The 42380-nt window shown below is 70.8% G+C and carries 31 protein-coding genes and 1 pseudogene; 10 read left to right on the plus strand and 22 right to left on the minus strand.

The window, feature by feature from the left end; all coding sequences use genetic code 11:
- The 3 genes and pseudogenes from KVT45_RS48740 to KVT45_RS48750 form a co-directional block, all read left to right on the plus strand.
- Nucleotides 1-126 (plus strand): annotated as a pseudogene (locus KVT45_RS48740) (acetyl-CoA C-acetyltransferase); the annotation flags it as partial.
- 14 nt (nucleotides 127-140) lie between these two features.
- Nucleotides 141-1289 carry an acyl-CoA dehydrogenase family protein gene (locus tag KVT45_RS48745; RefSeq protein ID WP_217559332.1) on the plus strand — a complete coding sequence of 383 codons (1149 nt, stop codon included), beginning with the start codon at nucleotides 141-143 and terminating at the stop codon, nucleotides 1287-1289.
- 3 nt (nucleotides 1290-1292) lie between these two features.
- Nucleotides 1293-2069, plus strand: a complete 777-nt coding sequence (locus tag KVT45_RS48750) for an SDR family NAD(P)-dependent oxidoreductase (protein ID WP_217559340.1) — start codon at nucleotides 1293-1295, stop codon at nucleotides 2067-2069.
- An 11-nt stretch (nucleotides 2070-2080) separates the two neighbouring features.
- On the opposite strand, the gene KVT45_RS48755 is transcribed toward KVT45_RS48750, so the two are convergent.
- Nucleotides 2081-3346, minus strand: a complete 1266-nt coding sequence (locus KVT45_RS48755; RefSeq protein WP_217559348.1) for an amidohydrolase family protein — start codon at nucleotides 3344-3346, stop codon at nucleotides 2081-2083.
- A complete protein-coding gene (locus KVT45_RS48760) occupies nucleotides 3340-4359 on the minus strand; it encodes a CoA transferase (RefSeq protein WP_254648459.1) in 1020 nt (339 codons plus the stop codon). Before KVT45_RS48760 ends, KVT45_RS48755 begins: the two co-directional genes overlap by 7 nt.
- A 50-nt stretch (nucleotides 4360-4409) precedes the next feature.
- On the opposite strand from KVT45_RS48760, the gene KVT45_RS48765 reads away from it, so the two are divergent.
- Nucleotides 4410-5363, plus strand: coding sequence for an enoyl-CoA hydratase/isomerase family protein (locus KVT45_RS48765; protein ID WP_217559357.1), 954 nt, complete (start codon nucleotides 4410-4412; stop codon nucleotides 5361-5363).
- A gap of 45 nt (nucleotides 5364-5408) precedes the next feature.
- Here the strand turns inward: KVT45_RS48765 and KVT45_RS48770 are convergent, their stop codons facing one another.
- The 6 genes from KVT45_RS48770 to KVT45_RS48795 all read right to left on the minus strand — a co-directional run bounded on the left by KVT45_RS48770 (nucleotide 5409) and on the right by KVT45_RS48795 (nucleotide 14359).
- Entirely contained in the window at nucleotides 5409-7214 is a 1806-nt protein-coding gene (locus KVT45_RS48770; protein WP_217559365.1) for an RICIN domain-containing protein, read from the minus strand.
- A 53-nt stretch (nucleotides 7215-7267) separates the two neighbouring features.
- Nucleotides 7268-9427, minus strand: coding sequence for a beta-galactosidase (locus KVT45_RS48775; protein WP_217559375.1), 2160 nt, complete (start codon nucleotides 9425-9427; stop codon nucleotides 7268-7270).
- 55 nt (nucleotides 9428-9482) lie between these two features.
- Nucleotides 9483-10448, minus strand: coding sequence for a carbohydrate ABC transporter permease (locus tag KVT45_RS48780; protein WP_308311106.1), 966 nt, complete (start codon nucleotides 10446-10448; stop codon nucleotides 9483-9485).
- Entirely contained in the window at nucleotides 10445-11383 is a 939-nt protein-coding gene (locus KVT45_RS48785) for a carbohydrate ABC transporter permease (RefSeq protein WP_217559384.1), read from the minus strand. The genes KVT45_RS48780 and KVT45_RS48785 overlap by 4 nt, the downstream gene beginning before the upstream one ends.
- 85 nt (nucleotides 11384-11468) lie before the next feature.
- Nucleotides 11469-12860 carry an extracellular solute-binding protein gene (locus tag KVT45_RS48790; protein ID WP_217559392.1) on the minus strand — a complete coding sequence of 464 codons (1392 nt, stop codon included), beginning with the start codon at nucleotides 12858-12860 and terminating at the stop codon, nucleotides 11469-11471.
- 359 nt (nucleotides 12861-13219) lie between these two features.
- Nucleotides 13220-14359, minus strand: coding sequence for a LacI family DNA-binding transcriptional regulator (locus KVT45_RS48795; RefSeq protein WP_217559400.1), 1140 nt, complete (start codon nucleotides 14357-14359; stop codon nucleotides 13220-13222).
- Nucleotides 14360-14707: 348 nt separating this feature from the next.
- Between KVT45_RS48795 and KVT45_RS48800 the strand changes: the two genes are divergently transcribed.
- The 4 genes from KVT45_RS48800 (at nucleotide 14708) to araD (ending at nucleotide 20260) form a co-directional block, all read left to right on the plus strand.
- Complete coding sequence (locus KVT45_RS48800; RefSeq protein ID WP_217559408.1) at nucleotides 14708-15958, plus strand: FAD-binding protein; 1251 nt, start codon at nucleotides 14708-14710, stop codon at nucleotides 15956-15958.
- Nucleotides 15959-16209: 251 nt separating this feature from the next.
- Entirely contained in the window at nucleotides 16210-17889 is a 1680-nt protein-coding gene (araB, locus tag KVT45_RS48805; RefSeq protein ID WP_217559495.1) for a ribulokinase, read from the plus strand.
- Between the two features lie 56 nt (nucleotides 17890-17945).
- Nucleotides 17946-19463: an L-arabinose isomerase gene (gene araA / locus KVT45_RS48810; protein WP_217559417.1), complete on the plus strand. Its 1518-nt coding sequence runs from the start codon at nucleotides 17946-17948 to the stop codon at nucleotides 19461-19463.
- Nucleotides 19464-19519: 56 nt separating this feature from the next.
- On the plus strand, nucleotides 19520-20260 hold the full coding sequence (araD, locus tag KVT45_RS48815) for an L-ribulose-5-phosphate 4-epimerase AraD (protein WP_217559425.1): 741 nt from the start codon (nucleotides 19520-19522) through the stop codon (nucleotides 20258-20260).
- A gap of 52 nt (nucleotides 20261-20312) precedes the next feature.
- On the opposite strand, the gene KVT45_RS48820 is transcribed toward araD, so the two are convergent.
- Nucleotides 20313-21701, minus strand: coding sequence for a hypothetical protein (locus KVT45_RS48820; RefSeq protein WP_254648460.1), 1389 nt, complete (start codon nucleotides 21699-21701; stop codon nucleotides 20313-20315).
- A 989-nt stretch (nucleotides 21702-22690) separates the two neighbouring features.
- Here KVT45_RS48820 and KVT45_RS48825 point away from each other — a divergent pair.
- Nucleotides 22691-24868 (plus strand): RICIN domain-containing protein, encoded by a 2178-nt coding sequence (locus tag KVT45_RS48825; protein WP_217559499.1) that lies wholly within the window; start codon nucleotides 22691-22693, stop codon nucleotides 24866-24868.
- A gap of 99 nt (nucleotides 24869-24967) precedes the next feature.
- Entirely contained in the window at nucleotides 24968-26011 is a 1044-nt protein-coding gene (locus KVT45_RS48830; protein WP_217559427.1) for a LacI family DNA-binding transcriptional regulator, read from the plus strand.
- Here the strand turns inward: KVT45_RS48830 and KVT45_RS48835 are convergent.
- The 13 genes from KVT45_RS48835 to KVT45_RS48895 all read right to left on the minus strand — a co-directional run.
- Nucleotides 25974-28322, minus strand: coding sequence for a glycoside hydrolase family 3 N-terminal domain-containing protein (locus tag KVT45_RS48835; protein ID WP_217559436.1), 2349 nt, complete (start codon nucleotides 28320-28322; stop codon nucleotides 25974-25976). The two genes, KVT45_RS48830 and KVT45_RS48835, sit on opposite strands and share 38 nt — an antisense overlap.
- An 85-nt stretch (nucleotides 28323-28407) precedes the next feature.
- Nucleotides 28408-29238, minus strand: a complete 831-nt coding sequence (locus KVT45_RS48840) for a carbohydrate ABC transporter permease (protein WP_308311107.1) — start codon at nucleotides 29236-29238, stop codon at nucleotides 28408-28410.
- A complete protein-coding gene (locus KVT45_RS48845) occupies nucleotides 29235-30086 on the minus strand; it encodes a carbohydrate ABC transporter permease (protein ID WP_217559517.1) in 852 nt (283 codons plus the stop codon). Before KVT45_RS48845 ends, KVT45_RS48840 begins: the two co-directional genes overlap by 4 nt.
- Nucleotides 30087-30184: 98 nt before the next feature.
- A complete protein-coding gene (locus tag KVT45_RS48850; RefSeq protein ID WP_217559444.1) occupies nucleotides 30185-31522 on the minus strand; it encodes an extracellular solute-binding protein in 1338 nt (445 codons plus the stop codon).
- A gap of 275 nt (nucleotides 31523-31797) precedes the next feature.
- Nucleotides 31798-32934 carry a substrate-binding domain-containing protein gene (locus KVT45_RS48855; RefSeq protein ID WP_308311108.1) on the minus strand — a complete coding sequence of 379 codons (1137 nt, stop codon included), beginning with the start codon at nucleotides 32932-32934 and terminating at the stop codon, nucleotides 31798-31800.
- 188 nt (nucleotides 32935-33122) lie between these two features.
- Nucleotides 33123-34124 carry a Gfo/Idh/MocA family oxidoreductase gene (locus KVT45_RS48860; RefSeq protein ID WP_217559461.1) on the minus strand — a complete coding sequence of 334 codons (1002 nt, stop codon included), beginning with the start codon at nucleotides 34122-34124 and terminating at the stop codon, nucleotides 33123-33125.
- Between the two features lie 15 nt (nucleotides 34125-34139).
- Nucleotides 34140-34916, minus strand: a complete 777-nt coding sequence (locus KVT45_RS48865; protein ID WP_217559463.1) for an SDR family oxidoreductase — start codon at nucleotides 34914-34916, stop codon at nucleotides 34140-34142.
- On the minus strand, nucleotides 34913-35872 hold the full coding sequence (locus KVT45_RS48870) for a D-isomer specific 2-hydroxyacid dehydrogenase family protein (protein WP_217559465.1): 960 nt from the start codon (nucleotides 35870-35872) through the stop codon (nucleotides 34913-34915). The genes KVT45_RS48865 and KVT45_RS48870 overlap by 4 nt, the downstream gene beginning before the upstream one ends.
- Entirely contained in the window at nucleotides 35865-37124 is a 1260-nt protein-coding gene (locus KVT45_RS48875) for a Gfo/Idh/MocA family protein (RefSeq protein ID WP_217559467.1), read from the minus strand. Before KVT45_RS48875 ends, KVT45_RS48870 begins: the two co-directional genes overlap by 8 nt.
- Nucleotides 37125-37149: 25 nt before the next feature.
- The gene (locus KVT45_RS48880) at nucleotides 37150-37989 is read right to left on the minus strand and encodes an HpcH/HpaI aldolase/citrate lyase family protein (protein ID WP_254648461.1); all 840 of its coding nucleotides are present in this window, start codon (nucleotides 37987-37989) and stop codon (nucleotides 37150-37152) included.
- Nucleotides 37986-39953, minus strand: coding sequence for a 3D-(3,5/4)-trihydroxycyclohexane-1,2-dione acylhydrolase (decyclizing) (gene iolD / locus KVT45_RS48885; RefSeq protein ID WP_308311109.1), 1968 nt, complete (start codon nucleotides 39951-39953; stop codon nucleotides 37986-37988). Before iolD ends, KVT45_RS48880 begins: the two co-directional genes overlap by 4 nt.
- 95 nt (nucleotides 39954-40048) lie before the next feature.
- Nucleotides 40049-41482 (minus strand): aldehyde dehydrogenase family protein, encoded by a 1434-nt coding sequence (locus tag KVT45_RS48890; protein ID WP_217559487.1) that lies wholly within the window; start codon nucleotides 41480-41482, stop codon nucleotides 40049-40051.
- A gap of 43 nt (nucleotides 41483-41525) precedes the next feature.
- Nucleotides 41526-42380, minus strand: an 855-nt coding sequence (locus tag KVT45_RS48895; protein ID WP_217559489.1) for a sugar phosphate isomerase/epimerase, incomplete at its 5' end; no start/stop codon positions are given.

The following is a 42380-nucleotide window of genomic DNA, read 5'->3' on the forward strand; positions in this document are numbered from 1 at the left end:
TCGGGTGCGGTGCTGATGACGCGCATGATCCATCACATGCGTGCCCGCGGGATCCGCTACGGCCTCCAGACCATGTGCGAGGGCGGCGGCACAGCCAACGCCACCCTTGTCGAACTCGCGGAATGACGGGGGCGGTCGGCATGCGACGGGATGTCTTCACCGACGACCACGAGGCCTTTCGGGGGCTGGTGCGGGAGGTCGTGGCGAAGGAGGTGGTGCCGCACTACGGCGAGTGGGAGAAGGCGGGGCGGATCCCGCGCGACTTCTTCGCGACGCTCGGCTCACTGGGCCTGCTGGGCATGGCGGTCCCGGAGCGGTACGGCGGGGGCGGACAGCCCGACTACCGCTACAACGTCGTCCTCCAGGAGGAGGCGGCCGCCGCCCTGGTCACCCTGGGCACCGTCCGCACCCAACTGGACGTCGTGCTCCCTTACTTCCTGGCCTACGCGAACGAGGAGCAGCGGGAGCGCTGGTTCCCCGGTCTGGCGTCCGGTCGACTGCTCACCGCGATCGCGATGACCGAACCGGGCACCGGCTCCGACCTCGCAGGCATCCGTACGACCGCCGTGCGCGACGGCGACGCCTATGTTCTCAACGGCGCCAAGACCTTCATCACCGGCGGGCTGCTGGCCGACCTGGTGATCGTGGTGGCGCGTACGGCGACCGATCCGGACGACCGCCGGGCGGGGCTCACGCTGGTCGTCGTGGAGGACGGCATGGCCGGGTTCGGGCGTGGCCGGGTGCTGGACAAGATGGGCATCAAGGTGCAGGACACGGTCGAGCTGGCCTTCGCGGACGTGCGGGTGCCGATGACCAACCGGCTCGGCGAGGAGGGCGCGGCCTTCGGGTACCTCGGCCACAATCTCCCGCAGGAGCGGATGACGGTCGCCGTCGGTTCGGTGGCGCAGGCGCGGGCCGCGCTCGATACGACCGTTGCCTACGTCAAGGAACGCAGGGTGTTCGGCTCGCCGGTCGCCGCCTTCCAGAACACCAAGTTCGAACTGGCCGCCGTCGCGGCCGAGATCGAGGCGGCGCAGGCCCTGCTGGACCGGGCCGTCCTGGAACTGGTCGACGGCAGGCTCTCCGGGGCGGACGCGGCGAAGGTCAAGCTGTTCTGCACCGAGATGCAGGCACGTGCCGTGGACCGATGTCTTCAACTCTTCGGCGGATACGGCTACATGCTGGAGTATCCGATCGCCCGGCTGTACGCGGACGCCCGCATCACGCGGATCTACGCGGGGACGAGCGAGGTCATGAAGGTCATCATCGCCAAGTCACTGGGGTTGTGAGCCATGTCCGTGGAGGACTTCGCCGGTCGGCCCGGCACCGCGTTCGTCGCGGGCGGCAGCGGCGGCATCGGCGCGGCGGTCGTACGGACGCTGGCGACACACGGCAGCGATGTCACGTTCACCTACCGGGGCAATCACGAGGCCGCGGCTGCCCTCGTGGACGACGTGAAGGCGCATGATCGCCAAGTTCGGTCCGTCCAGCTCGACTTGACCGACGAGGCGGCGACCGCCCGAGCCGTCACCGAGGCCGCCGAGACGTCCGGTGGCCTGCACACCCTCGTGTACGCCGCCGGACCGCACGTACCCATGACCCATCTGAGCCGGGTCACGCCCGCCCGCTACCGTGCCCAGCTGGAGGCCGACGCGGTGGCGTTCTTCAACCTCGTCCATCCGGCGCTGCCGTTGCTGAGGGCGAGCGGGGGCAGCGTCGTCGCCGTCACCACTGTCGCCACCCGCCGCTTCCCGGTCCGTGACGGGCTGTCCTCGGGGGCCAAGGGCGCGGTCGAGGCCGTCGCCCGCGCCCTGGCCGCCGAGGAGGGCCGGTACGGGGTCCGGGTCAACTGCGTGGCTCCCGGCATGCTCGACGACGGTATCGCCGCCCGGCTGATCGACACCGGTGAACTCGACGCGGAAGCCCTCGCGATCACCCGGCGCAACATTCCCCTGCGCCGGTTCGGACATGGTCAGGACATCGCGGAAGCGGTCTGTTTCCTCGCCTCGGACCGGGCCGCGTTCATCACCGGGCAGGCCCTGGCCGTGGACGGCGGCTACAGCGTCTGAGCCGACGTGCGTCAAGGAGTGATCGCCCGGCCGCCGACGTAGGCGGCCCGGACGAGATCGGCGGACAGCACGTCCAGCGCCTCGTGCAGCGGCACGTGGAGCAGGCACAGGTCGGCCGGACTTCCGACCGCCAACCGCCGTGGCCGGGCGGGCTGTTCGGGAGCGCCGAGAAAGAGCCGCAGGGCCGCCCGGGCTGTGACGGCCTCCCCGTCCTCCCGTGTGACGGCCGCCCGCATCACCGCCCACGGGTCGGGGGTGCCGTACGGTGCGTCGGTTCCGGCGGCCGGCGGGATGCCGGCCTCGGCCAGGCTGCGGCAGCGGTAGAGGTGGGGCCGGTCGTCCGGGGAGACATCGGTGGCGTACTCACGGCCTCGCTCGACGGGGAAGTGCGGCTGCGTCACCACGGTCACGGCGAGCCGCCGCAGCCACGGCAGGACCTCGTCCGGGATCACCGCGCCGTGCTCGATGCGGTCGCCCTCGACCGGTCCGGTCTCCTCCAGGGCGAGCAAGGTCACCAGCAACTGCACCCGGGTGACGCAGTGCACGGCGACCGGGCGGGGCCGCACTCCGGTGATGGTGGCCGCGAGGCCGGTGGGTGTGGGCAGGCTCTGGTCGTCGAGCATGATCTTGACCGGTGCCGTCGCGTCCATTCCCATGACGAGCACCCGCTGCGGCAGTACCGCAAGGGTCCGCGCGAGGCCGGACGCCGGGCGCGGATCGGCGTTGGTGAAGCCCGTGACGCCGCATCGTGCCGCACGGAGTCCCAGCCCGGCCAGGTCCAGCCGGACCGCTGGAACCAGGCGGCGCAGCCGCTCGTCCGACCGCCACAGCCGACCGTCACGGTCCGCGCCGTCGTCCAGGCCGGCCGACCGGAGTGCGGCGCTGTTCAGGAACCACATGGCGCCGCTGCGGTGCTGCACCCGTACCGGCCGGTCGGGCACGATCACGTCCAGGGTCCACCGGTCGAGTTCTCCGGCCACGCTCTCGTGGTAGCCGACGGCCCGCACCCATGCGCCTGGTGGACCCTGGCGCAGCGCCTCGGCGAGTCCGGCGGGTCCGCGTACGTCGCGGGGTCCGACCCGTACGGGGGCGGTCGCCGCCGCCAGCGCGGTGAGGTGGACGTGATGGTCGTGCAGTCCGGGCAGCAGCGCCCCGCCGCGCCCGTGCACGTCCGCCGGCCCTGCGAGGCGGGGGCCGAGCTCCGCGATCCGGCCGTCGGCCCCGATCCGTACGTCCACCAGGCCGTGCCCCTCGACCTCCACCGCCCTGATCAGCATCGCGCCGCCCGGCTCGCCGCGAGGGCGCCGGCGCAGGCGGCCATGGAGACGCATACCAGTTCGCCGCCGCCGCGCTCCAGGGAGCGCACGGCCGCGCGGGCGGCGTACAGCCCGGTGACCGGATCGGCGAGCGCGTCGCCGAGGAACACCGGGGCTCCGTGCTCGTCCAGGCCGGTCAGGCCGCCGGCCACGGCCGCGTCGTCGCCGAAGGCGACCCGGTCGTCGTCGCGGCCGTACCCGGTGATGCCGACCCACACCCTGCCCGGTCGGGCGGCCAGGAACTCCTCGGCGCGTACGCCCAGTCGCCGCAGGGCGCGCGGCCGGGAGGCCTCGATGACCACGTCGGCCTCGGCGACCGCGGCGGCCAGGGCACCGGACGCGAAGTCCAGCACCAGGCTCTCGTGGCCGTCGTGCAGCCAGTCGTAGAAGGCGGGATGCCCGAAGCGCGCCCCGTCAGGCCGCTGCGTGCTCTCCACCTTCACGACCCGTGCTCCGGCCAGCCCCAGCTGCCGAGCGCAGAGCGGCCCGGCCCACAACGCGGACAGGTCGACGACTCGCAGCCCGTCGAGGTCACGCGGCTCACGTGCGCCGAAGCGTTCCGCGCGTACCGGCCCACGACCTCCCAGGGCCTCCGCGTGCACCGCGGCCGGGATGCCGAGCGACTGGGCGGCGCGGGCCGCCCGGGTGGCCGACGATCGCAGTACAGCCGTTCGCAGATCGGTGCCGGGCACGGCGTCGAGGAGCGCGAGGAGCGCTGGGAGGGAGGCTTCGTCGTCCGGCCGGGCCAGGTTGATCGCCACCCAGCCGTCCTCGGCGGCCATGAGGTGGCAGGAGCCGCCCGCGGACACTTTCCCGGGCCGTTCGAACGAGGCCGACCTGGCGCGGCGGAACAGGACGTCGGGCAGATCGACCGGAACGCCCGTGAGCCGGGTGAAGTCGTCCACGACCTCGAACAGCGGTCCGAGACATGGTTCGACGTCGGCCGCCCATTGATCGAGAAGCATGTTCTCCATGAAGTGAACGCCCTTCTCCTTCAGGAGACGCCAGATTACACTTCCGGACCGTGGAGTCGCCTTTCACCTGCGTCGACCTGGACCGCGCCCTGCCGTCACCGGCCGGGACAGACCACGTGCGGGTCGCCATCGCGGCCCAACCAAGGGATACGAGCGAGGAGTTCGACGTCCTGCTCACGGCAGCCCCCGATCCCCCGCGCCCGTGGGTGGGCTGCGCCGATCCGTACGCCACCGCACGGCACGTGCACACCACCGTGACCCGCCATCCGGCAGCCAGCATGAGCCTCGTGCAGGTACTCCGGATGGGCCGCGCGCTCTCCGGGTCCGACCGTCTCGTTCTCGAATCCCTCGCCTACTCGACGCTCCAGGCGGGCCGGGACTTCCGCGCCTGGCTGGCCTCGGCCCGCCCCCGCGCCTCGCGCCCCGCCGCCGAACCCGTTCAGGTGCGCCGCGACGGTGCGCGCATGACACTCACCCTGGACCGCCCATGGGTGCGCAACGCCTTCGACGCGGCCACCCGGGACGCCCTGTGCGAGGCGCTGGAGGTCGCCGTGCTGGACCCGACGGTCACCCACGTCGACCTGCACGGCAACGGGCCCGCCTTCTGCAGCGGGGGTGACCTCTCGGAGTTCGGCACGTCGCGCGACCCCGCCGAAGCGCACCGCGTACGCGTTCATCGCAGCCCCGCCGCACTGCTCCAGAGGTGTGCTCCCAAGGTGACGGCCCATGTGCACGGCCCCTGCGTCGGCGCGGGCATCGAACTGGCCGCTTTCGCAGGATCGGTCACGGCCGCCGCCGGTACGACCTTCCGGCTTCCCGAGATCGGGATGGGGCTGATCCCCGGTGCCGGCGGCACCGTCAGCCTCCCGGCCCGCATCGGCCGCGAACGAACCGCGTACCTGGCCCTGTCGGGAGCTGCGACAGACGTGGAGACGGCACTGAGGTGGGGACTGGTCGACGTGAACCTCGCCACCGAGTCCGTCCATCCCCCGAAGGACCGGTGACGAGGTTCGTGCAGACTGTCCTTTCGCGTCAGCGGCGGCTACTGGCTACCGGACGAGTTCCCAGTCCTGGGAGCCGTCCGTGGCAGCCGTCTGCAGGGTGAGCTGCCCGCCGGCGGTTGCTCCGGTCAGGTACAGGCTCGTGTTCTTGACCGACTGCAGCTTGTAGAGGCCGTCGCTGGTCTTGACGAGGTTCCAGCTGCCGGTGGAGCTGTTGTCGACCCACTGGCCGATCTTCTGTCCGGCCGTCGCGCTGCCGGTCCAGATCGCCGCCGCGCGGCCGCCCGACTTGTTGAGCAGCGTGGTTCCGCCGCCCGGCTCGCTCACCACGTGCCAGAACTGGGTGTCGGGGTTGGCCGCCGAACCCGCGTCCTCCAGACGGACGTCGGGCACGTCACCGTTGCCGAGGTTGGCGTCGTTGGTCTTGTTCCCGGTGCCTATGACCTGGTCGGTCTTGCGGTTGAACAGCTGGTAGTAGGCGCCGACCGAGTTGCCGAGGTCCGTCTCGGCGTACGCGATCGTCGAGGTCCCCTGGTTGTTGAGGATCACCAGACGGCCCGTGTCGTCGACGTACTGGAGGTTGCGGCTGTAGCCGGCCTTCGAGGTGGTCTGGTACTCCTTCCAGGTGCCGTCGCTGCGTCCGGTCTGGTTGACCCAGACGCTCGCGCTGCCTGCCGCGTTGTAGACCAGGCGGCCGCCGGGCAGCCGGATGAGGACCGGGCTGCCGCCGGTCGCCAGGGTGTGGGAGCCGGTGTCGACCGGCAGGGAGTTGACGCCGGTTCCGGTGGCCGACCCCTTGAAGAACTCCAGCGGGTTGCTCGCGATCTGGTAGCGGGTGTTGGCGCCGCCGCCCCAGTACTCGTAGGTGATCATCCACTTGCCGTCGGTGGTGCGGACCACGTTCGTCATGCCGGGCCGGCCGCCGCCGATCTCCGACTTGCCGCTTCCCATGTCCTGGGTCAGCCCGGCGATGTCGACGACCGGGTCGCTCCACTGCGCCGCCTGGCCGTCCCACGTCCTGTGCACGAGGATCTGGCCCTGCGAGTCCGTGGCGGTGTCGTTGGCGGGGTCGAGGGTGGGAACGCCGGTGGTCGTGTCGAAGCCGGTGTAGTCGTTCTCGTCGGAGTAGTAGCAGACGAGCTTGCCCTTGTAGACCATCAGGTACGGCTCCCACACCGGGTCCACCTGGTGGTTGGTGTTGGCCGAGGCGACGTTCTGGCCGATCGCGCCCGCGCTGCCGCCCTGCCAGCCGCCGGTGGCGACGACGTTCTCGACCTTCCAGGTGGCCCCGTTGTCCGTGCTGGAGTAGAGCGCGATGGCCACGTCCTTGCGGTCACCGTCGTTGGTGGGCGTCCAGGTCGAGTCGGCCGCCTTGTGCTCCTTGTAGTAGTAGTCGTCGCCCGACACGACGCTGGCCAGCAGCAGGGTGCCCTGCTTCAGGTTGCCCACGTCCTGCGGCAGGACGTACAGGTACGGGTTGGTCCAGTTGCTGGTGTACTTCGCGTACTTGGCGTCGCTGGACAGATAGGCCGGTGCCTTCACCTCGGACAGCGACTGCCAGGTCGTACCGTCGTCGTCGCTCTTGTAGACGGGAAGCGTCTGCCCGTCGGCGCTTCCCGAGGCCGGGACCGTGGACTTCTCGAACGACGCGACCAGCCGGCCGTTCGGCAGCTCCGCCGACTTCGGGTAGACCGCGCAGTTCCCCCGGCCCTTGAGGCACGCCTCACTGCCGAGCTGATAGATGGTCCCGCCCGTCGGGGCGTACGCCTGGGCGCCGCCGGATGCCGGGATCGCCAGCAGTGCCGCGGCCGCGACGGCGGCTCCCAGCAGCTTTCTCAGTCTCTTTCTCTGCACAGCCTCTCCTTTGAGGTTGGTGGTCCTCGGGGTGACACCGACGGGCCTTCGTCCTAGACCCTCGCTCCGTCGGAACTCGCGGCGACGAGCACCTTCACGTCCCAGGCACCCAGCTCAAGCGCTGTGCCCATGGGGACGGGAGTGCCGTCGAGAACATCGGTCAGCTCGACGGGAGCCGCGACCCGCGCGGGCTCCCAGCTCCAGTTGTGGATCACGTGCACCCTGCGGCCGTCCGAGGCCGTGCCCGTGGTGGCGGTGACGGACGCCGGAAGGTCCTGCCATCCGCTGCGCGCGGCGGGCGCCAGCCAGTCGGCGAGGGCCCGGGCGAGACCGCGCCCCGGAGCGGTGCCGACGCAGGTGATGTGCCCCTCGCCGTGGCGGCGGGTGGTGATCGCCGGCCACCTGCCGAAGTGGGGGTGGTCGTAATGCGCGAGCACCTCGGCGTCGTGCACGGTCAGGCCGTCCGCCCAGTGTGTGGCCGTCGCGTGCGCGGGGACGTCGAGCGGGCCGTCGGGGGTGCCGGTGACCGTGATCCCGGCGGGCAGGTTGCTGAACTCGTCGTACGTCACGCCCGCCGCGTCGGCGAGACCGCCGGGGGCCGGCTCCAGCCGGGCCCGCGCCTCGTGGTCGGCGTAGGCCGTCCGCGGGCCGAGGACGAGATGGCCGCCTGCATGGGCGTAGGCGGCGAGCCAGTCCACGGTGGTGTCGTGGGCGAGATACAGGGCGGGCACCACCAGGACCGGGTGACGGCGGGCCGCTTCGGCGGGTGCCATGCCCTCCCGGTCACCGTCCGGGTCGTGGAGCTGCCGGGCGTGGACGATGCGGACCTGACGGCCGGCGTCGAAGGCACCCCGGTAGAACGGGTCGAAGATCCGGTGGTAGGAGGCCGGGTCCGGGTCGCCGTCTGCGGTCGCCAGGGGCGGGTACTTCTGCATCAGCCACTTGCTCGGCGTCGAGTAGACCATCGTGATGTCGGCGTCCGGCTCCAGCCCCGCGACGAGCGGTCCTGCCTTCTCGAACTCCGCGCCCAGCCTGGCGATTTCGGCGTACGTCCGGCCCGGGCGGCCGCTGTGCGGGAGGACGCCGCCCCAGTAGGTCTCGGCGCCGAAGCGCAGGGTCTGCCACTGCCAGTACTCGATCATCCGGGCGCCGCGCGCCACATGGGCCCAGGCGGCCTGGCGCCACTGGCCGTCGAATCCGGGGCGGTTGTCCCAGGGGAAGCCGATGGAGTTCGCGTTGGTCTCGGTGACCAGGAACGGCTCCTGGCGTGAGGAGAACATCCAGTCCGCGGTCTGGTACATCGACCAGACTCCGGTGGTCTTCCAGACCTGTTCGTGCTCGTCGGGCGTGGGATCGGGAAGCAGCAGGCCGTCCTGCATGTCGTAGTACGGGTTGCCGGAGGCGATGTCGAGGCGGTCCGACAACTGGTCGTCCTCGACGCCGCCTCGCGTGTAGGAGATGCAGGTGGTGACGAACTGCTCCGGGCGGGCGTACTCGCGCACGATGTCGGCCTGCCAGCCGATGAACTCGGTGACCTGGCGGGCCTGGAACTCCCGCCAGGCGACGTCGTACTGGGGCTGCTCGTTGCCGTCCGGGGTCCACAGGTCGGCCCAGGTGGACAGGCGGTGCGACCAGTAGACAAGGCCCCACTCACGGTTGAGGGTCTCGACGTCCCGGTACTTGTGGCGCAGGTGGTCGACGAACCGCTCGAACACGCCCCGGTTGTGCAGCAGGTGCAGCCCCGGCTCGTTGTCCACCTGCCATCCGATGACCGCGGGGTGGTCGTAGTACCGTTCGGCGATCTTCCGGATCACCCGCTCGGCGTGGAACCGGAACGCCGGGTGGGTGATGTCCACCTCCTGGCGGGCGCCCCAGCCGATCCGCTCGCCCGTGCGCCGCTCGCCGGTGATCTCCGGGTACTGCCGGGCCAGCCACGGCGGCACGGCGTAGGTCGGCGTGCCGAGGACCACGGAGATGCCGCGTTCATGGGCGCCGTCGAGCACGGGTTGCAGCCAGTCGAGGTCGAACCGTCCGTTCTCCGGCTCCCAGGTCGACCAGACCGACTCTCCGACGCGGATCACGGTGAAGTGCGCGTCGGCCATCAGGTCGAGGTCGGTCTTGAGCTGGTCGTCGGGCTGCGTGCCGCCGTAGGCCGGCGTGTACTCGTGGTAGTAGGCAGCACCGAACAGGACACGGGCGGGCAGGACCGCCATGGAGGGACCTCCAAGAGGGGGGAAGGGAGAGGGAGCAGGGTGTGGTGGCCGGCGCTTACTGCTTGACACCGCCGGCGGCCAGGCCGCTCTGCCAGTACCGCTGGAGCATCAGGAAGGCCACGACGAGGGGGATGACCGAGATCAGCGAGCCGGTCACGACGAGCGCGAGCATGTCGCTGCTGGCGCCGGCCCCGCCGTTCTGGGCCTGGGCCGCCCAGGAGGAGAGCCCGACCGTGACGGGGTACAGCTTGGGGTCGTTGAGCATGATCAGCGGCAGGAAGTAGTTGTTCCAGGTCGCCACGAGCGTGAAGAGGACGACCGTCACCAGACCCGGTGCCAGCAGCCGCAGGGCGATCCGGACGAAGATCCGCAGCTCGCCGGCGCCGTCGATCCGGGCGGCTTCCAAGAGGCTGTCGGGTACGGCGTCCTGGGCGTAGATGCGCATCAGGTAGAGGCCGAACGGGCTGACGAGCGAGGGCAGGACGATCGCCCAGGGGGTGTTGACCAGTCCCACCTTCGCGAAGAGCAGGTAGGTCGGGATCGCCAGTGCCGTGGTCGGGATCATGATGGCGCCGAGGACCAGGTTGAAGGCCGTGCCGTTGCCCCGGAACCGGTACTTGGCGAAGCCGTATCCGGCCGCGGTGGCGAGCAGTGCGGCGCCGAGCGCGCTGCCGACCGAGTACAGGACCGTGTTGAGCAGCCAGTGCAGGAAGACGCCGTCGTCGTAGGTCAGGGTCTCCTTGATGTTCGCCAGCAGTCGCGGGCTGTGCGAGAACCACAGGCCGAAGCTGTTGAACAGGTCCTGGGTGCTCTTGGTCGAGGCGATGGCGAGCCAGAAGAGCGGCAGGAGGAAGTAGGCGAGCACGGCCAGCATGACGATCGTCAGCGGGGTGCTGCGGCGTCGGACCGGGGAGCGGCGCCCGCGCGGGACCTTGGCCGCCCGACGGGACGCGGTGGCCCCGGAGGCTGTCGTGGCCGAGGTCGCGGGGACACGGGTCGAGGACTGGGAGACGACCGTCACGAGGTCCTCCTGCGGTTCGCGGTGATCAGCACGGCGTAGGAGAAGACCACGATGACCAGGCCCAGGAGGAAGGAGACCGCAGCCGCGTAGTTCACCTGCTGTCCGGTGAAGGCGAGCGTGTAGGCGTAGAGGTTCGCGGTGTACGAGCTGTCGATGACGTCGGGGGCGATGGTCTGCAGCAGTTTCGGTTCGTTGAACAGCTGGAAGCTGCCGATCACCGAGAACAGCAGGGTCAGCAGGAGCGCCGGCCGGAGCGCGGGCAGCTTGACCGACCAGGCGATGCGCCAGGCGCCGGCGCCGTCCACGGCGGCCGCCTCGTACAGCTCACCCGGGATGGTCCGCAACGCGGCATAGAGAATGATCATGTTGTAGCCGACGAACTCCCAGGTCACCACGTTCGCCAGGCTGCCCAGCATCCAGGTGTCGCTGAGGAAGTGCGGAACCGGCACGTCGAGCTTGCGGCCCAGTTGTGCGAAGGGGCCGAAGTCGGGGCCGTAGAGGTAGCCCCACATGAGGGTCGCGACCACGCTCGGTACCGCGTACGGGACGAAGATGCCGAGCCGGATGACCTTGGCGAGCCGCAGCAGGCCGCTGTCGAGCGCGAGCGCGAAGAGCAGCGCCAGCAGCAGCATCACGGGGACCTGGATCGCGAAGAACTCCGCGACCCGCAGCAGACCGTCCCTCAGGAGCGGGTCCTTCAGGGCGGTCACGTAGTTGTCCAGCCCGACGAACGTCGTCCCGCCGATGAGCCGTTCCTGGAACAGGCTGAGATAGGCGGCGTAGCCGAGCGGGGTCAGGAACAGCAGCACGAACAGCACCATGAACGGTGCGATGAACAACGGGCCTGCCGCACCGTGGCGCAGGCCACCGAGCCGGCGGCGCTGCGGCCCTGCTCGGCGCGGGTCCTCGGTGGAGGCCGCGGTCATGGCGGTCATCAACGGGCCTTTCTGGATGTGGGGAGGGCCGGCCGCGGGTCCCGGGGCCCGGGCGGCGAGCGCCGGGCCCGGGACCCGCCGGCGGTCAGGCGGACTTGACGGTGAAGCCCTGGCCCTTGGCGTAGGTGGTGAGCCGCTGCTGCCAGGCGTCGAGCGCGGCACCGCTGTCGGTCTTGTCGGCGAGGGACTTCCCGACGGTCTCGGTCCAGTCGGTGGCGGCCTGGTCGAGGAACGGCGGCCACTGGAAGTCGTCGCTGACCGTGTCGCTGATGCCGGCGAAGACCTGGTTCACCTTCTGGCCGCCGTAGAAGGTCGGCGTGGCGCCGGCGAAGGACGGGTCGGCGAGCAGGGCCTTGGTCGCGGGGAAGAACGACTGCTCGGTGGCGAACATCTTCGCGCTCGCGGGGTCGCTGTTGAGGAACTGGGCGAACTGCGCGGCGGCGACGGGATTCTTGGTCGAGCGGATGACCGCGCTGGTCGAGCCGCCCCAGTTCCCGGACACGGGGCTCGACGCGTCCCACTGCGGCAGCGGAGCGGCCCGCCACTTGCCCGCCGTGGCCTTGGCGGAACCGGAGAGGAACGCCGGGCCCCACGCGGCGGTGATCCAGGTGGCGTACTTGCCCTTGTTGAGCCCGGCGTACCAGCCGTCGGTGAAGTCCGGGTCGGTGCTGATGACGCCTTCCTTCGCGAGGCCGCCCCAGTAGGTGCCGAGCTTCTTGGAGACCGCGTCGTTCACGTCGATGGTGATGTCGCTCTTGCCGGACAGGGCGTAGGGGTGGGCGCCCGCCTGCCAGAGCAGGCCGTGCCAGGCGGCGGCCTCGTTCGCCGCGAGGTTGGTCAGGTAGACGCCCGGGTCGGCCTTGTGCAGCTTGCGCGCGGCGGCGGCGAACTCGTCCCAGGTCGTCGGCGGCTTGATGCCGTGCTTGTCGAAGATGTCCTGCCGGTAGAGCATGCCGAGCGGGCCGGTGTCCTGCGGGATCGCCCAGATCTCGCCGCCGGAACCGCTGACCTGTGCCCAGGTCCAGTCCACGAACTTGCTCTTCAGGCCGGCGGCGCCGTAGGGGCTCAGGTCCAGCAGGCTGTCCGTGATGGTGAACGTGGGGATCGCCTGGTACTCCACCTGCGCCAGGTCCGGGGCGCCCTTGCCGGCCTTGATCGCCGTACGCAGCTTGGTGTAGTGGGCCACGCCCTGACCGGCGTTGACGACCTTGACCTTGATGGCCGGGTACTTCTGCTGGAAGAGGGCGACCTCCTTGTCGATGTTCGGGACCCAGGTCCAGAAGGTGAGCTCGGTCGGCGTCTTCATCGCCTTGTCGATGTCGGCCTGGGAGAGCGGCTTGGCGGAGCTGCCGCCGCTGCTCCCGCTGCCGTTGCCGCCGCTGCAGGCGGACAGCGCGACGCTGAAGGTCGCCGCCCCCACGGCGGCGAGGAATCCGCGACGGCTCGGGGAGGAGGACGTGACGATGGATCTGGGCATGGTGAACTCCCGCCGGTAGGGCGAAGGTGAGGGCATGCCTGCGGCGGCATACCGGGCAAGGGAACGCGAGGAGGTGACGACCGGGACTTCGAGCTCGGTGCGTGGAAGGGCACGTCGTCATCGGCTGCTCCCGGCTCGCGGTGCGAAGGGCGGACCACGAGGGGGAGGGCGGTCGGAGCAGGCGCCGGTGCAGCAACCCGCTCGGCGAGAAGGAGATGGTGCGGTGCCCGAGTCCCTGCGGGCGGCTGAGCCGGCATGGCAGGGAGGGGCAGACCGGGCAGCGGGCCGTGCGGCGGCTGCGGATGCGTTACAGGTCCGGCCCGGAATCCGTGGTCAGGGCCGACCGGGGCTGAAGTCGATCAGGAATGGTCGGATTGACCTCCATTCGGCGGCGCGGCCTTCGCGCCACGACGGGGACGCGTGGCGGGGCGCCGTGCTCCGCCCGGATTCGTACGGGTCGGAGCGGGCCCGGTAGACGCGCGAAGGACGAGTTCGACGGGCGGGTCGTTTGCCGGGGGCAGGTCGGCTTCGGGCTTCTCGATGGCGTGGACGAGAAGTCTCAGCCCTTCCTGGGCCACGGCGTCGAACGGCTGGCGCACGGTGGTCAGCGGAGGGGTCACGAACGCGGCCACCGGGATGTCGTCGAATCCGACGACGCTGACGTCGTCCGGCACGGTGCGGCCGGCCTCCGTCAGTGCGCGCATGAGGCCGATGGCCATGTCGTCGTTGGCGGCGAACACCGCGGTCACGTCGGGGTCGGCGGCCAGTTCCCGGCCCGCCGCGTAGCCCGATGCCGCGGACCAGTCGCCCTCGACGACCGACGGCTCGTCGCGGCCTCGTGCCTCCAGAGCCTCACGCCACCCCCGCAGGCGGTCGCGGGCGGCATACCAGCGCTGCGGACCCGCGAGGTGGTGGACGGTCTTGTGTCCGAGGTCGAGGAGATGCTCGGTGGCGGCCCGTGCCAGCAGGTCGGCGCCGACGCCGGCGGCCACGGTGCCGGGGCCCGTCGTGGCCACGGGCGCACCCAGGACCAGCACCGGTACCCGCACGTCGGTGGGTACCGCTCCCCCGTCCCCCTCCTCGTCGATCGGCTCGGAGATGACGATGCCGTCCACGCCCTGCTTGAGGAGCGAGTCGATGGCTCCGCCGACACCCCCCGGATCGCCTTCCAGGGTGTTGACCACACGGAGCGCGTAACCGGTGTCCCGGGCGGCCCGCTCGACGCCGATGAGAAGTGACGCGGGTCCGTACAGTGCCGTCCCGAGCGTCACCACGCCGATGGAGCGAGTCCGGCCGGAGGCCAGCGCCCGGGCCGCGTGGTTCAGCCGGTAGCCGAGTTCGTCGGCCGCGTCGAGAACACGCTTGCGCACCTCTGCCGAGACGTACGCCTCGTCGTTGAAGACCCGCGACACCGTCTTCTGCGACACGCCGGCCAGCCGGGCCACATCCACGCTCCGGGGCGCACCGGAAACGCCGGCCCGTCCTGCTGATGGCGTCATGATGTCTCCCGATGGCCGCGTTCCGCGCCGGTTGCTCCGACGACCTGACTGCGCAGCCATGTCTACGCAGTCAGAAGATGTCCGTCAAGAGTGCGGAACATATTCGTAATATGACGCTCCCGGGTCCGGCAACGGTCCAGGAGCGCCCCGTCGGCCTCGTGTCCTGCACAAACGGACTGCGTCCGTCCTCATCGCCCGGCAGCGACGTGCCCTACGATGACCCGCTCTGCGGGGACGCCGGCCCCGGACGCGTCCACCACGGCCACGACGCCCTCCTCCCACGGACTTTCCCCACAGGCGTCGTCGCCTGTACGTGACATCCCATCCCACCGAAGGATCGAGCAGCCGATGAGCGTGCCTGTCACCAACTGGGCCAGGAACATCAGATTCAGCGCCACCGGATTCCACGAACCGGAGTCGGTCACCGAGTTGCGGCGCATTGTCGCGCAGAGCTCCTCGGTGCGGGTGCTCGGCACCGGGCACTCCTTCAACGCCATCGCGGACACCCGGGGCGACCTCGTCTCCGTGGCTCGCCTGCCGCGCACGGTCGAGCTGGACGAGCGGGCCGGCACGGTCACGGTCGGGGCGGGACTGCGGTTCGGGGACATCGTCGCCGAGCTGCACGGTTCCGGCTTCGCGCTGCCCAACCTCGGGTCGTTGCCGCACATCTCGGTCGCGGGGGCGTGCGCCACCGGCACGCACGGCTCGGGCGACGGCAACGGCTGCCTGGCGACGACGGTCCAGGCCGTCGAGCTCGTCACCGCCGACGGCGAGCTGGTGACGATCGGGCGGGACGACCCGGAGTTTCCCGGTTCGGTGGTGGCGCTGGGCGCTCTCGGGGTGGTCACCCGGTTGACTCTCGACCTGGTGCCGGCCTTCGAGGTACGCCAGTGGGTCTACGAGGGGCTCCCTGCACCCACGCTGCGCGAGCGGTTCGACGAGGTGATGGCGGCGGCGTACAGCGTCAGCCTCTTCACCGACTGGCGCACGGACCGGATCGGCCAGGTCTGGCTCAAGCGCGTCACGGCCGAGGAGGCACCGGAGAGCTGGCTGGGCGCGACGCTCGCCGACGGCCCGCGCCACCCGGTGCCGGGGATGCCCGCCGAGCAGTGCACGCGGCAGTCGGGGGCGCCGGGGCCCTGGCACACCCGGCTGCCGCACTTCCGCCTGGACTTCACCCCGAGCAGCGGCGACGAACTCCAGTCGGAGTACTTCGTGGCCCGCCCCGACGCGGTGGCCGCCTTCGACGCCCTGGACGGCATCCGGTCGCTGATCTCCCCGGCCCTCCAGATCGGCGAGATCCGCACGGTCGCGGCCGACCGTCTGTGGCTGAGTCCCGCCTACGAGCGGGACGCCGTGGCCTTCCACTTCACCTGGCGCCCCGATCCGGTGGGCGCGGCACAGGCGGTCAGGGCCGTGGAGACAGTTCTGGCCCCCTTCGCGGCCCGCCCGCACTGGGGCAAGGTCTTCACCACCGACCCGGAGACGGTCCGCAGGCTGTACCCCCGCCACGACGACTTCCGGAAGCTGCTGAACGGGCTCGACCCCGCGGGAAAGTTCCGCAACGAGTTCGTCGGGCGCCACTTCCCCGTCGGGTAGTTCACACGCCGGCCCCTGCGCGGCGGCACCTGATGGCGCGGGGCGCGCCGGATCGGCGAGACGAGAAACGTACGCGAAACCTCTTGACGGCCGAAATGTGACTGCGTAGACATGACTGCGCAGTCGGAGATGACTGCGCAGTCAGCCACCCACGGTGCCGTACTGCCCCTCAGCCCATTGCCCGGTGACGCGTCGCGAGGTTCTTCCCGCCGGCCAGTGACCGACCCATCGAACGAAAGGGCGCCATCGTGGTGACCGTCGAACACAAGGACCGCCGTGCCGCCGATCAGTTCGTCGTGGGTGTGGACTTCGGGACGCTCTCCGGGCGAGCTGTGGTGGTCCGGGTGAGCGACGGCGCGGAGCTGGCGGTCGGCGAGTACGCCTACCCGCACGCGGTCCTCGACCGGGAGCTGGCCGACGGAACCCCGCTGCCTCCCGACTGGGCCCTGCAGGTGCCGGGCGACTACATCGGCGTCCTGCGCCATGCGGTCCCCGAAGCGCTGGCCCGTTCCGGGGTGCGGCCCGAGCAGGTGATCGGCATCGGAACGGACTTCACCGCCTGCACGGTTCTGCCGGTACGCGCCGACGGCACCCCCCTGTGTGAACTCCCCGGGCTCGCCGGCCGCCCGCACGCCTACGTCAAGCTCTGGCGCCACCACGCCGCGCAGGGCCAGGCCGACCGCATCAACGCCCTGGCGGCGGAGCGCGCGGAACCCTGGCTGGAGCGCTACGGCGGCCGGATCTCCTCGGAGTGGGAGTTCGCCAAGGCCCTCCAGCTGCTGGAGGAGGACCCGGAGATCTACGACCTCACCGACCGCTGGGTCGAAGCGGCGGACTGGATCGTGTGGCGGCTGTGCGGGACGTACGTCCGGAACGCCTGCACCGCCGGGTACAAGGGCCAGTTCCAGGACGGCGCCTACCCCTCAGCCGACTACCTGACCGCCCTCAACCCCGCGTTCACCGACTTCGTCACCGGGAAACTGGACCAGCCGATCGCTCAGCTCGGCGCCCTGGCCGGACGGCTCACGGCGGAAGCGGCCGCATGGACGGGACTGCCCGAGGGCATCGCGGTCTGTGTCGGCAACGTGGACGCCCATGTGACGGCGCCGGCCGCCACCGCGGTCGAGTCCGGCCGGATGGTGGCCATCATGGGCACGTCCACCTGCCATGTGATGAGTTCCGACCGGCAGGGCACGGTGCCGGGCATGTGCGGGGTCGTCGACGGCGGCATCCTGCCCGGTCTGTGGGGTTACGAGGCCGGTCAGAGCGGGGTCGGTGACATCTTCGCGTGGTTCCTGCGCACGGGGTTCCCCGTCGAGTACGCCGAGCGGGCCGAGCGCATGGAGCGCACCCCGCACGAGTACCTGACCGAACTCGCGGCGAGGCAGAAGGTGGGCGAGCACGGCCTGATCGCCCTGGACTGGCACAGCGGCAACCGGTCCGTCCTGGTCGACCACGACCTCAGCGGCGTGGTGCTGGGTCTCACTCTGTCCACGCGCCCGGAGGACGTCTACCGCGCCCTGCTGGAGGCGACCGCCTTCGGCACCCGCACCATCATCGAGGCCTTCGAGTCGTCCGGGGTTCCGGTGCAGGAGCTGATCATCGCCGGTGGACTGACCAAGAACGCGCTGCTCATGCAGATCTACGCCGACGTCACCCGCCGCCCGCTCGGCGTCATCGACTCCGCGCAGGGTCCCGCCCTGGGCGCGGCCATGCACGCCGCGGTCGCGGCCGGCGCATATCCCGACATCCGGGCCGCGGCACACGCGATGGGCAGCGCCCGTCCCGGCATGTACCTGCCCGACCCGGACCGGGCCGCGGCCTACGACCGCCTGTACGCCGAATACCGGCTGCTGCACGACCACTTCGGCCGCGGCGCCAACGACGTCATGCACCGGCTGCGCCGCATCCGCGCCGAAGCCTCCGCCTGAACGCGCGGCCCCCCGCGGTTCGCGGCCACTGCACTACCCCTTTGAAAGGACACCTCATGGCGAGCGACTCCACGCACCGGCTCCCTGGCGAGATCTGGTTCCTGACCGGCAGCCAGGGCCTGTACGGCGAAGAGACCCTGAACCAGGTCGCCCACCAGTCCCAGCGCATAGCGGAGCTGCTGGACACAAGCACCGAGATCCCCCTGCGGATCGTGTGGAAGCCGGTCCTCACCGACTCCGACTCCATCCGCCGGCTCTGCCAGGAGGCTTCCACCACCGACACCTGCGTCGGTGTGATCCTCTGGATGCACACCTTCTCCCCGGCCAAGATGTGGATCGCCGGCCTCAGCGCGCTGGACCGGCCCGCGCTCCATCTGCACACCCAGTACAACCTGTCGCTCCCCTGGTCGAGCATCGACATGGAGTTCATGAACCTCAACCAGGCCGCCCACGGAGACCGCGAGTTCGCGCACATCGGGTCCCGCCTCGGGGTGAACCGCAAGATCGTGGCCGGCCACGCCAGCGACGCCCGCGTGCAGAGCCGCGTGGCCACCTGGTGCCGGGCCGCCGCCGGCCGCCACGCGTCGCGCACCCTCAGGCTGGCCCGCTTCGGCGACAACATGCGCGACGTCGCCGTGACCGAGGGCGACAAGGTCGAGGCCCAGTTGCGGTTCGGGTTCTCCGTGAACACCTACGGCGTGAACGATCTGGTCAAGGTCGTCGACGCCGTCGAGGAGAAGGCGGCGGCCGAGCTCGCCGCGAGCTACGTCGACGAGTACGACGTCCGCCCCATACTCCGGCCGGACGGCGTCCGCCACGAAGCGCTGCGGTACGCCGCGCGCCTGGAGCTCGGTCTGCGTACGTTCCTCGACGAGGGCGGCTTCACCGCCTTCACCACCAACTTCGAGGACCTCGGCGGCCTGCGCCAGCTGCCCGGACTCGCCGTCCAGCGGCTGATGGCCGACGGATACGGCTTCGGCGGCGAAGGCGACTGGAAGACCTCCGCCCTGCTGCGCACGATGAAGGTCATGGGCTCCGGACAGCCCGGCGGCACCAGCTTCATGGAGGACTACACCTACCATCTCGGGCCGGGCGAGCCGCGCATCCTGGGCGCCCACATGCTGGAGGTCTGCCCGTCCATCGCGGCCGACCGCCCCAGCTGCGAGATCCACCCGCTGTCGATCGGCGACCGCGAGGACCCCGTCCGTCTGGTCTTCGACGCCGCCCCCGGCCCCGCCGTGGTCGTCGGCCTCTCCGACCTGGGCGATCGCTTCCGGCTCACCGCGAACACCGTGGACGTGGTGGCCCCCGGCCAGCCCCTGCCCCGGCTTCCGGTGGCCAGGGCCGTGTGGAAGCCGCGCCCGTCGCTCGCCGAATCCGCCGAGAGCTGGCTGCTCGCCGGTGCCCCGCACCACACCGTGCTCAGCTCGGCCGTCGACATCGAGACGCTCACCGATTTCGCCGCCATGACCGGCGTCGAACTGCTCGTCATCGACGAGAACACGACCACCGGGCAGTTCGCCAAGGAGATCCGCTGGAACGCCGCCTACCACCGGCTCGACCAGCCGCTGTGAGCACCCCGCCCTCGGACGGAACCGTCCCGTCAGCACGGCAAGAACAAGGAGCACCGATGACCCTCACCGTACGGGACGGCCTGCGCCAGGAGGTGCTGGCGGCGAATCTGGCCATACCCCAGGTCGGTCTCGCCACCCTGACCTGGGGCAACGTCAGCGGAGTCGACCGTGCGGCGGGGGTGTTCGTCATCAAGCCCTCGGGGGTCCCCTACGACGACCTCTCCATCGACAGCCTGGTCACCGTACGGCTGGCCGACGGCGCGGTCGTCGACGGCGACCTGCGCCCCTCCACCGACACCGAGACCCACCGCTGCCTGTACCTCGCGTTCCCGTCCGTCGGCGGAGTCACCCACACCCACTCCACCCACGCGGTCGCCTTCGCCCAGGCGCGCCGGGACATCCCCGTCCTGGGCACCACCCACGCCGACACCTTCAACGGGCCCATCCCGTGTACTCCGGACCTCACTCCGGAGCAGTGCGCCAGGGACTACGAGTACAACACCGGCCGCGTCATCGTGGATCTGCTGAAGTCGGACGACCGGAAGGCCGCCGAGGTGCCCGCCGCGCTGGTCGCCAACCACGGCCCGTTCACCTGGGGTGCGAGCGCGCGCAAGTCCCTGGAGCACGCGATCATCTGCGAAGCCGTCGCCGACATCGCCATCCACACCCTCGCCCTGATCCCCACCGCCCCGCCGCCCCGGCATCTCCTGGAACGGCACTACACCCGCAAACACGGCCCCGACGCGTACTACGGCAACCCGGAGGTGACGGCCCCGGCCCCGTCCCGCTCCCGGTGACGACCGCCATCGGCGCGGGCGCTCAGGCCAGGGACACCGGTAACTCCGCCTGTCAGTTCAGGGACTTGACGAGGCGTTCGATCCGCGCGGCGACCTTCTCGGCGGTGCCCTCGACGTAGAAGCCGTCGCGTGCCTCGTAGGTGAAGTTGTCGTAGTTCCAGCGGTCGGGCATGTTCTTGGCGCCGCCCTCGAACATCGACATGACGAAGGTGCTGGCGAACGGGGACGCCTTGCGGATGGCGTCCGCCGTGCTGGTGGACAGTTCCGGCTCCACGCCGGCGAACACGCCCTTGCCGACCTGGAAGACCCAGACCGGTACCTCGACGGTGTCGGTGGGGGTGTAGGTGGCGGTCTTCACCGGGCCCGTGGGATGGTCGGTCTCCATCTGGGTGGTGGTGACGTCGTCGGTGAGCAGCCGGACCGTGACGTTCTTGCCGCTCTCGTACCTGGTGATGGCCTGGGACACCCGCACGATCTCGTTGCCCAGGCGCTCGCCCTGCGCGGTCAGCAGTGCGAAGCCGGCGTCGTGCAGGTCGACGCCGTAGGTCCACGCCCCGTTCTTGTCGATCGTGTAGCGCTTCGAGCGGTAGGCCGGGAACTGGTCGCCGCAGGCGCCGACGAGCCAGAAACCGACGGCGCCGGGGTACTGGCTCTCCACGTGCGCGGTGGCGGCGCCGGCCAGGTCGGCGGTGATCGGCAGGCTGCCGTCGCTCATGACGGAGTCCTGCATGACACAGGACTGCACGTTGTAGTTGGTCAGGACGGCGATCGGGTTGCCGTCGAGATCGTTGAACCGGGCGACGTACACACCGTGGTCCGAGGTGCCCTGCTCGTTGACGCCCAGCCAGTAGCCGTCCGCGGTGGGCGCGTTGCGGTTGACGTTGACGTCGGCCGCACCGCGGCCGTAGCCGACCTGGGCGTCCTGAAGGTTCTTGACCGCGTCGGCGACCGCGCTCTTGGTGGCGGTGACCATGTTCTGCACGTACGTCGCCGCGCCCGCCGACGAACTGCTGTCCGCGACGTGCGGTGCGGAGAAGCAGTGCGTGACGGTGACCATGATGTTCGCCGCCGCGATGCCGGTCGCCGCGGTGATGGCCGCACGCATCAGCCCGATCGCCTCGGCACTGATCGAGGTGAGGTCCAGTACCGCCAGGGCGACACGACGGGAGCCGGACTCGACCAGCAGGACCCGCACATTCAGGTCGTCGTGCACCGAGGTGAAGTTGTCCAGGGGCAGGATCGAGGCACTGGGCGTGAACGCGGCCTTGCCGGCACCCACCTTCAGCCCGGTCGCCGTCTTCGTGGCGGCCCCGGCCGCCGTCGCGCTGCCCACGACGGCCGTGGCCGCCACCGCGAGGGTCGTCGCCGCGACGAACGAGCGGCGGCTCACGTCTCCGAAATGGCCCGCTTGGTCCATCTGGATCTCGTTTCGTTCAGACATCGCAGTCCTCCACAGGAAAAAGACAGGCCCGTAACCGACTGCCGGCGCTTTCGATCGATTGGCTCGGTATGCGTCGGCAGCGGCGCCATAACACCGAGGAAGCATCACAGCGGTTGCAGGAAACAGCAATTCGCGGGACGCAAGCTCAGCTTTCACAGCAGGTATCGACGGCTTGATTTCGTAGGGAACCTTCTCGCCATGCTCGGCAAGAACACCGGTCGGAGGCACACCGTAAAACCACCCGATCACATCACACGGAATACAGCGCAACCTCACAGGACGAATTCACAGTTTCCTCAGAGCCTCGGATGCCTTGCCGACCCGAGCCCCGAGCAGCGGCACTCCGGCGATCCGGGCGACGGAGCCGCCGTCCAGGTGCCGCACACCTCGGCCGGCCCCGGCGGGCGGCAGGCCGGATCAGGCCTGCCGTGGCCGGGAGGGGGCCGTCCCCGGAGCGAAGCCGAAGCCCCCGGCCCGGAAACCGAAGCGAAACCCACGGCCCGGGAAAAGGGAGGCCAGCGGACCGATCGCGCGCGGGGAAGGACGCGGCAACCTGAGGCGGCTTCGCCGGGCTCGGCAGGTCGCCCGGACGGCACGCGGTCGCCGCAGCACGACGAACATGCGTACCGGCGCTGCCAGGTGGCGTCCACCGAGCGTTGCGCCCATTACCACCGGACCGTCTCGACCCGGTCGGGATACTCACAGTCCTCGCGGAGCTGTCCCGGGGCCCCGCCGGGCGGGTCCGGAGCGCACCGGCCTCGGCCTGCGTGGAGATCTCATATGCACCCTCGGCAGCGGACGCCCGCCCACGGAGCGCCTCGGCACCCGCGGTTGCCGCGTCAAGACCCGGTCACGGTCCGTACGCGAAACACTTTCGGAAACCTGCTCGTGACACGCCGCTGCCGTATCCCAATACTGTCCTCACATTTCCGTTCCGCTCATTCCCGCCAGAGGAACCGCTCAAAGGAACCGAGTTGAGACGTAATCTGATGCAAAAGGTGCTCGGGGCAGCAGCAGCCGCGGGCATCGGTGTTGCATTCACCATCGCCGCCGCGACGGGTGCGTCGGCATACCAGCCGAGCCCCGCGAACCTCTATACGGCGACGAATTCCGCTGCCTGCAACAAGAGTCCCTGCGTGCTCTACCCGAAGTCGGCCCAGTTGCCCAGCGGGCGCATCGTGGCGACCTTCGAGGACAGCGAGACGGCTCCGGTGGGGCAGACGATGCCCATCTACAAGAGCGACGACTACGGCACGACCTGGGCGAAGCTCTCCGATGTGAAAGCGCCCGCCTATCTGTCCAGCGACTCCGCGTATGCGAAATACACGAGCAACTGGACGAACCCGTATCTCTATGTTCTTCCGCAGAGCGTCGGGAATCTGAGCGCGGGCACGCTCCTTCTCGCGAGCATCGTCTCGGGGGACGACGCCTACTACCAGGAGCAGAAAGCGGCGAATTCCAGCTGGACGCCGACCAGCGACGGCGACCGCAAGAACGTGTCGCTGGCCCTGTACTCCAGCACCGATGACGGGGCGACCTGGAGTTTCCAGAACATCATCGCCGCCGGCGGCTGGCAGGGCGGTAGCGCGGGCAGCCTCGGCCGCACCTCGACCGCCAACACCTACAAGCAGGTCGACCCGGTGTGGGAGCCGCATCTGCTGGCCCACAACGGACAGCTGATCGCCTACTACTCCGACGAGAACGACTACACGGGCTACAACACGAGCACCGGAGCCCCGACCCTCGACACCGCCAACGACACGGCGACGGACTCCGGCGGCCAGGTCCTCATGCACCGGACGTGGGACGGCACCAGCACGTCGGCCTGGAGCAGTCCGGTCGTCGACGTGCCCGGCTCGACCGTGGACATGGGCAGCGGCAAGACGGAGATCGGCGGCGGACGCCCCGGTATGACGACCGTCGCGCCCACCACCGACGGCAAGTGGATCATGACGTACGAGTACTGGGGCGGCGGGACGAACGTCCGGTACCGGATCGCGGACGACCCGACCAAGTTCTACGCGGGCACGGACGCGGCGATCACCTCACTGCCGGTGCCCTCAGGGGGCAGCGCCCTGTCGACGGGCGGCAGTCCGGTACTGCTCCCGATGCCCGACGGCCGGATCGTCTACAACGCGGCCGGCAGCGGAAGCGTGTGGGTGAACGAGTCGGGGCTGAGCACCGGCACCTGGAAGCAGTACCAGACGCCGATCGCCGCCGGGTACAGCCGCGACCTCCAGTACGTCGACGGAACCGGACGCGTGCTGGTCCTCCAGGCGTCCTGGAGCGGCACGAGCGTCGGCCCCGTGAAGTACGCCGAGGTCGATCTCGGCCGGTCCGACGGCGCCTACTACACCCTCGTCAACCGGCTGACCGGTCAGGCGCTCGCCCCGGCTTCCGGCAAGACGCAGGACGCCAACCTCACCGGCAACGTCCCCGACCTGGTCACGAGCGCCGTGAGCTCCTCGGACGACACCCAGCGGTGGCACACCACGGCCAAGGGCTCCAACATCACCCTGCTCAACAAGGCCGGCGGCCGCTCGGTCGCCATCTGGACCGGCAGTGCGACGGCCGGGCAGAAGCTGGCCCAGTGGGTCGACGACGGCGCCACCGACAAGCAGTGGACCCTGGTCGCCTCCTCGACCAGCGGCTACTACAAGCTCCGCTCGGTGCTCAACACGGGCCTCTACATGACGGGCGCGACCGCAGGCGGCTCCGTCACCGTGGCCGCGTCGACCACCGACGGCTCGCAGGACTGGCAGCTGGTCCAGGACCCGCTCCCCACGGACTCGACGTTCACGCTGAAGGGCAGCTACTCCGGCCGCTGCCTGGACGTCCCGAACGGCGCGACCGGTGTCCAGGTGCAGATCTACGACTGCTCGGGCAACGCCAACCAGACCATCACCCAGACCGCCGCGGGCGAGCTGCGGATCTCCGGGAAGTGCCTGGCCGCGAACGGCGACGGCACCACGGCGGGCACCCAGCTGATCCTGTGGGCCTGCAACGGCAAGAGCAGCCAGAAGTGGTCGTTCCGCCTGGACAAGACCATCGTCAACCGATCCAACGGACTGGTCATCGACGTCACCAACTGGGGCACGGCGAACGGCTCGAAGGTCGAGCTGTGGACCGGCCTCGGGACCGCCACCCAGCAGTGGAGCAGGAGCTAGTAGTCACAGCAGCGGGTGCCGGAGGGTTGTATGCCGGCACCCGCTGCTGTTGGCTTGCGCAGGAGTGCCAGGTCAGGGGCCAGTGGGAGAACGAGGGCAGTGACCGTTCAGGACAAGGGACAGCTGGACGCCCAGTACGGCGTGCTGACGAGCATCGCCCAAGAGGCGGGCGTGTCGCTCAGCACGGTGTCCAAGGTGGTGCACCGGCGCCGCGACGTGGGCGCGAAGACCCGGACCCGGGTCGAGGAGCTGCTGGACCGGTACGGGTACGTCCGCCCGTGGGACCAGGAGACCACGGCGTCACAGCAGATCATCGCCGTCTTCCGGGACCTGTCGGGCCCGTACACGCTGGAGGTGGTGCGCGGGATCGTGGACGCCGCCGGCGAGCTCGGCGTCAACGTGGTGACCGGGACCACGAACCGGCGGTCCATCGCGCAGTGGCTGGAGGAGTGCGTGGCGCTCGGTGCCGCCGGGCTGGTCATCGTGATCTCGATGCTGTCCGAGGAGGACCAGCGGCGGATCGTCGAGCAGCATCTGCCGGTGGTGCTGGTGGACCCGCTGAGTGCGCCGTCGGCAGACATCCCGAGCATCGGTGTCACCAACTGGAGCGGCGCCCGGGAGGCCGTGCAGCATCTCCTCGGCCTCGGCCACACCCGCATCGGCATGGTCGCGGGCCGCTCCCACTCGCTGGCCGGTTCGGCGCGGCTGCACGGCTACCGGGCCGCGCTGGAGGAGGCCGGGATCGACTACGACCCGGCGATCGTGCGTTCCACCGACTTCGACTACGACGAGGCGCTCAGCGCGAGCCGGCACATCCTGCGCGGCGAGCGCCCCCCGACGGCGATCTTCGCGGCCAGCGACGCACAGGCGCTGGGCGTGCTGGAGGCCGCCCGGCAGCACGGACTGCGTGTGCCGGACGGCCTCGCGGTGATGTCCTTCGACGACACCCTGGTGGCGGCGATGGCGTCCCCGCCGCTGAGCGCGGTGCGCCAGCCGTTCGAGGAGCTGGGGCGGGAGGCGACCCGGGTGCTGCTGGCGGTGGCCGAGGGCCGCCCGCCCGCCTCCCCGCGCATCGAACTCGCGACGGAGCTGGTCCTGCGGACCTCTACGTCAGCGCCACCGGCACCCCGTGATGCCGAATGACCGTGGCGTCACGCTGCTCACCGACCAGTTGAACGCTCAGTTCGTTCGGTGTGGCGCGGCTGGAGGAGCCCGCGTACAGCAGGATCTCGCCCGGCTCGACGATCCGGTGACCGTCCAGGCCGGTGAAGGCCAGGCGGTCGGTGTGGACGTCGAAGCCGACGGTCTTCTCCTCCCCCGGTTCCAGCGGCACCTTGGCGTATGCCAGCAGTGCCCGCACCGGCCGGGTGACCTGGGCGACCGGGTCGGTGAAGTACAGCTGGACCGTCTCGGCACCGGATACGGCACCGGTGTTCCGCACCCGTACCGAGACCGTGAACCGGCCGTCGGTGGGCACCACTTCACGATCGGCCGCCAGCCCGTCGATCTCGAACGTCGTGTACGACAGCCCGTGGCCGAAGGGGAACGCGGGCGTCGGATCCAGGTTGGACAGCCAGCTCTGCCGGTCGCCCAGCGGCGGGTGGAGGTAGGTGTACGGCTGCCCGGCGGGCGAGTTGGGGATCTGGACCGGCAGCCTGCCGCTGAAGTTCGCGGCGCCGGAGAGAAGTCCGGCGACCGCGCGGCCGCCCTCCTCCCCCGGCAGGAAGACCTGCACCATGGCCGCCGCATCGGCCGAGAACCGCCCCACGGCGTACGGCCGCCCGCTGCTGACCACCAGCACCACCGGCCGCCCCGTCGCGAGCACCGCCTCGACCAGCTCCTCCTGCACGCCGGGGAGCCGAAGGTCCTCCACGTCACAGCCCTCGCCGGACGTACCGATACCGAACATGCCGGCCTTGTCGCCGACGACCAGGACGGTCAGGTCGGCCGCGCGGCTCGCCTCCACCGCGGCCGGAACGCCGGACCGGTCCTCCTCACGGATCGGGCAGCCCTGCTCGAACACCCAGTCCACATCAGGCAGTTCGGCGGCGAGCGCAGCGCGCAGCGACAGCGCCTCCACCCCGTTGCCGAGGTCGTCGCGGTCGGCGAGGACGTGGTTGGGGAAGCTGTAGCAGCCGAACATCGTGCGGACGTCGTCGGCGCACGGGCCGATCAGGGCGATCCGGCCGGCTGAAGGGAGCGGCAGGCCGCCGGAGTTGGACAGCAGGACCGCGCTCGACTGTGCGACGGCGTGGGCGAGTTGCCGGTTCACCGGCTTGTCCAGCTCCAGCTCGCCGGCGCGCAGGGCGGGCGGCTCGGGGCTCCAGTCGGGGTCGAGGAGCCCGAGCGCGACCTTCTGCCGCAGCACCCGGCGCACGGCCCGGTCGACGTCGGCCTCGCTGACCTCGGAGCGCCGTACCGCCTCGACCAGGGCCGGGCCGTAGCCGCGCTGGTCCGGGAGTTCGACGTCCAGTCCCGCCGCCAGGCCCAGCGCTCCGGCGGCCGACAGGTCGGCGGCCACCCGGTGCGCGTTCACCAGGAACGGCAGCGACCAGTAGTCGGAGACGACGGTGCCCTGGAAGCCCCACTGGTCGCGCAGCACGCCGGTCAGCAGCCGGCGGCTCGCGGCGGGGGCCTCGCCGTCGATCTCGGCGTAGGAGTTCATCACGGAGCCCACGCCGGCGGCGACGGCCCTCTCGAAGGGCGGCAGGATGACATCGGTGAGCTCGCGCCGGCCCATGCCCACGGGGGCGTGGTTGCGGCCTCCCATGGAGGCCGAGTAGCCGGCGAAGTGCTTGAGGGTGGCGTACACCCCGGCGCTCTGCAGGCCCAGGACGTACGCCTCGCCCATCTCACCGGCCAGGTACGGGTCCTCGCCGTACGTCTCCTCGCAGCGGCCCCAGCGGTAGTCGCGGATGACGTCGACGACCGGGGCGAGGCCCTGGTGGACACCGGCCGCGGCCATGTCGACGCCGATCGCGGCGCCGACCCGGCGGATCAGGGCGGGGTCGAAGGTGGCCGCCATACCGAGCGAGGTGGGGTAGATGGTGGCGCCGTAGGCGGTGAAGCCGGTGAGGCACTCGTCGTGGGCCATCGCCGGGATGGCGAAGCGGCTCTGCCCGATGATCTGCCGCTGCCGCTCGGCCAGCACACGGGCGTGGTCCAGGGCGGGGCGGGGCAGCGTCCCGTAGGGGCGGGTGAGCTGACCGAGGCCGTGCCGGGCGGTCTCGTCGAGGTCGCCGACCCGGCCGAACAGGTTGGTGCCGGGGGCGACCTCGGGGCCGGCCGGTTCGACGTCCTCCCAGGCGCTGCCGAGCTGGGCGACCTTCTCCTCCAGGGTGAGCCTCGCCAGCAGTGCCTCGACGCGCTCCTCGACCGGGCGGGCGGGGTCGGACCAGGGGCGGTCGTCGTCCGCCGGGGAGAGATCGGCGTGGTCCGGCGTGGTGGTCGTCATTCACGACTCCTCGTGGGGGTTGTTCAGGGCATGCCGAGGGCGGCCGGCGGCTTCGTCGCCCCGGCCGATTCCCTCCAGGCGTCTGCTACTTGGAGAATCCGGCGGTGAGTCCGGCGACCAGCTGGCGCCTGGCGAGGACGAACACGACCAGCATGGGAAGGGTGGAGAGGACGACGGCGGCCATGGTCGCGGGCACGTTGATGCCGAACTGGCCGCGGTAGAGCGTGAGGGCCAGGGGCAGGACGGCCTTGTCGCCGCTCTGGGTGAGGATCAGCGGGAAGAGGAAGCCGTTCCAGACCTGGAGGCCGTCGTAGACCGCGACCGTCACCAGGGCGGGGCGGGCCATCGGTGCCGCGAGGGAGAACAGCATGCGCCAGTCGCCCGCGCCGTCGACGACCATCGCCTCGAACAGCGAACGCGGCACGTCGCGCAGGAAGCTGACCAGGATCATCACGGTGACCGGCAGCGCGAACGCCGCCGACGGCAGCACGATCGCGAGCAGGCTGTCGTACATGTGGAGCCGGATGATCAGCAGATAGACCGGGATGATCACCGCTTGCAGGGGGATCGCCAGGCCCAGGAGGTAGAGGCGGAAGGAGAGGCGGGACCAGGGGTTGGTGTAGCGGACGATCGAGAACGCGGCCATCAGGGCGACGACCATGACGATCGCGACCGTGGCGACGGTGACGATCACGCTGTTGAGCAGGTAGGTCGTGAAGTCGCCGTCGAGGACGGTCCGGTAGTTGTCCAGGGTCGGGTGGCCGGGCAGCGCCAGGGGGTTTCCCGCGGTGAAGTCGGCCTGGCCGCGGAGGCTGGTCACGATCACCCAGTACAGGGGTACGACGACCAGCGCGGTCCATACCAGGGTGGCGCCGCCGGTGGCGGTACGGCGCAGGGTCGCGACGACGGTGCTCACATGCCCTCCTGCTGGCTGTCCATCCGGGTGAAGCCGGACAGTCGGGTGGTCAACAGCGACAGCGCGAGGCCGCAGACCACCAGGAGCGTGGCGATCGCGCTGGCCCGGCCCATGTCGTGGACCTGGAAGCCCGTGATGTACATGGCCAGCGGCAGCACCCGGGTCGCGGTGCCCGGACCGCCGGTACCGCCGGACAGGACGTAGATCAGGTCGAAGTAGGTCAGCGAGCCCACCAGCATGAGCGTGCTCGACGTGACGAACGTGTACTTCAGCTGCGGCAGGGTGATCCGCAGGAGTCGGGTGACGGGGCCGGCGCCGTCGATGGCGGCGGCCTCGTAGAGCGACACCGGGATCTGCCGCACGCCGGCCTGGTAGAGCAGCGCGTGGAACGGCACGAACTGCCAGGCGATCACGAAGATCACCGTGTACAGCGCCAGGTCGGGCGAGCCGAGCAGGGGCTTGGCCAGCCAGTGCAGCCCGGGGGCGGCGCCGATGCCGAAGGACGGGTCGAGCAGGGCCTGCCAGGTCAGACCGATCGCCACGGCGGACAGCAGCAGCGGCAGGAACCACAGCACGGCGAAGAGCGCCCGCAGCCGGCCCCGGGGGGCCTGGAAGAGCCCGAGCGCCAGGGCCAGCGGCGTCTGGACCAGCCAGCTGACCACCATCACCTTGACGGTGAGCCACAGCGCCTGCCAGGTGGCGCCGTCGGTCAGGACGCCGGTCCAGTTGGTGAGTCCGGCCCAGCCGATCGAGCCGAGGCCGTCCCAGCGGGCGAGGCTGAGCACCAGCACGCCGACCAGCGGGACCAGGCCGAACAGGCCGAACAGGAGCAGGGCGGGCGCGGCCATCAGCAGACCGCTGTAACGACGGCGGCGCCCACCACGGGCCGTGCCCGGCCGCGCCCTGTGTGACGCGACCGGCCGCGACGTACGAACCACGGTGGTCACTACTGCGCCGCCTTGCTCATGTTCGTGCCGAACTGCTCGGGAGTGATCTGCCGCAGGAACGACTTGTCCACGTTCGTCAGCAGCGGGTCGGCCTGGTCGGAGGACAGGGCCTGGTCCCAGGACAGCTGGAAGTTCGGCGAGTTCTGCACCAGGTCGTACACGAAGGTCAGCCACTTCTTGTCGTCGGCCGACTTCACCGCAGCCAGCTTGGAGTCCAGCTTGTTGACCGGGGGCACGCTGCCGGCCGCCAGGCAGGCGTCGATCTGGGAGTCGTTGAGGACGTAGTTCTTGAAGTAGGTGAGGGCCGCGGACTTGTTCTTGCTCTTCGAGTTCAGCGACAGGAAGTTCGACGGGTTGCCGACGATGTCCTTCGCATCGCCCTTGCCGCCGGACAGGGCGGGGAAGGCGACGTAGCCGAGGTCCTTCTTCACGAAGTCCGGCGCGGCCTTGACCAGGTTGGCGTACTCCCAGGTGCCCATCAGCTCCATGCCGGCCTTGCCGGTGTAGAGCAGGGCCGTGGAGGCGCCCTGGTCGTAGCTGACGGAGGAGGCGTTGTCGCCGAAGGCGCCGGCCTTGGCGAGTTCCTGGAGGCGGGTGTTGGCCGCGGTGACCGAGGCGTCCTTCCAGCCGGCCGCGCTCCCCGAGGCGATCCCGTCGAACACGTCCGAGCCGCCCTCGCGGTCCAGCAGGTACTCCAGGTACATCAGCGTCGGCCACTTGGAGTTCGCCGCGAGGGATATCGGCGTGACGCCGGCGCCCTTGAGCTTCTTGACGTCCGTCAGCAGGTCGTCGTACGTCTTCGGGGCCTCCACGCCCGCGTCCTTGAAGACCTTCTTGTTGTAGTAGAGGACCACCGGGGCGAGGCCGTTGGCGGGCACGCCGTAGACCTGACCGTCGAAGGTGGCTGTCTTCAGGACGCTCGGCGTGAACCGCAGCAGGTCCACCTGGGCGTCGGAGAGGGTGTCGACCTTGCCGGCCTTGACGTAGTCGTCCAGCGCGCCGCCGCCCCAGCTGAAGAAGATGTCGGGGGCCTGGTTCGCGCCGAAGGCCACCCGCAGCTTCTGCTTGTAGTCGTCGCCGGCGAACAGCCGCAGCGTGATCTTCTGGTCCGGGTGGTCCTTGTTGTAGGCGTCCACCGACTCCTTCAGGATCGTCTGGTCGTTGAGCGCCCACATCGTCAGGCCCTTCGACGACGAGCCCCCGGACGATCCGGCAGGACCCGAGGTCCCGCACGCGGCAAGGCTCAGGGCCGCCGTCAGGGTGACCGCGACACCGATACCGCGCCGCGTTCTCGGCGTGCTCGCGAACCTCGCTCCGGGTCCAGGGATTCTGCGCATGGTGTGCCTCTCGTCTCTCGCCGTGCCGTACTCATGTGCCAGGCAGCCGAGCGGCCGGTACGAAACCCTTTCGCACGCCGTCACCGCGGACTGCCTGCCTGCTGGACCGGGACACTGGCACGGAATTCACAGCCGGGACAAGGAGGGGAAATTTCTTGGTTACGAAACACTTTCGCGCAGAGGTACGGGTGCGGAAGCTCCCTCCGGCCAGGCACGACAGCCGAAATTCCGTCGGCCGGGCAGGCAGCCCGGCAAACGCCGCGCGGAGGGGGCCGCTACTTCAGGCCGATCGCGGCGCAGGCCGCCTCGTACCGCGCGGTGCAGATCTCCTTGACGGTGTAGACGCCGTCCGCGACCACCGTGGCCTTGACGTTGTCCTTCGTGAGGGCGACCACCGGCACGAGCATCGTGGGGATCTTCTTCTCGGTCGGGCTGTCGACCGCGTCCTGGGTCAGCGCGTCGAACTGGATGTCGCGGCCCTGGACCTTGTACACCGCCATCTCCGCGGCGCGGGTGGCCTCCTCGATGAACGGTTTGTACACGGTCATGTACTGCTCGCCCGAGACGACCCGCTGCACCGCGTCCAGGTTCGCGTCCTGCCCGGTCACCGGCGGGATCGTGGTCGCGCCCGCCTCCTTCAACGCCTCGATGACGGCGCCCGCCAGGCTGTCGTTGGCCGCGTAGACGGCGGCGATGTTGTTCAGGCCGACCGCCTGGATCGCCTTCTTCATGTTCGCCTTGGCAACCGTGGGCGACCATTTGTCGGTGTTGTACTCCTCGGCTATGTGGACCTTGTCCTTGAGTTCACCGAGGGCGCCGTCCTTGTACTTCGCGAAGTTCGTGTCCGCGGGGTCGCCGTTCATCATGACGATCTTGCTGGTGGCGGCCTTGCTGCCGAGCGCCTCGATGATGGCGCGGCCCTGGACCTCGCCGACGAGTTCGTTGTCGTGCGAGACGTAGGCGTCGATCGGGCCCTGCGCGAGCCGGTCGTAGGCGATGACGGGGATGCCGGCGTCCTTCGCCCTCTGGACGTCGATGGCGATGGCCTGGGCGTCCAGCGCGTCCACCACGATGATGTCGACCTTTTTGGACACCATCTCCTGGAACTGCTGACTCTGCCTGTCCTGGCTCGCCTCGGCGTTGGCGTAGACGACCTTGCCCTTGCCATCCGTGAGGGCGGCGACCTCCTTCTTGATGACGGGGTAGTCGAAGGCCTCGAACCGCGCCGTGTCCTTGTCGGGCAGCAACAGCCCCACCGTGATGTCGTCGCCCTTCTTCGGGGAGGCCGAGCTGCCGCCTCCGTCGACGCCGTCGATGACGCCGCACGCGGTGAGCGCGAGCGCCGACGTGGAGGCGGTCAGGACTATCGCGAGGCGACGCGCGGAGGTGTGGCACAGGGTAGGAGCGCTCACGTCAGGAGCCTTCCGGGTGAGTGAGGAGAGCAGGGTGACGAGGGGGGTGAGAAGTGGCCGCCGGGCAGGAGGCATCGACCGCTGGCCGGATGGGTTAGGGCCCCGATGCGGAAAAGTCCGGGCGTTCGGCCGCCTTGACGGGCAGCCCGCTCAGCCGACGGAAACGCCGTCGGAAACGCCGTCGGCCGTTATCGGCGTACTTCCTCGATACGGACCGGGCGGTGCTCGCGGAGCGAGGCCGTGGCCGCTTCGGCGACCCAGCTGGATTCGACCGCGTCCGTGAGGGTGCAGGGGGAAGGGCGATCGCCGCGGACGACCTCGGTGAAGGCGGCGAGTTCGGCGCGGAAGGCGTCGGCGAAGCGGTCCATGAAGAAGGTGTGCGGGACGCCGGCGGGGAAGGTGGTGCCGGGCTCGACGGAGCGGAGCGGCAGCTTGTCCTCCAGTCCGGCGGCGACGCTGTCGCGGGAACCGTGGAGTTCCAGGCGGACGTCGTAACCCCGCGCGTTGTAACGGGTGTTGGAGACGACGGCCAGGGTCCCGTCGTCCATGGTGAGGACGGTGGCCGCCGAGTCGACGTCGCCGAGGTCGCGGATCCACTCCTCGCCGCGGTTCGAGCCGGTGGCGTAGACCTCGACCACCTCGCGGCCGGTCACCCAGCGGACGGCGTCGAAGTCGTGGACGCTGCAGTCGCGGAAGATGCCACCGGAGACGGCCGCGTAGTCGCGCGGCGGCGGGGCCGGGTCGAGGGTGGTGGAGCGGATGGTGTGCAGCCAGCCGAGGGCACCGCTCTGCAGGGCTTCGCGGGCGGCGACGAACCCGGCGTCGAAGCGGCGCGGGTAGCCGATCTGGACCGGGACACCCCGGTCGGCGAGGTGCCGGGCCGTCCGGGCGGCCTCGGCGGTGTCCGCGGCGACCGGCTTCTCGCAGAAGACGGGCAGTCCCGCCTCGACCGCGGCCTCCAGCAGGGCGGGGTGGGCATCGGTGGCGGCGGCGATGACGACGCCGTCCAGGCCCGCGGCCAGCAGTTCGGGCACGGAGTCGACGGCGTGGGCACCGAGCTTCCCGGCGATGTCGGCGGCACGGCCGGGAAGGGCGTCCGTGACCATGAGGGTGTCCACCGACGGCAGGCCGCTGAGCGTCTGCGCGTGGAACGCGCCGATCCGGCCCAGCCCGATGAGTCCGATTTTCATGCCTCCTACGTCCCTTCAGTCGATGGCGCCGATCACGTTCTGGTCCCAGTCGATCACGGACCCGGTGACCACCCCGCTGCGCTCCGAGAGCAGGAAGACCACGAAGTCGGCGATTTCGTCCGCCCGGCCTAGACGACCCATGGGCAGGCTCTTGCCGGCCTGGACCCGCCAGTCGTCGCCGGCGCCGTGGAAGGCGCGCTGGGTGGCGTCCTCGCCTTCGGTGTCCGTCCACCCGATGTTCAACCCGTTGATCCGGATGCGGTCGAAGCGGTGGGCGTGCGCGGCGTTGCGGGTGAGCCCGGCCAGGCCCGCCTTGGCGGTCGAGTACGGAGTCAGGAAAGGCTGGCCGCAGTGCGCCGAGGTGGAGATGATGTTGACGATCGTCCCGGGGGCGTGCCGGGCGAGCATGTCGGCGACGGCGCCCTGCATCAGGAAGAACGGCGCGCGCAGGTTGACGGCGATGTGCGCGTCGAACAGCTCCGGTGTGGTGTCGAGGAGCGAGCCGCGTGAGGTCAGGCCGGCAGAGTTGACCAGGCAGTCCACCCGCCCGAACCGGCTGACCGTGGCGGCCACCGACGCCTTGGCCTGCGCCACGTCGGCGACGTCGGTCCTGACGAAGGCGGCCTGCACGCCCGTGGCGCCGAGTTCCGCGGCCAGCGCCTCGCCGGGCTCGGCATGGCGGCCGGTGAAGAGCACCGCCGCCCCCTCTCGGGCCGCGGCTCGGACGACGGCGGCGCCGACTCCCTGGCTGCCCCCGCTGACCAGCACGACCTTGTCGTCCAGCAGTGTCATCTCGATCTCTCCTCGGAACGACCGGTGGGCATCCACTCGGGGTTGGCAAGCGCGGCCGGTCGACGTCCGGCCAGCACGTCGGCGACGCCTCGGGCCGCGTCGGCGTAGGTCGCGGCTTCGGCGCGGATGCTCATGCCCATCAGGTGCGGGGTGAGCAGTACGTCGGGGTGGTCGAAGAGCGGGTGGTGGGCGGGCGGCTCCGGATCGTAGACGTCCAGGCCGACACCGGACAGCCGGCCCGCGACGAGGGCGTCCCGTACGGCGTCGAGATCCACCAGTCCGCCGCGACCGCAGTTCACCAGCACCGCCCCCGGCGTGACCGCCGTCAGGAACCGGCGGTCCACCAGGTGGCGGGTGGCGTCCGAGAGCGGCACGTGCAGGGTGATGACGTCGCTGTGCGCGGCCAGTTCGCTCAGACCGGGGCAGTTGACCGCGTCCGGCGGCGCGGCGAACGGGTCGTGGGCGAGCACCCGCATCCCGAAGGCCTCGGCGAGTGCGCCGACCCGGCGCCCGATGCGGCCGAAGCCGATGATGCCGATGGTCGCGCCGCACAGGTCGCCGACGGGGATCTCGGCGCGCCGTGCCCACTGTCCTTCCCGCACCAGCCGGTTCAGCGGTCCGAAGCGTTTGACCAGGTGCAGGGCCATGCCCAGGACGCCCTCGGCGACCGCTTGGGAGCCGCTGTCCGGGGTGATGACCACCGCGATGCCGCGCGCGGTCGCCTCGGCCACGTCCACCAGGTCCACGCCGACCCCGGTGCGGGCCAGCACCCGGCAGTGGGGCATCCGGTCCAGTGCGTCCCGGTCGACCACGGCGTCGGCACGGACGATCGCGCCGACGGCCGCGGCCAGGTCGTCCGGCCCCGGGTGGGCCACGAAGGCGGCCTGCCCCCGCAGTGGCCCCTGCACCAGCGCGGGGTCGACGCTGCCGAGGGCGACGACGGTGGGCTCAGGCATGGCTCGCCTCGACGTGCGGCCGGCGTCCGTAGGCGGCGTCGGGGACGGTGCTGACGGGGTGCCAGCGTCCGTCCTCGGCCGAGGCGGCGACGGCGGCGAGCACCTCGGCGTCCTGGTGGGCGTCGTAGATGGTCGCGTTGCGCTGTTCGCCGCCGGCCAGCGCGGTGAGGAACTTCTTGGCCTCGATCACCTTGAGGTCGTCGAATCCCATGCTGTTGGCCGGTCCGGGCTGGAACCGCGCGTAGTCGCCCATGGAGGCGTTGGCGAGGACCGTGGTGTATCCGACGTTGGGTCCGCCGCGGCCGAGGCAGAGCCGCAACTCGTTGAGCTGCTCGAAGTTCCAGGACGCGGAGCCGTCGGTGCCGTAGACCTCGATGGCGAGTCCGCACTGCGGGCCGACGATGACGCGGGACGCCTCCAGGGTGCCGACCGCGCCGGTGGTGTGCGGGCCGTCGGCGAAGCGGACCAGTGCGGAGACGTGGTCGTCGTTCTCGACCGGCGCCATCTCCCCGTCCTCGATGACGGCGAAGTGTGTACCGGAGCCCATGGGCAGGACGGGCCGCTCGGTGTACACGGTGGAGAGCAGCGAGCTGGCCTCGCGGATCGGTCCGACGACGTACTGGACGAGGTCGACGACATGGCTGAGCAGGTCGCCGAGTGCGCCGCTGCCGGCGAACTCGCGGCGGAAGCGCCAGGAGAGCGCGCCCTTGGGTTCGGCCGCGTAACCGCAGTAGAAGACGGAGCGGACGTTGGTGATCCGGCCGAGCGTGCCGTCCGCGACCAGTTCGCGGATGCGCTCGACGGCCGGTGCGCCACGGTAGTTGTAGCCGACCGAGGTCTCCACTCCTGCCGCCCGCGCGGCGGCGGCGACCGCCGCGGTCTCGGCGACACCGCGTCCGACCGGCTTCTCGGTCCAGAACGGCTTGCCCGCCCCGGCGGCGGCGACCGCGATCTCGCGGTGCACGTGGTTGGGACCGCAGATGGAGACCACGTCGACCTCGGGGTCGGCGAGGACCTCGCGGTAGTCGGCGGAGGCTCTGGCGTAGCCGAGCACGTCGCGGGCGTAGGCCGCGCGGTCGGGTGCGGTGTCGGCGGCGTGCACGAGTCTCGGGCGCAGGCCGAGTTCGGGGTAGACGACGGGTATGGCCTGGTAGGCGCGGGTGTGCAGCCTGCCCATCCAGCCCACGCTGATCAGGCCTACCCCGAGCGTTGCCGCGTCCTCGGAGCCGTCGGATTCGTTGCCGTTGATCATGGTTGTGCTCCAGGGGTGTTCAGGGTCAGGACGCGGTGCGTGCCTGGTTCAGGTGGGCGGTGACGGCTGCGGCGAGCAACGTGGAGTCGGAGCCGATGGCGACGAAGGTCCAGCCTTCGGCGATCCGGGCCGCCGCTGCGGCTCCGTCGTTCACCAGCAGGCCGCATGCCTTGCCGTGTGCCGCGGCAGCGGCGCGGACTCTGTCCAGTGCGGCTGTGTAGACGGGCGCGGTGAACTGTCCGGGGACGCCGAGGTCGTGGCTGAGGTCGCGGGGGCCGACGAAGAGCACGTCGGCGCTGTCCAGTGCGGCGATCTTGTCGACGTCGTCCAGGGCGGCGGCCGACTCGATCTGCACCACGCCGAGGGGCCGGTCCTCCTCGCGGTCCAGTGCCGCGGGATCGAGTCCGAAGCGGCAGGCCCGGTTGTAGGTGGCCACGCCCCGGTCGCCGTCCGGCGGATAGCGCAGGTGCCGCAGCGCGGCGGCGACCTCGTCCGCGCTGTCCAGGCGGGGCAGCATCACGCCGGCCGCGCCCAGGTCGAGCACCCGCCCGATGCGGATACGCGCCGCGGACTCGACGCGGACGACGGTCGGCACCCCGTACGCGGCGGCGGCCGGGACGAGGGCGCGTACCTGCTCCTCGCCGCCCGCGCCGTGCTCCAGGTCGAGCAGCAGCCAGTCGACCCCGGCGGCGGCGCAGACCTCGCCGACGACGGGGGCGGCGGCACCGATGAAAGTGCCCACGGTCGGGTCCCCGGCGGCCAGCCGTCGGCGCAGGCGGCCGTGGTCCAGGGGCGAGGAGATCAGTGATGAGGAGATCAGTGGCGAGGAGTTCAGTGGCGAGGAGTTCAGTGGCGAGGAGTTCATCCGAACCACCTCTGCTCGGCGACCCCGGCCTCGTACTCGGCGCGCAGTGCGGCCACGGTCGGCTGTTCGGCGACCTCAGCGGGGGCGACGTCCCACCAGACGCCCGCGCCGGGCAGGTCGGCGTGCGGGACGACGGGGACGACGATGACCACCGGGCCCTGGTGCTCCCGGGTGAAGTCGAGTGCCTCGGCGACCTCGTCGGCGGTGGTGGCCCGGACGGCGTGCGCGCCCAGCCCGGCCGCGACGCTCACCAGGTCGACGTCGAGGTACTCGCTCTCCAGGCGGGCGGGCTTGCCGTCGGTGAGGTCCAGGGCGCCGTTGCGGTAGCGGAACTCGTTGCCGAACTCGGCGCCGGTGCGGCCCATTTGGAGGCGGTGGATGACCTGGTAGCCGTGGTTCTCGGCGATGACGATCGTGACGGCGGCGCGTTCCTGTGCGGCGGTGACCAGTTCGGTGGGCGCCATCAGGAAGGTGCCGTCGCCGATGAAGGCGGTGACACGGGCCTCCGGCCGGGGTTCGGCGAGCCGGACGCCGATCGCGGCGGGCAGCTCGTAGCCCATGCAGGAGAAGCCGAACTCCAGGTGGCAGTGGCGTCCCTCGGTGGCGTCCCAGACCTTCTGCAGGTCGCCGGGCGGTCCTCCCGCGGCGGCGATGACGGTGTCGCCGGGCCGGGCGTGCTCCTGGAGCAGTCCGATGAGCTGGCCCTGGGTCAGCACCGCGTCCGTGTCGGTGACCACGTCGGAGTCGGCGGGCACCGCGCTCTTGTCGAAGGGGACGCGTGGGTCGATGGCCTGGGCGCGTACCGGGACCCACCGGGCGTGCGCGGCTTCGACACGCTGCCGCCAGGCCGCGGGGGCGGCGATCCGACGAGATGCGACCTCGTCGGCGAGCGCGGCCAGGGCCCGCTTGGCGTCGGCCACGATGCCGACGGCACCCAGCCGGCCCGCGTCCTGGATGTCCAGGTTGATGCTGGCGAAGCGTACGTCGGGGTGCTGGAAGAGCGAGTGCGAGGCGGTGGCGAAGTCGGTCAGCCGGGAGCCCACGGTGAGGACGAGGTCGGCTTCCCGCGCCAGTTCGTTGACGGCAGGGGTGCCTTCCAGACCGATGCCGCCGAGCTGCCACCAGGCGCGCCGCTGCACCGCGCCCTTGCCGGCGAAGGTCTCGACGACCGGGACGCCGGCGAGTTCGGCCAGCCGCTCCAACTCGGGTGTGGCGCCTGAGTAGATGACGCCGCCGCCCGCGATGATCAGCGGTCGCCGGGCTTCGGCGAGCAGCGACGCGACCTGCGCCACCTCGTCGGGGTCGGCGGCCGGGCGGCGGATCCGCCAGACCGTGTCGCGGAAGAGAGCGGTGGGGAAGTCATACGCGTGCGACTGCACGTCCTGCGGCAGGGAGAGGACGACGGCGCCGGTCTGGGCGGGGTCGGTCAGTACCCGCATCGCCGCCGGAAGGGCCGTCAGCAGTTGCTCGGGCCGGGTGATGCGGTCGAAGAAGCGGGCCACCGGCCGGAACGCGTCGTTGACGGAGACATCGGCCTCACTGGGGTGCTGCAGCTGCTGGAGCACCGGGCCCTGCCGGCGTGTCGCATAGCTGTCGCCGGGCAGCAGCAGCACCGGCAGCCGGTTGACGGTCGCCAGGCCGGCGCCGGTGACCATGTTCAGGGCGCCGGGCCCGATCGAGGCCGTGACGGCGAGGGTGGCGTGGCGACGGGCGTGCTTGGTGTAGCCGGTGGCCAGGTGGACGAGGGCCTGTTCGTTGCGGCCCTGGACGAACGGCATCCGGTCCGAGAACTGGTCGAGCGCCTGCCCGAGCCCTGCGACGTTGCCGTGGCCGAAGATGCCGCAGGTGGCCGGGATGAGCCGCCGCCGTTCACCGTCGGCGTCGCTGTACTGGTGGGAGAGATAGGAGACGACGGCCTGGGCCACGGTCAGCCGGGTGGTCGGGGCGGGGCTGGACGCACTCACGGGGAGCTTCCTTCCTTGCATACGACGCTGTACGACGCTTTACAACGCTTTACGACGCTTTACGACGCTTTACGAGGGACACGAACAGGGGGTGTTCACCAGGGGCGGCCGTGCAGGACGACGGTCTTGGCCTCGGTCATCTCCTCGACCGCAGCGCGCGGGCCCTCCTTGCCGATGCCGCTGCCCTTGAGCCCGCCGTAGGGCATCAGGTCAGCGCGCCACAGGGGGGTCCAGTTGATGTGCACGGTGCCCGCGTCGATCTCCCGGACGGCCCGGACGGCGCCGCTGACGTCGCTGGTGAAGATGCCCGCGCCCAGCCCGTACGCGGTGCCGTTGGCCTGGGCGATCGCCGACTGCCAGTCCTCGGCGGTGCTGACGGCGACGGCCGGGCCGAACAGCTCGTCCTGGCTGAACGGCGAGCCGGGGGCCACGTCCGCGACCACCGCCGGCGTGATGACCGCGCCGTCCCGCTGGCCGCCGGTCAGCAGCCGGGCGCCGCCCGAGACCGCGTCGGCGATGGACGCGCTGACGCGTTCCGCCTCCTGTGCGGTGATCAGCGTGCCGATCCCGGTGTCCGCCGACGCGGGGTCGCCGGTGCGGATGGCCTCGACCTTGGGCACCAGCGCGTCCAGGAAATCGCCGCTGATCGCGGGGTGGGTGATGACACGTTGCACGGAGATGCAGACCTGGCCGGCGTTGATGTAGCCGCCGAGGGCGACGGCGCTCGCCGCGGCCTCGATGTCGGCGTCCGGGAGTATCACCACCGGGCAGGAGGCGCCCAGTTCAAGGGACAGTTTCTTCACGCCCGCCCTGCGGGTGATGTGCTCGCCGGTCGTGGTCGAACCGGTGAAGGAGACCTTGCGCACCCGGGGGTCCGAGACCAGCGCGTCGCCGAGTACCCCGCCCGGCCCGGTCAGTACGGAGAGCACGCCCTCCGGCAGTCCGGCCTCGACGAAGCACGCGGCGAGCGCGAGCGCGGTCAGCGGTGTCGTGCGGGCGGGCTTGAGTACGACGGCGTTGCCCGCGGCGAGTGCGGGGGCGAGCTTGTGAAGTACCAGGAGCGCGCGGTAGTTGAACGGGGTGATGGCGACGACCACCCCGCAGGGCTGGCGGACGGTGAACCCGATCTTGTCGTGGCCGGTGCCCCGGTTGGCGTCCAGCGGCAGCGTGTCGCCGTAGAGGTGGGCGCCCTCGAACGCGGCCAGTCGGATGATGTCCCCGGAGCGGCCCGCCTCGCCGGTCGCCTCCGTGATCGTCTTTCCGGTCTCGGCACTGATCAGTCGTGCTGTCTCCGCGGCCCGCCGGTCGGCGAGTTTGGCCGCGTCGAAGAGAATCCGCATCCGCTCGTGGGCGGGTGTCGCCCGCCAGACGGCCGCGCCCGCCTCGGCCGCCGCCAGCGCGGCCTCCACGTCCTTCACACCGGCCACGGGTACGACCCCCACAGCCGCGCCGTCGAACGGCGAGGTCACTTCCTCGGCCACGCCCGAGAGCGCGGGCGTCCAGGTACCGCCGATCAGCATGTCCACCATGACAACTACCAATCCACAGGGGTTACTTACGAGAGGTGAGGGTTCAGCGGTTGGTGCTGAACGCGGCGTCGAACTGCCGGTCGGAGGCTTCGGCGGCCACGGAGCGGACGAAGCGCAGCGCCTCCGGCGCGGCGGTCTCCCGGTCGAGGCCGACGTCCTCCCACTCGACGGAGAGCGGGCCGTCGTAGCCGAGGCGGTTGAGCGCGCGCATGATCTCCTCCCAGTCGATGCCGCCCCGTCCGACGGTGCGGAAGTCCCAGCCGCGCCGGGGGTCGCCGAAGGGGAGGTGGGAGGCGATGATGCCGTTGCGGCCGTTGAGGCGGCGGGTGGCGTCCTTGCAGTGGACGTGGGTCACGCGGTCGCCGTGGCCCTCCAGGAAGGCGACCGGGTCGACCTGCTGCCAGTGCAGATGGCTGGGGTCGAAGTTGATGCCGAACGCCGGGTGTTGCATGGCGGCGAGGGTGCGCTCGGTGGTCCAGTAGTCGTAGGCGATCTCCGCGGGGTGGATCTCCAGGCCGAAGTCGACGCCCTCGGCCTGGAAGACGTCCAGGATCGGGGTCCAGCGCTCCACGAAGTCGTCGAAGCCCGCGTCGATGGTCTCTGGCGAGACGGGCGGGAAGCCGGCCAGCATGTACCAGATGCTGGAGCCGGTGAAGCCGTTCACCCGGGTGACGCCGAGTGCGGCGGCGGCCCGCGCGGTGTCGGCCATCTCGGCCGCGGCCCGGGCCCGTACCCCCTCGGGTTCGCCGTCGCCCCACACGTGGGGCGGCAGCACGTCACGGTGCCGGTGGTCGAGGGGGACGTCGCAGACGGGCTGGCCGGTGAGGTGGTTGGAGATCGCCCAGACACCCAGGCCGTGGCGCTCCAGGAGGGCGCGCTGCCGCCTGACGTACCCGGC

Source organism: Streptomyces sp. GbtcB6 (genome assembly GCF_019091475.1).
Classification (GTDB): Bacteria; Actinomycetota; Actinomycetes; order Streptomycetales; family Streptomycetaceae; genus Streptomyces; species Streptomyces hyaluromycini.

Bases quoted from the DNA above. Each gene is read 5' to 3' on its own strand.
- KVT45_RS48745 (WP_217559332.1), top strand. From the start codon at position 141: ATGCGACGGGATGTCTTCACCGACGACCACGAGGCCTTTCGGGGGCTG.
- KVT45_RS48750 (WP_217559340.1), top strand. From the start codon at position 1,293: ATGTCCGTGGAGGACTTCGCCGGTCGGCCCGGCACCGCGTTCGTCGCG.
- KVT45_RS48755 (WP_217559348.1), bottom strand. From the start codon at position 3,346: ATGCTGATCAGGGCGGTGGAGGTCGAGGGGCACGGCCTGGTGGACGTA.
- KVT45_RS48760 (WP_254648459.1), bottom strand. From the start codon at position 4,359: ATGGAGAACATGCTTCTCGATCAATGGGCGGCCGACGTCGAACCATGT.
- KVT45_RS48775 (WP_217559375.1), bottom strand. From the start codon at position 9,427: ATGGCGGTCCTGCCCGCCCGTGTCCTGTTCGGTGCTGCCTACTACCAC.
- KVT45_RS48785 (WP_217559384.1), bottom strand. From the start codon at position 11,383: ATGACCGCCATGACCGCGGCCTCCACCGAGGACCCGCGCCGAGCAGGG.
- KVT45_RS48790 (WP_217559392.1), bottom strand. From the start codon at position 12,860: ATGCCCAGATCCATCGTCACGTCCTCCTCCCCGAGCCGTCGCGGATTC.
- KVT45_RS48795 (WP_217559400.1), bottom strand. From the start codon at position 14,359: ATGACGCCATCAGCAGGACGGGCCGGCGTTTCCGGTGCGCCCCGGAGC.
- KVT45_RS48800 (WP_217559408.1), top strand. From the start codon at position 14,708: ATGAGCGTGCCTGTCACCAACTGGGCCAGGAACATCAGATTCAGCGCC.
- araA (WP_217559417.1), top strand. From the start codon at position 17,946: ATGGCGAGCGACTCCACGCACCGGCTCCCTGGCGAGATCTGGTTCCTG.
- araD (WP_217559425.1), top strand. From the start codon at position 19,520: ATGACCCTCACCGTACGGGACGGCCTGCGCCAGGAGGTGCTGGCGGCG.
- KVT45_RS48820 (WP_254648460.1), bottom strand. From the start codon at position 21,701: ATGTCTGAACGAAACGAGATCCAGATGGACCAAGCGGGCCATTTCGGA.
- KVT45_RS48825 (WP_217559499.1), top strand. From the start codon at position 22,691: ATGCAAAAGGTGCTCGGGGCAGCAGCAGCCGCGGGCATCGGTGTTGCA.
- KVT45_RS48835 (WP_217559436.1), bottom strand. From the start codon at position 28,322: ATGACGACCACCACGCCGGACCACGCCGATCTCTCCCCGGCGGACGAC.
- KVT45_RS48845 (WP_217559517.1), bottom strand. From the start codon at position 30,086: ATGGCCGCGCCCGCCCTGCTCCTGTTCGGCCTGTTCGGCCTGGTCCCG.
- KVT45_RS48850 (WP_217559444.1), bottom strand. From the start codon at position 31,522: ATGCGCAGAATCCCTGGACCCGGAGCGAGGTTCGCGAGCACGCCGAGA.
- KVT45_RS48860 (WP_217559461.1), bottom strand. From the start codon at position 34,124: ATGAAAATCGGACTCATCGGGCTGGGCCGGATCGGCGCGTTCCACGCG.
- KVT45_RS48865 (WP_217559463.1), bottom strand. From the start codon at position 34,916: ATGACACTGCTGGACGACAAGGTCGTGCTGGTCAGCGGGGGCAGCCAG.
- KVT45_RS48870 (WP_217559465.1), bottom strand. From the start codon at position 35,872: ATGCCTGAGCCCACCGTCGTCGCCCTCGGCAGCGTCGACCCCGCGCTG.
- KVT45_RS48875 (WP_217559467.1), bottom strand. From the start codon at position 37,124: ATGATCAACGGCAACGAATCCGACGGCTCCGAGGACGCGGCAACGCTC.
- KVT45_RS48880 (WP_254648461.1), bottom strand. From the start codon at position 37,989: ATGAACTCCTCGCCACTGAACTCCTCGCCACTGAACTCCTCGCCACTG.
- KVT45_RS48890 (WP_217559487.1), bottom strand. From the start codon at position 41,482: ATGGTGGACATGCTGATCGGCGGTACCTGGACGCCCGCGCTCTCGGGC.